The following is a 54,401-nucleotide window of genomic DNA, read 5'->3' as shown; positions in this document are numbered from 1 at the left end:
TGGGGCAGTGGGCGGTGATCTCGCGCCCGTCGTCCAGCACGAGGTCGGCGAAGAACCGCTTGTAGCGGCTGACGAGGCGGCCATGAACGAGCGGTTGCGGGAGCAGCATGCGGAGCCTAAGTCGGGAGCGTAAGACCGAAGCGACATAAGGGATCGACGCGATGACCACCAGCGAGCGCGTGACGGCCGCCGTCATGATCATCGGCGACGAGATCCTGTCAGGCCGGACCCAGGACGTGAACCTGTCGGCCATCGCCCGGTACCTGGCGACCTACGGCGTGGACCTGTGCGAGGCCCGCGTGGTGTCGGATGTCGAGCAGGACATCGTCGACGCGGTCAACGCGCTGCGGACCCGCTACGACTACGTCATCACCACCGGCGGCATCGGTCCGACCCACGACGACATCACCGCCGACTCGATCGCCAAGGCGTTTGGCGTCACCGCGCCCGAGCATCCCGAGATCATGGCCATGCTGCGCGAGCGCTGGGGCGAGCCCAACGCCGCCCGCCGCCGCATGGCGCACGTGCCCGAAGGCGGCAGCCTGGTGAAGAACCCGGTGCAGGGCCCGCCCGGCTTCCTGAAGGACAATGTCTTCGTGCTGGCGGGCGTGCCGGCGATCATGCGCGGCATGCTCGAGGACGTCGGTCCCCGCCTGCGCACCGGCGCTGTGGTGCTGAACAAGACCGTGCGGGTCACCGGCACGGGCGAGGGCACGATCGCCGCGCCGCTGGAAGCGGTGGCGAAAGCCCATCCGGACATGTCGCTGGGCAGCTATCCGTTCTTCAGCCCGCCGGACGTCTACGGCGCCAACCTGGTGCTGCGCGGGCGCGATGCGGCGGAGCTGGACGCGGCCGTGGCCGAGCTGATCACGGCGCTGACGGAAGCGGGCGCCAACAACATCGAGCTGCTGGCCGACCCCGCGTAATTCAGATCACTCGTCGCCGGCGACCGCACGGGCCAGGTCGACCAGGTGCTTGCGCATGCCGGTCGACTTGATGGCGGTGAAGGCGCGGGCCAGTTCGGGGGCGCCGGGCAGGGACCAGAAGTCGGCCATCTCGTTGGCGAGATCGGCGGCGGTGGTGTCCGTGCCTTCCGGATCGTCCAGGCCTTCGAAGAAGAAGCCGATCGGCGTCTTCAGGAACATCGCCGTCGCCTGCAGCTTGCTGGCGCTGATGCGGTTCGAACCGCCCTCGTACTTCTGCACCTGCTGGAAGGTCAGGCCCAGGGCGTCGGCCAGGGCCTGTTGGGAGTAGCCCAGGTCCTTGCGGCGCATACGGAGGCGGCGGCCGACATGAATGTCGACGGGATCGGGGGTCTTGTCTTCAGCCATGTCAGATACTCGAACGCGACGGGTGGGGAGGCAACTCATCGAGCCGTCGCGCGAGACCGATCGCCTGCGTGACGCGGGCGCGATCGTGGCGGGAGTCGAAGCGTCAAGAAACGTTTATTCCTCGACGGAACGTTTATTCCCGAATGACGAGAAGTATTGCGGCGTCTGCCTCGCAGGTGGACCGCGGGATTCTTAGTCTTGGTAGGGACGGTGGGACTCGAACCCACACGGATTGCTCCAACGGATTTTAAGTCCGGCGCGTCTACCGATTCCGCCACGTCCCCATGTCCTCGACCCCATAAGCCATCGGCTCGCCGGGGTCGAGGAGGGACGGTGGTATCAAGGTTAGCGACCGGCGCGGGCCTGACGGTCCAGGGCGCGGGCCTGTGCGTCGGTGACCTCGGCGTCGCCGTTGCCGCCGATCGTGGCCGAGACGTTGGTCGCCGCCTCGCCGGCCGCCACCGCGCCCGAGCGGCGGGCCGCGCCGTTCTGCAGCCAGTCGATGTAGAGCAGGCGGTCGGCCGAGGTCATGCCGACGTCGAAGTTGCGGCTGCGCCAGCCTTGCTCCATGCCGACGCCTTCGCCTTCGTTGGCGAGGGTCTGATAGTAGTTCTTGGCCGTCTCGATGCGGCCGGTGCGCTGATAGCCGGTGGCCAGGTTGAAGCGGTTGGGAATGGTCGGGGCTTCGGCCACGACGCGCTTCTGCAGGTTGGTGGCGATCCAGTTGTTATTGGCCGCGAACTCGTACTGGGCCTTGTCGGACAAGGTCTGGCCGCTGGACTGGGCCAGGGCGGACGAAGCGGCGCCAATGGCGAGCGTGCCAATTGCGGCCGAAATAAGAATAGCTTTGCTATTGGTCATGGATAAGTCTCCGTAGGGTCGCTGTTTCGGGGAGGATTGGCGATCGACTTGTTGAAGCGGAACTGGAGAGTTAGCGAACTTCTTCTGTGTCGGTTCCTCGACGATCTTACAATTTACACGGCAGAGCTTTGATTGATCGCCTCGGCGCAAGAGGGCTCGACCCTTTCCTGGGCCGTGCTAGCGTCACCGTGCTCAATTTGGATGGGGACGGATCACATGGGTAAGGGGATCGAGGCGGCGGTCGCGGCGGCAGTGCTGCTGGGCGCTGGCGCGGCCAGCGCCGCGCAGGTGGAGGCGGTCAGCGCCGCCCGCCTGCTGGACGTGGCGACCGGCAAATATGTCGACAATCCGCTGGTGATCGTCACCGATGGCCGCATCACCAGCATCGGCAAGAAGGGTGACCCGATTCCGGCCGGGGCCAAGGTCACGGACCTGCCGGGCGCGACCCTGCTGCCGGGCCTGATCGACATGCACACGCACATCGACGGCCTGGCCGAGATCGGCGGCTATAATAGCCTGGAATACAGTGACCGCTTCTGGAGCGTGGTCCAGGTGGCAAACGCCAAGAAGACCCTGGACGCCGGCTTCACCACCATCCGCAACGTCGGCTCGGCCGACTTCGACGACGTGGGCCTGCGCGAGGCGATCGATGCCGGCTACGTGGTTGGCCCGCGCATCGTCACGGCGACCTATGCGATCGGCGCGACCGGCGGCCACTGCGACTCGACCTTCTTCCCGCCGTCGATGGACGAGAAGAGTCCCTACAACATCGACAGCCCGGAAGAGGCCCGCAAGGTCGTCCGGACGCTGAAGAAGTACGGCGCCCAGGTGATCAAGATCTGCGCGACGGGCGGCGTCTTCTCGCGCGGCGACGAGCCGGGCCAGCAGCAGCTGACGCAGGAAGAGATGCACGCCGTGGCCGACGAGGCCCACATGGCCGGCCTGAAGGTCGCCGCCCACGCCCACGGGGCCAGCGGCATCCGCGAGGCCATCAAGGCCGGCATCGACACCATCGAGCACGTCAGCCTGGTCGACGACGAGGGCATCAAGCTGGCGATCCAGCACGGGACCTACTTCTCGATGGACATCTACAACACCGACTACACCCAGGCCGAGGGCAAGAAGAACGGCGTGCTGGAAGACAACCTGCGCAAGGACCGCGATATCGGCGAAATCCAGCGCCAGAACTTCAAGAAGGCGCTGAAGGCCGGGGTGAAGATGATCTACGGCACCGACGCCGGGGTCTATCCGCACGGCGACAACGCCAGGCAGTTCGCGGTCATGGTCCGCTACGGCGCGACCCCGCTGCAGGCGATCCAGGCCGCGACCGTCACCGCCGCCGAGGCCCTGGGCCAGACCAAGGACGTCGGCCAGGTCGCCGTCGGGCGCTTCGGCGACATCATCGCGGTGTCGGGCGATCCGCTGGCCGATGTGACGACGCTGGAAAAGCCGGTGTTCGTGATGAAGGGCGGCGCGGTGGTGAAGCAGCCCTGATACCCGCCGGCCTCGACTAACGGACGGGGAGCGCCTAGATGCAGCGCTCCCCATTCACAGGACCTTCGACGTGATCGCCTTCGAGGCTGTTTCCAAGACCTATTCGACAGGCGGCCATGCCGCGCTGAGCGAGGTCTCGCTGTCGGTGAAGGCCGGCGAGGTGTTCGGCGTGATCGGCGCTTCGGGCGCGGGCAAGTCGACCCTGATCCGGCTGATCAACGGCCTGGAGACGCCGACCGGTGGCCGCGTGGTGGTCGACGGCGACGACGTGGCGGCCCTGGGCGTCGACGGCCTGCGGGCCCTGCGCCGCCGCGTCGGGATGATCTTCCAGCACTTCAACCTGCTGTCGGGCAAGACCGTCGCCCAGAACGTCGCCTTCCCCCTGAAGCTGGCCGGGCGTCCGGCCGCCGAGGTCAAGGCGCGCACGGCCGAGCTGCTGGACCGCGTCGGTCTCTCGGACCATGCCAACAAGTTTCCGGCCCAGCTGTCGGGCGGCCAGAAGCAGCGGGTCGGCATCGCCCGGGCGTTGGCCACGGGTCCCAAGATCCTGCTGTGCGACGAGGCCACCAGCGCGCTGGATCCCGAGACGACAGAGCAGATCCTGGACCTGGTCTCGGGCCTGAACCGCGAACTTGGTTTGACCATCGTGCTGATCACCCACGAGATGGACGTGGTCCGCCGCGTCTGCGACCGCGTCGCCGTGCTGGAAGCCGGCCGGGTCGTGGAGGAGGGCGCCGTCGAGGACGTCTTTCTGCATCCGACCAGCGACACGGCCCGCCGCTTCGTGCGCGAGGCCGATGGCGAGGTCTCGGCCTCCGGCGTCGACGGTCGCCTAGTGCGCCTGACCTTCCGGGGCGAGGCGACCTACAAGCCGGTGCTGGGCGAGGTCGCCCGCACCACCGGAGTCGACTATTCGATCCTGGGCGGGCGCATCCATCGTCTGCGCGAGACGCCCTACGGCCAGCTGACCCTGGCCCTGACCGGCGGCGACGTGACGGCCGCGATCGCCAAGTTCAAGGAAGCCGGCGTCCGGGTCGAGGATCTGAGCGGGGAGACCGCCTGATGGAAAACATCGACTGGTCGGAAATCGGCCAAGCCACGCTCGACACCCTGGCCATGCTGGGCGGCTCGATGGTGCTGACCATCGCCCTGGGCCTGCCGCTGGGCGTGATCCTGTTCCTGACCGGCAAGGGCCAGATGCTGGAGAACCGCGCCGCCAACGGCCTGCTGTCGCTGCTGGTCAACGTGCTGCGCTCGGTGCCGTTCGTGATCCTGCTGATCGTGATGATCCCGCTGACCGTCGCCCTGGTCGGCACCTCGCTGGGCGTGGCCGGGGCCATCCCGCCGCTGGTCGTGGGCGCCGCGCCGTTCTTCGCGCGCCTTGTCGAGACGGCCCTGCGCGAGGTCGACAAGGGCGTGATCGAGGCCAGCTTCGCCATGGGCGCCAAGCGGCGGCAGGTGGTGCTGGGCGCGTTGCTGCCCGAGGCTCTGCCGGGCCTGGTCGCGGCCGCGACCGTGACCGCTGTGGCCCTGGTGTCCTACACCGCCATGGCCGGCGTGGTCGGCGCGGGCGGGCTGGGGGATCTCGCCATCCGCTTCGGCTACCAGCGCTTCCAGACCGACGTCATGATCGTGACCGTCGTGCTGATGCTGGTGCTGGTGCAGGTTCTGCAAATGATCGGCGACGCGGTGGTGCGCCGCGTCTCGCACAAATAGAGCTAGAGATGACCGACGATATCGATCAAGGCGACCAGCACTGGGACGCCGCCTTCGCCGAGACCCTGATCGGCAAGACCCTGCTGATGAACCTGACGTTCCTGGATGACGATGGCGACGTGGTCGAGCGCCAGCAGTTCTTCGGCGTGGTCATCGACGCCACCGAGGCCGAGGGCATCGTGATGGACCTCTTGGGCGAGCACGACGGCGACACTTACACCCTGCCGCCCCAGACCTCGGCCATCGCGCCGGCCGAGGCGGGTGTGACCACGCTGTCGGGCGACAAGCCCGACTTCGTCGCCAATTGGGCCATCCACGGCGATCCGGACGTGCCGGAAGCCGCCAACGACGAAGACTAGGTTTAGGGACTAGGCCTGGTCGAACGGGAACGGCAGCCGGCCGGCCTTGAACAGGATGTCCGGGTTCTCGTCATAGTCGCCCAGTTCGACGTCGGCGCTGACCGTGAAGGCCACGACGCCTTCGCGTAGCGGGGCCAGGCGCTCGGCCTTGCGGCGCGCCTCTTCGGCCGTCTTGCAGCCGACCTGCTGCTCGGCTTTCAGGCCCTTGCCGCGTCCGGCGATGTAGGACTGCACGATGTGGACGGTTTCTTTGGCCATCCCCATGCAAGCCGCCTGTTCGCGAGGGCGGTCAAGCGATCACTCGACGCCCCCTCAGGAAATCTGATTTCCTCCGAGGCCGCTGAGCGGGCAAAACCCTACCCGTCAGATCGCCTTATGGAGCCGTTCATGGTCGCCCGCCGCGCTATTCTCGTTCTCGGCCTCGCCGCCATGACCCTCGCCGCCTGCGGCCCGAAAGAGCCCAAGGCCAGCGCGCCCAACACCCTGACGGTGGCCGCCACGGCGATCCCGCACGCCGAGGTGCTGGAGTTCATCAAGCCGAAGCTGGCCGCCGAGGGCCTGAACCTCGAGATCAAGGTGTTCAACGACTACGTCCAGCCCAACACGCAGGTGGCCGAGAAGCGCATCGACGTGAACTACTTCCAGACGCTGCCCTATCTGAACGACTTCAACCGCGAGAAGGGCACGAACCTGGTGACGATCACCGGCGTGCACGTCGAGCCGATCGGCGCCTATTCGTCCAAGTGGAAGTCGATCGCCGAGGTGCCGAACGGCGCCACCGTGGCCATTCCCAACGACGCCAGCACCGAGGCCCGCAGCTTGCTCCTGCTGGCCAAGAACGGCGTCATCACCCTGAAGAACCAGACCGATCTGGCCACCCTGAAGGACATCACCAGCAATCCGAAGAACCTGAAGTTCAAGGAGCTGGAAGCGCCGGCCCTGCCGCGCATCCTCAACCAGGTCGACCTGGCGGTGATCAACACGAACTACGCCCTGGACGCCAAGCTGAACCCGTCCAAGGACGCGCTGATCGCCGAGGACAAGACCAGCCCGTACGTGAACTACCTGGTCGGCCGTCCCGACAACAAGGACGACCCGCGCGTCAAGAAGCTGGCCGCCGCCCTGACCTCGCCGGACGTGAAGGCGTTCCTGGAGAAGAAATACAACGGCGCGGTGGTGCCGGCGTTCTGAGGCGCTGGTCCACCGTTCCGCATCGCGGAACGGATCTGACTAGAAACGTCTGAAATTTCACACTACCTATCAGCGACCGCTCTTCACGGATCGCCCATGGCCTCGCCTTCGCTGAACCTCGGCCGCACCCTGGTGCTGGACGTCGCCAATTCCTCGGGCCTCGAGGACTGGTCGCCGGACCTGCAGAAGACCAAGGTCTATGAGCGCATCCTGCTGGACCTGATCCTGGGGGCGCTGCCGGCCGGGGCGCGGTTGGACGAGCAGTCGCTGGCCGCCCACTACGACACCGGTCTCGCCGGCGTGCGCGACGCCCTGGGGCGCCTGGCGCTGGAGGGGCTGGTGATCCGCCGGGCCCGCTCGGGCACCATGGTCGCGCCGCTGGACCTGGTCGAGCTGCGCCAGGGCTATGACGCGCGGGTGCTGATCGAGCCGCACTGCGCCCAACTGGCGGCCCGCAACGCGTCCAAAGCCGAGGCGCAAGCCATGTACGAGGTCTTCGCCGAGGGCGAGGAAGCGGCCCGCACCTGTGACCTGCCGGCCCTGGTGGCCATGGACCTGCGCTTCCACGCCCTGGTGGCGCGGGCCTCGGGCAACCTGGCCCTGGCGCGCATCCTGATCCCTCTGCAGCACAAGGCCGCCCGCTTCTGGGTGTTCTCGTTCAACGGCGCCACCGAGCAGGAGCTGATGGACGAGATCGAGGAGCACCGCCAGGTCGCCCGCGTCATCGCCGGCGGCGACGCCGAGGCGTCCCGCAACGCCATGCTGCGCATCCTGAACGTGCAGCCCGAGGCCCAGACTCGACCGCACGTCGGCGCGGCCTGACTTGACCCTTACGTAAGCTGCGACTTTCTCGCCACAGCGCCTTCGCAATCTTAACTGAAATGTCAGAAGGCATTTTGACGAACGTCATGGCGTCACCAGATATCGGACCGTGACCGCAGGGGACTCCCCGCCCAGCGGACCGAAGGCTTGAAGTCCGATGTCGTCCAGAACCGCTCTACTCTCCGCCACCGCCCTAGCCTTGCTGGCCTCGCCGGCATTGGCCGAGACCCAGATCACTGATCAGGTCGATGCGGTGATCATCGTGGCGCGCGACAAGGCGGGCCTGCTCGAAAAGCAACCCAGCCAGACCGTCTTCGGCATCGCCAAGCCGCTGATCGAGACGCCGCGCTCGGTCAGCCTGGTCAGCGACATCACCCTGGAGCGCTACGGCGTCCTGACCCTGGACGGGGCGACCAAGGTCTCGCCCGGGACCCACACGGCCAGCTTCTACGGCGTGCCTGGCTCGCTCAACATCCGTGGCACCCTGGCCGAGAACTACTTCCGCGGTTTCAAGCGGGTGGAGAACCGCGGCGCCTATTCGACCCCGATCGGCGGGGCCTCGCGCATCGAGATCCTGCGCGGCCCGCCGACCCCGGTCTATGGCGCCGGCAAGGTCGGCGGCCTGGTCAACTTCATCCCCAAGTCCGCCCGCGATGAAGGCCGTTTCCTGGCCGGGCCGGAAGGCGAGATCACCGCCACCTTCGGCAGCTACAACAAGAAGCTGGTCACAGGCCAGTTCGGCGCGCCGGTTTCGCTCGGTCGGGCTGACGGCGGCGTCTATGTCTATGGCGAGGTCGAGGACAGCCACAGCTACTACAAGGGCGTCTACCCGCGTCACCAGACGCTGGAGGTGTCGTCCGACTTCGACCTGGGCGACGGCTGGAGCACGGCCTTCGGCGGCATGGTGTTCCACTCGGACGGCGACGTGCAGACGCCCGGCTGGAACCGCCTGACCCAGGACCTGATCGACAACCGCACCTACATCACCGGCCGTGATGCGACGCTGCGGGACGTGGACGGCAACGGCAAGCTGACCCCGAACGAGATCGGCTTCTATCCGTACGCCAGCGCGCTGTACCTGCCGTACTACGGCTTCCCGACCACCGACGCGGCCCACACCCTGGACGTCGGCGTCGGCACGACCAAGCTGGATCGCCGCACGGTCTATATCAGCGGGGCCGACTTCTCGAAGACCAACACCCAGACGCTCTATTTCGACCTGGCGAAGGACCTGGGCGACGACCGCTCGATCAAGCTGCAGCTGTTTCACGACCGCCAGGACAACAAGCGCTTTGTCTCGTACGGCTACCCCTCGGCGGTCGACGCCAAGGTCAGCGAGATCCGGCTGACCTACGCCTTCCCGACGCAGCTGGGCGCCGTCCACGCCAACACCCTGGTCGGCGGCTCGCACCGCTGGTTCGAGGGCCGTCGGCGCGAGAGCTACAACAGCGGCCTGATCGCCCTGGACCGCCGCGACATCAGCTATGGCGCCACGCCCACCGACACCATCGACAGCCCCTTCGATACCGAGCCGGGCGGCGTCGGCGTGCAGTGGGAGAACGACAACCGCTCGACCTGGAAGCAGACCGGCGTCTTCGTCACCTCCGACATCGACGTTGGCCGGCTGAACCTGGTGCTGGGCGGTCGCTGGGACCACTACAGCGTCGAGAGCCAGGACACCGGGATCCTCAGCTACGTCATCGCCGGCAAACAGCAGGACGACCGCGACAAGGCGACGTACAGCGCCAGCCTGACCTACAAGCTGCCCATCGGCCTGATGCCCTATGTCAGCTACGCCAAAGCCGCCGCTCTGGAGATGAGCCAGGCCGGCGACGTCGCCCCAAACCTGGTGGCCGACGGCTCGTGGCTGTCGAGCTCGGACCTGACCGAGGCCGGCGTGAAGTTCCAGCTGCTGCGCGGGACCCTGATCGGCTCGCTGGCGGCCTACAAGCAGAACCGCACCCAGATCGCCGGCGCTATCTCGCCGCCGACCGTGCAGGGCACGCGCGCTAAGGGCGTCGAACTGGAGGTCCGCTGGCTGGCCTCCGAGCGCCTGTCGTTCACCTTCGCCGGCAACAGCCAGCGCACGACGGTGAAGGGGCCGGACACCTCGTTCCAGTACATCCCAGCCTATGCCGCCGGCGTCAGCGGCGCCCAGGGCTATGGCGGCTCATACGTGGTGTGGGCATTCAACAGCCTGCCGGGACGTAGCGGCGACTACGCCTACACCCTGACGCCCAAGTCGGTGGTCAGCCTGTACGGGACCTACACCAGCAAGGGTTACGACTGGGGCCAGGCGGGCGCGACCGTCGGGGTCAGCCACGTCAGCCGCACGGCGGGCACGGTGCAGAACGCGGTGCGCTATCCGGCCTACAGCCTGGTCAACGCTTCAGCTTTCGTGAACCGTGGCCCGTACACCCTGTCGGTCAACATCGATAACCTGTTCGACAAGTTCTATTTCACCCCCGACGCCGACACCTACGCCAACCTCGGCGCCTTGCCGGGCAAGGGCCGGGAGTGGCGGGCCACCCTGAAGCGGACGTTCTGATCGTGACCCAAGTCGAAGACCGCTTCCGCCCGTGGCTGCTGCTGGCGGGCTTCAGCCTGCTGCTATTCCTGATCACCGCCTCGACCTACGGCTCGCTGGGCGTGGTGCTGCCAGCGATGATCGGCGAGCTGAAGTGGAGTTTCGAGAAGGCGTTCCTGGGCTTCTCCGTGCTGGGTGTCTTCACCGGCGCCTCGTCGTGGCTGCCGGCCATCCTGATCCGCAAGATCGGCGTGCGCGGGACCTTGCTGGCAGGCGCGGCGGTGCTGGCGGGCGGCTTCCTGGGATTGGCCAATTCCGAGAGCCTGCTCAGCTACTATGTCGGCGCGGCCGCCTGCGGCGTGGGCTTCCAGATGGCGGCCCTGATCCCCGGCACCCACGTGCTGTCGTCGCTGTTTCGCAAGCGCGCCCTGCCGTTCGGCATCTATTTCACCTTCGGCTCGCTGGGCGGCGCGGCCGGGCCGTGGATGGCGCTGAGCCTGATGGGCGGCAGCGGCAACGATTGGCGGCTCTACTGGATCGTCCAGGCGGCGCTGGCCGCCGTGGTCGGCCTGATCTGCGCCCTGATGGTCGGCGGCACCAAGTGGCTGGCCCAGGCCGCCCACGAAGTCGACCTGGAAGTCGAGCAGGAGGCCCGTCAGGCCCCGGCCGACGCCCGCGTCTACCGCACCTCGCATGAGTGGACCGTCCAGCAGGCCCTGCGCACGCCGCAGTTCTACATCCTGGTGGCCGCCTATTTCAGCCACCTGCTGGTCGGGGTGACCGTCGCCAGCGTCTCGGTGACCCACCTGACCGAGCTGGGTATCGCCGCGGGCATCGCCGCCGTGGCCGCCGCTGCCCTGGCCGCCAAGATGCTGAGCCTGGAATCGCTGATGCAGACCCTGGCCCGCCTGGCCGGCGGCGCCTTGGGCGACCGCGTCGACCCGCGCTGGCTGCTGATTCTGGCCCAGGGGATGCTGGTCGTCGGCCTGCTGGCCCTGGCCAAGGCGACGAGCCCAGCCCTGATGCTGGTCTACGCCATCGGCACGGGCGTGGGTTTCGGCCTGACCGTGCTGGCCGTCACCGTGCTGCTGCTGAACTACTACGGCCGCCAGTCGAACCTTGAGCTCTTCTCGCTGACCTGCCTGGTCGGCGCGGTCTCGGCGGCGGGGCCGTTCATCGCCGGGGCCATGCGCGACCGCCTGGGCGGGTTCTCGCCGACCTTCCAGCTGTTCGCGGCCGTGACGGCGGTGGTGTTCGTCGCCGTCCTGGCCATGCGGCCTCCGAAGGCGCCCGTCTAGGCAAAGAAAAAGCCGCCCCGGCGAACCGGGGCGGCTGATCCTTCGATCCTAAACCGTAAGGCTTAGAATGCGGCCTTCAGGCCGACGGCCACGCGGCTGTCGTAGATCTTGCCGTAGCCGTGCTCGTCGGTGTCCGAGTAGCGCAGGTCGATGCCCAGCTTTTCGGTGACGGCGTAGGTCACGCCCAGGTTCCAGGTGGCGTAGTCGCCGGCGTGGTTGATTTCCTGGTGGCCCAGAGCGCCGCTCAGGGTCAGCTTGTCCATCAGCGGCACGGCGCCGTTGACTTCGTAGTACACGGCGCTGCCGGTCTTGCCCGGGAATTCCGGCGAGTAGTACACGGCCAGGCCGAAGGTGGCCGGACCGACCGGACGCGAGGCGGCGGCCTTGAACTCGGTGTAGCTGTACGAACCGGGGGTCAGGCCCTTGTCCTTGACGTAGCCGTAGTACAGCACGCCCAGGTCGAACGAGGTGTCGCCCAGGGTCGGACGGACGCCGGCGTAGAAATCGATCTCGGCGGTCGGGTCATCGGCGCCGAAGTCGACGTTCGAGGCCCAGACGCCCGCGTAGCCGATGCCGTAGGTGGCGTCGACGCCGCCCTGGATGGCCGGGTCTTCCTGCGTCTGGCTGACACCGCGGAACACGTAGTCGCTGGTGACACCCAGGTTGTACGAGAGCTTCAGCTCGTCGGCCATCGCGGCGCCCGACAGGGCGACGGTAGCGGCGGCGGCGGCCAGCGCGATCTTCATGGCTTTCATAATTCTATCCCCTTTTCTGTGTCGTCTCTCGGGTTGGTTCCCGAGCCCCGACGGCGCCTGCAAGCGCATTGCGTCCCCGACTGATCTGTTGGGGGCACGCCTTTAGTTGCAATCAGGGGAGTCCGAACGCCAGCAAGAAGGGCAGCTACCGCTTAAAGTTTAGGCGCTGTGTGACGATTTTGCTGCAGAATAGGCGCAGCTAAGTCACAGCTGACGGAAAACCGAATCTGACTTGGCTGTGGCTTTTACCGCATAGAAAGACTTGCGCCGCCGAGGTGCAGGCCTGCGTCGACCAGGAGCGTTTCGCCGGTCACGTGGCGCGAAGCCGGACTGGCCAGGAACACGGCGGCGCCGGCGATGTCTTCCGCAGTCGAGGCCGCCTTCAGCGGCGTTGCCGCGGCCGCGCCGGCCCGCAGGCGCTCCATCGATTCGTCCGGTACGTCCTTGAACCACGGGGTGTCGATGAAGCCCGGGCAGACAGCGTTGACGCGGATGCGGGGGCCCAGCGACCGGGCCAGGGACAGGGTCATGGTGGTCATGGCGCCTTTCGAGGCGGCGTAGGGAATCGACGAGCCGATGCCCTGGACGGCGGCGATCGACGAGGTGTTGACCACGGCGCCGGGCGAGGGCGCGGCTTCCAGCAGGGCGCGGGCGGCGCGAACCATCTGGAAGGCGCCGACCACATTGACCGAATAGAGCTGCAGGAAGTCCTCGGCATTCACCGCGTCGAGGTCGGCGTGGTTGGGCGCGAACTTGGTCATGCCGGCATTGTTGAACAGGGCGTCGATGCGGCCCGTCGGCGCGGCGGCCGCCACGATCTTCCTGCAATCCTCGTCCTTGGCGACGTCGCCCTGGACCAGCACGGCCTTGGAGCCCTCGGCCTCGACCAGGCGGGCGGTTTCGGCGGCTTCGTCAGCGCTGCGGGCGTAGTTGACGACCACCAGGCCGGCTCCGCGCCGGGCCACCTCGACCGCGATCGCGCGGCCCAGACCCGTGGAAGCGCCCGTGATCACCACCGTGAAACCGTCGAAGTCCCGCATGTCTCTCTCCCAAACACTTGTTTGCGACGTTGTAGCGAGCCCCGTGCGGCTTGTCTCGCGGCTGTCGGAGGCCTAAATCGCGGCGATGACCGATCTCAACGTCACCCAGCTGGGCCGCGTCGTCGACGCCCCCGAAAACCCCGAGGCCGCCGTCCTCGAGCGCGTGCCCAATCCGCAGCACGACGTGCTGTACCTGGCCCGCTTCGTCGCGCCGGAGTTCACCTCGCTGTGCCCCGTCACCGGCCAGCCCGACTTCGCCCATCTCGTGATCGACTACGCGCCGGGCGACTGGCTGATCGAGAGCAAGTCGCTGAAGCTCTACCTGACCAGCTTCCGCAACCACGGCTCGTTCCACGAGGACTGCACGGTGAAGATCGCCCGCAAGATCGTGGAGATCGCGCAGCCGCGCTGGCTGCGCATCGGCGGCTACTGGTATCCGCGCGGCGGCATCCCGATCGACGTGTTCTGGCAGACGGGCGCGGCGCCGGAAGGCCTGTGGATCCCCGACCAGGGCGTGCCGGCCTATCGCGGCCGCGGCTGAGCCAAATGATCAAAGGCGCGCCTGAGCCTGGCGCGCCTTTTTAGTTCGGGAGCGTCCTTCCAGGCGGGACCGACACGCTAATGAGGGTTGAACGCCTCGGAGCACCCGGAAGGACGAGGCGTTGATCGCGCCTCCCGACGTTCGTGTCAGGCGATGTGCGACGGGACCGTTTCGCCCGGCGGCGGAGCGACGAAACGCGACCTCCGTGCGTCGGACGAGGGCTGCACGCGGCCTGGCTTGCGTTAGACTGCGCCCATGAAAGATATCGACGTCGGGCTGAAGTCGGACCTTTTCAAGCAGGCGCTGTTGCTGACCCTGGGTGTCTGGGGGCTGGACACGCTGCTGTTCGCCTTGCCGTACCTGGCCGCCGACAAGGCGCCGCTGCCGGGTGTTCTGGCCAGCCACTTCCTGTTCATGGGCCTGGGGGCGCTGCTCTCGATCCTCGTCTATGTCCGGGCCGGGCGCACGCCGCGCGACGACGACCGGCCGGTGCGTTTCGCGGCCCTGGTCCCGGCGGTGCTGGGTCTGGGTGTCGTCATGGCGGCGGCGGACCTGGTGATCGGCGGCCATCTGCGGGCGGTGCTGGACGGCGCCCATCCCGCGCCGCGCGTGGTGGCGGCGCGCGCCGCCAGCCAGCTGATGATCGCGGCCTGGATGTTCGCCCTGCTGGGCGCGCTCTATCTGATGATGATCGCCGTGCGGGTGACCCGCGAGCGCGACCGGCAGCTGGCCGACGCCCGCGCCCAGGCCCTGGCCGCCGAGGCCCAGGCCAGCGCCGCGCGGCTGGCAGCCCTGCGCTACCAGCTCAATCCGCACTTCCTGTTCAACACCCTGAACGCCGTCTCGGCCTGCGTGATCACCGGCCGCAACGACGAGGCCGAGTCGATGCTGGCGCGGCTGGCCGAATTCCTGCGCCTGACCCTGGCGGCCGACCCCGAGGCGATGATCCCGCTGGACGACGAGTTGGCCACCCTGCAGGCCTATCTGGAGATCGAGAGCGTCCGTTTCCGCGACCGGCTGGGCCTGGAGTTCTCGTGCCCGCCCGAGCTGCGCGGCGCGCTGGCGCCCAGCTTCATCCTGCAGCCGCTGATTGAGAACGCCGTCAAGCACGGCGTGGCCCGCACCAGCCGGCCGGTGACCATCAGGCTGGAGGCCTCGCGGGACGGCGACGATCTGGTCATCATCGTCGAGGACGACGGCGAACCCTGCGTGTCCGAGGGGGTTGGCATGGGTGTCGGCCTGAACAATGTCCGCCAACGGCTGCAAGTACTGTTCGGCGAGCGCGGCGTGCTGCAGGCCGCGCCCCGGGAGCGCGGGTTCCTGGTCCTGCTCCGGATGCCGCTGCGCTTCGAGATGGCGCAGGCCCAATCTCCAGGGGCAAGGGCGGCGTGATGACGTTGAAGGTCCTGCTGGTCGACGACGAGCCGGCCGCTTTGGAGCGGCTCTCGGCCTTGTTCGCCCAGATCCCCGAGAGCAAACTGGTGGGCGTGGCCCGCAACGGCCGCGAGGCCGCCCAGGCGATCGCCGACCTGACGCCCGACCTCGTCATGCTGGACATCCAGATGCCGGAGCTGAGCGGCCTGGCCCTGGCGTCCGAGCTGCCGCCCGAGACCCGGCCCGAGATTGTCTTCGTCACCGCCTTCGAGGTCTATGCCGCTGACGCCTTCGCGGTCGAGGCCGCCGACTATCTGCTGAAGCCCGTGCGCTTCGACCGTCTGCGCCAGGCCGTCGAGCGGGCCCGTCGCCGCCGCACCTTGCAGAAAGTGTTCGAGAAGCAGGCCGAGGCCGTCGCGCCGTCTCGCGAGAACGACCTGGACGGCATCTGGGTCGCGACCCGCCAGGGCCACATCCGCGTGGCGGTGACCGAGATCGACTGGATCGAGGCGGCCAAGGACTATGTCCTGCTGCACACGGCCACGCGCAGCCATATCCACCGCATCACCATGAGCGCCCTGGAACAGGGCCTGGACCCGGCCCGGATGATCCGCGTCCACCGCTCGGCCTTCGTCAGCCCCGACCGGGTCGAGGCCGTCAATCGCCTGGGCAAGGGCCTGATCGCCCTGGTCCTGCGCGACGGCGTCGCCGTGCCGGTGGGCCCGACCTATGTGAAGGCGGTACAGGCGCGGCTGGGCCTTGTGGTGGAAGAGGTCTAGCCCTTCGCGAGCCGGCGACGGTTGGCCCGCACCTTCTTGCGCAGATGGGCCAGCGAGCCCGAGGCGATGGCCGGGCCGGAGGCGCCCAGCTGGCCGGTCATAGCCAGCATCGGCAGGGTCAGGCTAGTCGCGACCTTCTCCCCGACCATCAGCTGAGCCTCGGCCTGGGCGGCCGCGCCGCCGGCGGCCAGCTTCATCATCCGCATGCCGATGACGGACGAGGCCTCCAGCCCCAGGGACCAGCTGTCGAAAGCCAGGGTCGTCCAGGGATCTTTGCGCCGCGCCATCTTCACTCTCCTGCTGAGTTCAGAGGAAACGCCCGGCTCTAGGCAGGGCTCCATTCGGTGGTGATCGCCGCCACGTCGGGGCGCACGCGCTCCTGCGGCTGTTCGGTCGAGGTCCCGATATAGAGATAGCCGGCCACCTGCTCGCCCTCGGCCAGGCCCAGGATCGCGGTGGCGCGCGGGTCGTAGCTGTACCAGTCGGTGATCCAGTTGGCGCCCCAGCCCAGGGCGGCGGCGGCCAATAGCATTTGATGGCAGACGGCCGAGGCGCTCTGGCGCTGCTCCCACTCGGGGATCTCACCGGGAATGAAGCGCGAGATCACGGCCACGGCCACCGGCGGGCGGGTCAGCTTGCGCAGGGCGGCGTTGGCCTTGGTCGGGTTGGCCTGGCTGTCGGCCAGCTGGGTGATCCGTTCGGCGAAGGCGTCCTTGGCCGCGCCTTGCAGGATGACGAACCGCCAGGGGGCCAGCTTGCCATGGTCAGGCACGCGGGCGGCCAGACGCAGCAGTTCCGCCAGCTGGTCCGCGTCCGGGCCCGGAGCGGCCAGGGTCATGGCCGAGGCCGACCGCCGCTTGGCCAGGAACGCCACGACTTCGGGCGACGCCTCGATCGGCAGCGTTTCGGCGAATTGCGGGGCGGGGGGAACGGAAGCTGCCAAGACGATCTCTCCGAAGCGTTGTAAGGGCGTCAGGTAGGCCCTGCGGGGCCGAGATGGAACCGGGCGCGACCGATAAAAGCGGCGCGCGGGCGATAAGTTCGAGGTGGGAATGTCGGATAAACCGTCCTGGCTGAAGCCGCACGGAAACCCCTGGGGCGTTTCGTCCAGCAAGGTCGTCTACGACAATCCGTGGATCACCCTGACCGAGTACCAGGCCATCGCGCCCACGGGCCGGCCGGCGCTGTACGGCAAGGTCGGCTTCAAGAACCAGGCGATCGGCGTCGTGCCCCTGCACGCGGACGGCACGGTGACCCTGGTCGGCCAGAACCGCTTCAGCCTCGCCAACTACAGCTGGGAGCTGCCCGAAGGCGGCGCGCCGCACGGCGAGGATCCGCTGGACGGCGCCAAGCGCGAACTGGCCGAGGAGGTGGGCCTGCAGGCCGCCGACTGGCGCCAGATCCTGCGGATGGAGCTCTCCAACTCGGTCACCGACGAGATTTGCCACGGCTTCCTGGCCATGGATCTGTCGCCCGCGCAGGGCGAGCCGGACGAGACCGAAGACTTCGCCGTCGCCCGCGTTCCGTTCCGCGAAGCGCTGGAGGCGGCGACCGCCGGTCACATGCCTGACGCAATCACGGTGGCGCTATTGCTCAGAACGCACCATATGGCGGTCCGAGGGGAGCTTCCGGCCGAACTGGCCGCGCTCATTCTCTGAGTAGGAGCATCTTTATTGAAGATGCTCTATGTATGCGGCTGCAGGGAAGGGAGAGCCCGATGGCCAAGCCTCTGGAAGTTGTGACGTCCGACACCGAGACCCCGGTCTGGGTGGCGCTGCGCAACCAGGCCGAACACGCGGCCAAGGACGAACCCGCGCTGGCGTCGCTGCTGAACGCGGTGATCCTGAGCCACGACAACCTGGCCGACGCCCTGACCTTCCAGCTTGCCCGCAAGCTGGGGGACCAGGAGATGCGGGCGATGACGGCGCGTGAGTTCGCCGCCGACGCCTTCGAGAGCGATCCGTCCCTGGTCGAGGCCGCGGAGGCCGACCTGAAGGCGGTGTTCGAGCGCGACCCGGCCTGCAAGGGCTATGTCCAGCCGTTCCTGTTCTTCAAGGGCTTCCTGGCGCTGCAGACCCATCGCGTGTCGCACTGGCTGTGGAACGAGGGCCGCGAGACCCTGGCTTTCTATCTACAGAGCCGGGCCAGCGAGATCTTCCAGGTCGACATCAATCCGGCCGCCAAGATCGGCAAGGGCGTGTTCATCGACCACGGCACCGGCATCGTCATCGGCGAGACCGCGGTGGTCGGCGACGACGTCTCGATGCTGCACGGCGTGACCCTGGGCGGCACCGGCGCGGATCGCGGCGACCGTCACCCCAAGATCGGCAAGGGCGTCCTGCTAGGCGCCGGCGCCAAGGTGCTGGGCAACATCACCATCGGCGACTACGCCAAGATCGCCTCGGGTTCGGTGGTGCTGCGCCCGGTGCCGGCCCATTGCACGGCCGCTGGCGTGCCCGCGCGCCTGGTCAACTGCCCGACCTGCGAGGAGCCGGCCCGGACCATGGACCATACCCTGGCCGAGACCGTTTATTCCTACGAGATCTAGGTGAACCTACTTCGTAGTCTGAGCGGCGTTCTGCTGGCGGTCGCGCTGACCGCCTGCGCGCCCGCGCCGGTGTCGGCCGCCACCGCTCCGGTCGGCGGCTACACCGTCGTGAAGGCCTATCCGCACGACACCAACGCCTTCACAGAGGGCTTGTTCTACCGCGACGGCTTCATCTTCGAGAGCACGGGCCTGAAAGGTCGGTCGTTCATCCGCAAGTGGAACCTCGAGACCGGCGTCTCCGAACAAGAGCGCATCGTCGACAGCCGCTATTTCGGCGAGGGCATCGTCGACTGGAAGAACCGGCTGTACGAGCTGACCTGGACCGACGAGATCGGCATCATCTACGACATCGACACCTTCGAGCGGATCGGCGAGTTCAGCTATCCGGGCGAGGGCTGGGCCCTGACCCGCGACGACAAGCGCCTGATCATGAGCGACGGCACCTCGTTCATCCGCTTCCTCGACCCCGACACCCTGAAGGAGACCGGCCGCATCGAGGTCACCGATCACGGCGTGCCGGTGCGAAACCTCAACGAGCTGGAATGGGTGAAGGGCGAGCTGCTGGCCAATGTCTGGCAGACCACCCGCATCGCCCGCATCGATCTGAAGACCGGCAACGTCACCGGTTGGATCGAACTGGCGGGCCTGCTGAAGGAAGCCGGGGTCACCGGGACCAAGGACGACGTGCTCAACGGCATCGCCTATGACGCGGCCAAGGACCGGCTGTTCGTGACCGGCAAGCTGTGGCCGAAGCTGTTCGAAATAAAACTTACGACTCCCCGATAGGTGGTGGAACCGCGTTCGGGGGCTGGCGTTTATCTCACGTCCGCCCCTCTACGCCCCCCCGACCTAGTGGGCGGACCTGGGCCCCGGCAGCGATCCGCGCCGGGGCCCAACCCCTATCTGGGGGTCAGCTTTCCTTCGAAGCGCAGGCCTGGACCTTCCCCTTCAGTGAGATTTGTTCGACGTCCGGCGGCGACTTGATCGTCAGGCCGTAGATCACGGCGGTCCAGATCGCCATCAGGGCCAGGACCTGTGGGAAGGTAATGCGGCGGGGATCGGCGGAAGACATGCGCGCGACTATCCTCCGGTTGCGCTTCCCCGGATAACGACTTATCGGTCGGCCTTCTGTGAGGTTTCTTCACATGGCACGCCGTCAACTGCCTTCGCTCAACGCCCTGCGCGCTTTCGAGGCGTTCGGCCGGCATGGGCGCATGACCCTGGCCGCCGACGAGCTGTGCGTGACCCACGGCGCGGTCAGCCGCCAGATCCGCCAGCTGGAAGAACACCTGGGCGTGCCCCTGACCGAAGGGCCGCGCTCAAGACTACGGATGACCGAGGCGGGGCTGAAGCTGGCCCAGGCCCTGTCGCCGGCCTTCGACCAGATCCAGGCCGCCGTGCCGCGTCCGCTCGAGGCAGGGCCCCGGCCGCTGGTCGTCTCGTGCCTGCCGACCTTCGCCATGAAGTGGCTGATCCCGCGCCTGCCCAGCTTCCAGGCCGCGCATCCCGACATCCCGGTGCGGGTGGCCGAGTCCAACGGGCCGTTCGACTTCAGGGACGATGGCATCGATCTCGCCATCCGCATGCGCTCGCCCGACACGGTGGTGACTTACGACTCGGTGGTCACGCCGTTCATGGAGCACTTCCACGGGCCGGTGATGTCGCCGGAGCTGGCGGCGTCGGCGCCCATGACCCTCGAGCGGATCAGCGCCATGCCGCGCCTGCTGACCCGCACCTTCATGGAGAGCTGGTCGGACTGGGCGCGCAATTTCGCGCTCGACCACCTGCCGCCGCCGGTCAGCGAGCAGGAGTTCGACCACTATTTCTACATGATCGAGGCCGCCGCGGCGGGGATGGGCGTGGCCATCGGGCCGTGGGCCTTCGTGCAGCGGGACCTGGCCAGCGGACGGCTGGTCGCGCCGCTGGGCTTCACCCCCGGACGCGCCCTGATCGTGGCCGTGACCCCGCCCGACGGCGCCACCGAAGCGGCCGTCCTGTTCCGCGATTGGCTGCTGGCGGAAGGAGCGTCCACACCTCATCCGCCGGAAGCGCTTGCGCCTATCGCCCCGGACGCTAGTTTCGCCCCGATAACGCGCTCCCGGGCGCTCAGCTAGAACAAGAGGCCCCCCGTGGACGCCACGACCGTCGCCAAGCTCGAAAAGCACCTGAAGCGCACCTTCGGCAACCCGCACATCGCCGTGAAGCCGCGTCCGAAGCAGAAGGACTCGGCCGAGGTCGAAGTCGCCGGTGAGTTCATCGGCGTGGTCTTCCAGGACGAGGACGAAGACGGCTCGTTCATGTTCGAAATGGCCATCCTGGCCGAAGACCTGGACTAAGAGACCTCCCGCGCGCACCTAGGCCATCACCGGCTTGGGCGCCGCGCGGCGGATCATCAGCGAGGCGACGCCGGCCACCAGGCCCGCTGCGCCCGCGATGATGAAGGCCTCGACATACTGCCCTTGGCTGGCGCGAATGACGCCGGCGCCGATGGCCGCCGTGGCCGCGCCAAGCTGGTGGCCCGCCGCGATCCAGCCGAACACGATGGGGCCGTCGCGGTCCCCGAAGGCTTCCGTCGCCAGCCGCACCGTCGGCGGCACGGTGGCGATCCAGTCCAGCCCGTAGAACACCGCGAACGCCGACAGGCTGACCACCGAGAAGTCCGAGAACGGCAGGTAGATCAGCGAGAGCCCGCGCAGCACGTAGTAGACGAAGAGCAGCTTGCGGCTGTCATAGCGGTCGGTCAGCCAGCCCGAGGCGGTGGTGCCGAACAGGTCGAACAGGCCCATCAGCGCCAGCAGGCCGGCGGCCTTGACCTCGGGCATGCCCCGGTCACCGCAGAAGGCGATCATGTGCACGCCGACCAGGCCGTTAGTGGTCAGGCCGCAGATGAAGAAGCCCAGGAACAGCAGCCAGAACGTCCGGGTCTTGGCCGCGCGGCCCAGGGCGCCGAAAGCATAGGTCAGGGCGCTGCCGGCGTTGATCGGGGCGGGGGCGACGTAGTCGTCCGGCGCGCCATAGGGCTTGAGGCCGACGTCCGAGGGCCGCTCGGGGATCAGCAGCCACATCAGCGGCGCCAGCAGCAGGCAGACGATCGAGACGGTGACGACCACCGGCTTCCAGCCGCCGTGGTCGGCGATCAGGGCCATGCCGGGGAGGAAGATCAGCGAGCCGGTGGCCGTCGAAGCCGTCAGCAGGCCCAGCATCAGGCCGCGCCGGGCGACGAACCAGCGGTTCACCACCGTCGCGCCCAACACCATGGCCACCGCGCCGCTGCCGAAGCCCGCCATCACGCCCCAGGTCGCCACGTACTGCCAGGAGGCGGTCATGAAGGCCGAGAGGCCCGTCGAGATCGACATCAGGACCAGCGCCAGGGTCACGGTCTTGCGCAGGCCGAACGAGTTCATCAGCGCGGCGGCGAAGGGGCCGGTCAGGCCATACAGGAAGATGCCGATGGCGGCGGCCAGCGAGATCGAGGCGCGGTCCCAGCCGAACGCCTTCTCCAGCGGCAGCATCAGCACGCCTGGCGCGGCGCGCAGGGCGGCGGCGGCCAGCAGGGCGAAGAAGATCGCGCCGGCGACCACGAAGGCGTAGTTCTGCCCGAACGGACGCCGGGTCTGACGGGTGCTGGCGGTCGTCATGCGGCCTCTCTATGTAACCGATCGGTACGGGCTTGTTGAGCTCTATACGTACCGGTAAGTAACATCGTCAAGAGCCATGTCAGACAGAACCCCAGAAGAACGACTGAACGGGCCGTACGCGGCCACGCCGCGGGCGGCCGAACGCATCTTCGACACGGCGCGCGAGCTGTTCTATCGCGAGGGCATCCGCGCCGTCGGGGTCGACGAGATCGTCACCAAGGCGGGCGTGACCAAGCCCAGCCTGTATCGCAGCTACAAGTCCAAGGACGAGTTGGTCGCCGCCGTGCTGCGCGAGGTCGAGGTCGGCTTCTGGGACCGCTTCGAGGCGGCCGAGGCGCTGTATCCGAGCGACCCCAAGGCCCAGATGATCGCCTATTTCCAGGTGCTGGCCGACCGGTCGGGCGGCGACGACTATAGGGGCTGCAACCTCTCCAACGCCGTGGTCGAATATCCCGACCGCCAGCACGCCGGCCGCCAGGTCTCCCAGGTCCACAAGCAGCAGCTGCGCGAGCGGCTCCAGGCCAAGGCGGCCGAGATGGGCGCGTCCGATCCCAAGGTCATGGGCGACGCCATGATGCTGCTGATCGAAGGCGTCTTCACGTCCAGCCAGATGTTCGACGGCGACGACAAGCCGGCCAAGGCGGTGGTGGGCGCGGTGAAGGCCTTGATCGCGGCCTACTGCTAGACCCGCATGCCGCAGCTTCGCGCGGCGTCGAAGACGGGGCCGACGACGTCGGTGATCCAGGGGCTGCTGCTTTCGATCGTAGCCCCCCGGCCGCCCACCATCAGCTCGAGCTTGTAGGTCCAGATGGCGGCGTGCGGCTGGGGCGGGATCAGGGTGCTCGGCTCGCCGACCGTCCAGAAATCGACCGGCGCGACCAGCGTCTTGCGTTCCATGGCCAGTATCGCCTTGGCCATCGCCGGGCACTGGCGGGAATCGATCCGCGCGATCTTGCCTTCCGCGCGCAGCATCTCGGCGGCCGAAGGATGCCGGGCGAACAGGCGCGCCCGATCGGCCATCCACCAGTTGGTATTGGGCGAGAGGCCCTCGGCCTTCAGGTGAACGGCCAGCCGGGCCGGTTCGAAGGTCTTGCGCATCCAGCGGCTCGGCGCGTCGTCGGCGAAGCCGACGTGGATCGGCACGGTCGCCGAGCGAAGGACATAGTGGCAGGTCGCGCGGTCGAAGCCGTAGGGCAGCGTCGGCCGGCAATAGGTCCGCAGATCGCCGCTGATGAATTGGCCCAGGTCGCCGAAGCCCTTGAAGACCATCAGCGGCGCGGCGATGGCGGTCTCGTCGGGAATGGTGTCGGGCTTGGCGATCATCGCCTCTGTCACCTCGCCCTTCTGCCGCTCGATCCAATGGCGCCATAGCTGGTAGACGGTGCGCAGGTCATAGCCGTCGTACAACTGGTCCAGCTCCGGCGGGGTCGGAATGGGCGGTTCCGGCGGGGCGGCGCGGGCGCTGGTCCCGACGCACAGGACCAGGGCGATCAGCAGGGCGGCGGCTTTCACGGCGTCTCCTCGAAGCTGCCCGCGACCCTAGTCGGCGCGGCGTCGCACAACAACATTTCCGGTTGAGTAGAGCAGGCTTGGCCGTGGTCGCCCAAACGTGAAAGATCAGGCCCATGAGCGCCCACATCCTCGACCGCCCCGTCTTCGCCACCCTGAACGGCCGTCAGAGCCATCTGGCCGTACGCCGCGATGGGGCGGTGCGGATGAATCCGGACTACGGCCTGTTCGCCGCCACGGTCGATCGCAGCCCCGAGAACCTGGCCGCCCTGGGCGCGTTGGTGCGCGAGATGGGAACCGTGGGCCTGGTCGAACTCGACACCCCGCCGGCGCCGCCCGGGACGCAGATCGTGTCCAACACCCTGTGCCTGCAGATGGTGGCCGAGACCGTCGCGCCGGCTTGGGACGTCGCGTTCGACATGCTGCCGCTGGACGACGCCGACGCGGCCGAGATGCTGGCGCTGGCCACCCTGACCAAGCCAGGACCGTTCTTCACCCGCACCCACCAACTGGGCCGCTTCATCGGCGTGCGCGTGGACGGCCAGCTTGTCGCCATGGCGGGCGAACGCATGCGTCCCGACGGCTTCACCGAAGCCAGCGGCGTCTGCGTCCACCCCGACCATCGCGGCAAGGGCTATGCCGCCCGCCTGCTGCGCGAGGTCACGGCGCGGATCCTGGCGACTGGCGAGAACGCCTTCCTGCACAGCTACGCCGACAACACCACGGCGATCGGGCTGTACGAGTCGCTGGGCTATCGGGGGCGGGCAGAGGTGCGGTTCACGATCCTGAAGCCGGCGGATCAGTAGGCCAGCCGGCCCTTCATCTCATCGAACGGGACCATGACGGCGTCGCGATAGGCGGGGCGTCTCTGAAGACGTGCGTACCAGGCCTCGACGTTCGGCGTCTTCGGGCGGTCGATCTCAAGCTCGTAGTAGCGATAGAGGTGCGTGCCCGTCGGGATATCGGCCAGGCTCGGCGCTTCGCCGCCCAGGAACGGCCGGTCGGCCAGGATCTTGTCCAGTAGGCTGAAGTGACGGGCGCAGGCGGTCAGGGCGGCCTCGATGGCAGCCGTATCGTGTTCGGCGGCGGGTGTCCGATACCAGCCCCAGAAGACACCAGTCAGAAAGTCGCGTTGCAGGGCGGTCTGAGCCCAGTCCATCCAGCCGTCGGCCTCGGCGCGCGCGGCGGGGGTCTCGGGCCACCACGCCGGGCCGCCGTAGTGGGCGGCCAGGTAGCGGAGGATGGCGTGGGATTCCCAGACGACCACGCCGTCGCCATCGATGACCGGCACCCGTCCGTGCGGGTTCATGGTCAGGAAGTCAGGGTCGTTCAGTCCGCCGAAGTCGCCGCCGGCGGGGATGGGCTCGTGGGGAAGATCAAGCTCCCCCACGAGCCACAGCACCTTCTGGACATTGAAGGAGGAGCGGCGGCCCCAGACCTTCAACATCCGTCTTACCCTAGGCTTCCAGCGCCTTGGCGCCGGCCTTGCGGGCCCAGCGGTACAGACCGATGACCACGAAGGCCGCAGCGATCAGCGACAGGATCATGCCGACATGCTCGGGCGGGGCGAAGGGCAGGGCCAGTGGCTCGCCCTTGTTGGTCGTGACGATCAGCAGGGCCAGGGCCACGTTGAACAGGCTCTCGCCGACGATGAAGCCCGAGGCGATCAGCACGCCCAGGCGCTTGGCCGGCTCGGCCGCGCGGTCCTTGGCGACGATCTTCTCGAACAGCCAGCCGGCGACGGCGCCGACCACGACCGGGGCCGTGACGGAGCTCGGCAGGTAGATGGCCAGGCCCACGCCCAGGGGCGGCAGGCTGTAGCGGTCCTTGCTGGTCTTGCGCAGGATGGTGTCGACGGCCACCAGGGCCAGGCCAATCAGGGCCCCGACGCCCAGCAGCGTCCAGTTCAAGTCACCGCCCAGAACGCCCTTGGCCAGGGTCGAGATCAGGGTGGCCTGTGGCGCGGCCAGGGGCTCGTCCGAGATGGCCTGCAGGTTGGGCGCGCCGGCGAAGCCGTTCGAGCGGTTCAGCAGTTCCAGCACGAACGGGATGACCACGGCGCCCGAGATGACGCCGATGATCAGGCCGACCTGCTGCTTCCACGGGGTGGCGTCGACCAGCTGGCCGGTCTTGAGGTCCTGCAGGTTGTCGTTGGCGACCACGGCCACGGCTAGCACGCAGGTGGTGGCGTACAGGGCGTAGGCGATCAGAGCCTTGGTGACGTCGGGGCCGACCACGCCGCGGCCGACCATGCCGACCATCAGCGAGGCGCCCAGCACGGTCAGGATGGCGATGCCCGAGACCGGGCTGTTGGACGAGCCGATCAGGCCGGCCATGTAGCCGCAGACGGCGGCGGCCAGCAGGCCGGCGACGATCAGGTAGCCGATGCCGATGGCGACCAGCGGCACGGTCAGGCTGGCGATCGGGCCGCCGACCAGGAAGTGGGCCAGGAACCAGCCGGCCGGAGCCATCAGGATCAGCGAGACGAGGCCGACGATGCCGATCGGGATGTCCTGCTCGACGCGGGGGATGTCGCCATCGCCGCTCTTGCGGGCCTTGGCGGCGGCCAGGGCCGACTTCAGGCCGGCGGTGATCGGGCCGACCAGCTTGCCCAGGGTCCAGATGGCGGCGGCGCCGATGACGCCCGCGCCCAGGAAGCGCACCTGGGTCTTCCAGACGGTCAGGGCGTGGGTGGCGGCGTCCGCGCCCGGCATCGGGGTGGCGACGGTGAGGATCGGCACCAGGATCGCCCAGGCGATGAACAGGCCGGCGAACATGGCGACGCCGACGGTGATGCCCATCAGATGGCCCGCGCCCATCAGGGCCAGCGAGCTGGAGGCGCCCAGGCCCGACGCGCCCGCGCCGGCCTTGAACTTGAAGTAGCCCGCGACCTCGGCGGCGAACAGCTTGGCGGCGGCCAGGGCGCCGAACAGGGCCGAAGCGATCGCGCCCATGCTGACGGCGGCCAGGCCCGCCTTGCCCTCGGCCTGGCCTTCACGCGAGCCGGTGCCGACCTTCAGCACTTCGGCGGCGGCGACGCCTTCGGGATAGGGGAGGTTCGAGTTGGTCACCAGGGCCCGGCGCAGGGGGATGGTGTACATGACGCCCAGGATGCCGCCGACGGCGCAGGCGCCGAAGGTGGGCAGGAACGGCACGTTCGACCACCAGCCGATCATCAGCAGGCCCGGCAGGACGAAGATCACCGACGACAGCGTGCCAGCGGCGGACGCGATCGTCTGGACGATGTTGTTTTCCTGGATGGTCGAGGTCTTGAACGCCCGCAGCAGGGCCATCGAGATGACGGCGGCGGGGATCGAGGTGGCGAAGGTCAGGCCGACCTTGAGGCCCAGATAGACCTGGGCGGCGGTGAAGACGAGGGTAATCAGGACGCCGAGGAGGACCCCCCTGAGGGTCAATTCCGTGCGCGGCGCGGTTAGGTCGGCCATGAACATGTCCAAAAAAGTATTAAGGCGGCCGGACCTTGCACGTCCGACCGCCCCAAACTCAAGTGCTCAGTTCAAACCGCTGTTACAAATTTACAGGACGCCGAGCATCTCGGCGACCAGCGGGTGGCGGACGATGTCGCGGTCGGCCAGGCGGACCACGGCGATGTTGGCGACTTCCTCGAACCGCTGGGCCACGTCGGCCAGGCCCGAGATGCCGGGCAGCAGGTCCGACTGGTTCGGATCGCCGGTGACGACCATGGTCGAGTGCCAGCCCAGGCGCGTCAGCAGCATCTTCAGCTGCATGTAGGTGCAGTTCTGGGCCTCGTCGATGACCACGAAGGCGTTGTTCAGGGTGCGGCCGCGCATAAAGCCGACCGGGGCGATCTCGATGGCGCCTTCCGACATCAGGGCCCGCATGCGCTTGACCGACAGGCGGTCGGTCAGGGCGTCGTAGAGTGGGCGCAGATAAGGGGCCAGCTTGTCTTCCATGTCGCCCGGCAGGTAACCGATCGACTCGCCGGCCTCGACGGCGGGGCGCGACAGGACGATGCGGCTGACCTTGCCGGCTTCCAGCGCTTCGACGGCCTTGGAGATGGCGATGTAGGTCTTGCCGGTGCCGGCCGGACCCAGCGCCATGACCAGGTTCTTCTCGTCGATGGCTTCCATCAACTGAGCCTGGCCTGGCGATTTTGGTTTTATGGTTTTTAGGTAGCTCTGATCGCGCTCTGGATTATTGGGCGCGCCGTCGTGCCCGAGAGGATTCCACGCATTCCCACGCTCGCGAACATCGATCGGCAGGCGACGCACCTTGGCGTCATCACCATATTGGCCGGTCTCATACGCGCCTTCGCGCGCCATCCGCTTCAGGGCTCGCTTGGTCATCAAAGCCTCCATGAGGGCAATAAAAAAGGACGAGGCCAAAAGGCGTCGTCCTTGTCGGTGAGCTGGAAGATGGAGACGAAGTCGCGTGCGCGGCGAGGCGGCCCGGAGGGGCTTCCGATAGGCGGTGCTGTACGCCGGAACGCCAAGAGCGACACCTTCTTCGTCAGCGGGTGGGTCGATGGCGGTGGTCGCCCCCGACCCGTTACGAGAGAAGAATCATCCCGCTGGAGGAATGTTCCCTCTCGAATCGCACGACTACAATGGGGCATCGTGGTTTCTGAGGGGTTAACCGAGAAATCGCGCCCAAGAAAACGAGGCATACGGATGACTGTCTATTCCCTGGGCGCCCTTGTGCCCACGCTTCCGGCACAGGACGAATACTGGATCGCGCCGACGGCCAGCGTGATGGGCAATGTGATTCTCAAGAAGAGCGCCAGTATTTGGTGGGGCAGCGTCGTGCGCGGGGACAACGATCCGATCACCATCGGTGAGAACAGCAATGTCCAGGACGGCTCGGTTCTCCACACTGATCTTGGCGTGCCTCTGACCATCGGCGCCAACGTGACCATCGGTCACATGGTGATGCTGCATGGCTGCACGATCGGCGACGGCTCGCTGATCGGCATCGGGTCGATCGTGCTGAACGGGGCCAAGATCGGGAAGAACTGCCTGATCGGCGCCGGGGCCCTGATCACCGAGGGCAAGGAGATCCCGGACAACTCGATGGTCATGGGCGCGCCGGGCAAGGTGGTGCGCGAGGTCAGCGAGCACCACACCATGATCCTGCAGGGCTCGGCCCTGCACTATGTCGAGAACTGGAAGCGCTATGTCCGCGACCTGAAGGTGGTCGCCTAAGCGCGACAGCCAAAAGTGGCCGCTGGTTTTGGCGCCCGTCGCGCGCCCAGAAAAATGTCAGAAGCTTGGGAGCGCCACCCGCTGCTTGGGGGATGAGGGCGGCGCTCCCGCTCCTCGCGCGGGCACTGCGCGAGAAGAGCCCGCCGCGAGGAGGCGTCATTCGCGGCGAGACGGCGCGGCGCACCGCATCCGTTCGTCCATAGGTAGTATTGGCATTGTATCGAGTTGAGCGGAAGCTAGAACGCGCGTTTTCCGACTGAAGAACATTGGTCGCCGGGGAAGCTTGCGCGGCGCGAAAAGCCGGACCAATCTCTGGCTTAACAATGATAACCTTCGAGGGAGGGCGTCGGGGCCATGGCCAGCGAACGCTTTGATTACGTCGTCATCGGCGCCGGTTCGGCCGGCTGCGTGCTGGCCGCGAGGCTGACGGAAGATCCCAACATCAAGGTCCTGCTGCTGGAGGCCGGCGGCAAGAACAGCTCGATCCTGGTCAAGATGCCCGCCGGCGTGGGCCAGCTGATCAAGGACAAGGGCGAGCAGAACTGGGGCTTCTGGACCGAGGCCGAGCCGCACCTGAACGACCGCAAGCTGTGGTGGCCACGCGGCAAGGGCCTGGGCGGATCCTCGGCCATCAACGGCATGATCTATATCCGCGGCCATGCGCGCGACTACGACCAGTGGCGGCAGATGGGCCTGACCGGCTGGTCGTATGCGGAGGTGCTGCCGTACTTCAAGCGCTCGGAACACCACCACGCCGGCGGCGACGCCTATCACGGCGGGGCAGGTCCGCTGCGGGTGTCGAAGGGCGAGAGCGACAGTCCCTTCTACGGCGCCCTGGTCGAGGCCGGCCGCCAGGCAGGCTACAAGACCACCAAGGACTTCAACGGCTTCCAGCAGGAGGGCTTCGGGCCCTACGACCTGACCATCCATGACGGCAAGCGCTGGAGCGCGGCCATGGCCTATCTGACGCAGGCCCTGTCGCGCCCGAATCTGACCGTCGTGACCGAGGCGCGCACGACCCGGATCATCGTCGAGAAGGGCCGGGCGGTCGGCGTCGACTACGTGGTCGGCAAGGCCGCCGAAAAACAGACCGCCTATGCCGACGCCGAGGTGCTGCTGAGCGCCGGCGCGGTGCAGTCGCCGCATATCCTGCAGCTGTCGGGCATCGGCGCGCCGGAGGATCTGAAGGCCCATGGCATCGCCGTGGTCCACGAGTCCAAGGGCGTCGGCGCCAACCTGCAGGACCACCTGGACGTCTGCGTCTCGTGGACCGCCAAGAACCTCAAGACCGCCTATTCGGCCAACAAGGGCCTGAACAAGCTGGGCGTGGGCCTGAACTACATGGTCTTCGGCAAGGGCCTGGGCCGGCAGCAGTTCCTGGAGAGCGGGGCGTTTCTGAAGTCGCGGCCCGATCTGGACCGGCCCGACCTGCAGATCCACGGCGTGCTGGCGATCATGCAGGACCACGGCAAGACGGTGGTCGAGAAGGATGGCTTCACCCTGCACGTCTGCCAGCTGCGGCCCGAGAGCCGGGGCAAGGTCGGCCTGCGCTCGGCCGATCCGTTCGCCGATCCGACCATCCTGGCCAACTATCTGGCCACGGACGAGGACCGCCGCGCCATCCGCGAGGGCGTGCGCATCGCCCGCGAGACGGTGGCCCAGGCCGCCTTCGATCCGTATCGCGACGCCGAGTACGCGCCGGGCGCGGATGTCCGCACCGACGCCGACCTGGACGCCTGGATCCGCGCCAAGGCCGAGACGATCTACCACCCGGTCGGCACCTGCCGCATGGGCGTGGCCGGTGATCCGCTGGCGGTGGTCGACGACCAGCTGAAGGTCCAGGGCCTGCAGGGCCTGCGGGTCATCGACGCTTCGGTCATGCCCAACCTGATCGGCGGCAACACCAACGCCCCGACCCTGATGATCGCGGAGAAGGCGGCGGACCTGTTGCTGGGCAAGGCCCCGCTGGGCGCGCTAGACGTACCCGTGTTTGAGGACGGCCGCGCCGTGGCCGCCGAGTAGAGGAAGCTCGCATGCGTCACCGTCCGCTCGGCCGTTCGGGCCTTTCCACCGCGCCGCTGGTGTTCGGCGGCAACGTGTTCGGCTGGACGGCGGACGAGGCGACCTCGCACCGCCTGCTGGACGCCTTCGTCGACGGCGGCTTCAACGCCGTCGACACGGCCGACGTCTATTCGGCCTGGGTTCCGGGCCACGAGGGCGGCGAATCCGAGGGCGTGATCGGGCGCTGGCTCAAGGCTGGCGGCAAGCGCGACAAGGTGCTGATCCTGACCAAGGTCGCGATGTGGCCCAAGCAGCCGGGCCTGTCGGCCGCCAATATCGAGGCGGCGGTCGAGGGCTCGCTCAAGCGCCTGCAGACCGACTACATCGACCTCTACCAGTCGCACCAGGACGACGCCGACACCCCGATCGACGAGACGCTGGAGGCCTTCGGCCGCCTGGTGAAGGCCGGCAAGGTGCGAGCGGTGGGCGCCTCGAACTTCTCGCCCGAGCGGCTGAAGGCCAGCCTGGAAGCGTCCAAGGCCAAGGGCCTGACGCGCTACGAGACTATCCAGCCGAAGTTCAACCTGGTCGACCGCGATCAGGTCGAGGGCGCGCTGGCGGACCTGACGCAGGCCGAGGGGATGGGGATCATCCCGTTCTATGGCTTGGCCGCCGGGTTCCTGAGCGGCAAGTACCGCACCGAAGCCGACTTCGAGGGCAAGGCGCGGGCGCGGACGATCCTGCGCGACTACTGGAACAACAAGGGGCGGGCGGTGCTGGCGGCCCTGGATGAGGCGGCGGCGGAAGTCGGCGCCTCACAGGCCCAGGTCGCCCTGGCCTGGATCATGGCTCACCCGGCCATCACCGCGCCGCTGGCCAGCGCGACCTCGGTCGAGCAGCTGGACGAACTGATGGGCGCGGCCCGGCTGGAATTGCCGGGTGACGTCTGGAAACGGCTGGACGAAGCCGGTCGTTAAGCGATCGCTCGCCCGTCCAAGGTCGCCAGGCGCAGGCGCGGCATGTCCGCATTGCCGTCGCCCAGCGGCTTGATCTCGCGGATGCCCAGCTCATAGGCGGGGCGACCCATCAAGCGGGCCATCATGGCGATCGGGGTGTAGAGGCCCAGGAAGCGATCAGTCTCACCGCTCGCGCCCTGCAGCGGGGCGAACAGCACCTCCATGCCCACCGAGGGCACGCCGTGGGCGCGGATGTCGGCGGTGACCACCAGCGGCGTGCGGCGTTTGCGCGCGACGTCCAGAGCGCTCTTCAGCTCCAGGCGATGCGCCAAAGCCCAGAGGGACAAGGCGTCCTGGCCACGCAGGTCGCGGGCGTGCAGGTCGGAAACGAAGCCGCCGGCCAGGCGGAACGGCAGCTTGCCGCCGTCACGGCCCAGGATGAACACCTGCGGCAGCAGCTCCAGGAAATCCCCCGGATTGACGTCCGTGCGGCGGGGCAGGGCGGCGTCGCCCTTCTTGTCTCGCCAATAGTCTATCAACCGTTCCGTGCTTGGATGGAACATCGTCGTCCCCTGGCGGGTCACTCACGGCTGTTTTTCGGCCGCACGAGGCTTGCTGGGAGAACCGGGCCAAGGCCCTGACCGTCCCATTCTGGCGCAATCCAGCGGGACGGCGGGTCTCGGCCCGTTTCTTGCTTAACCATAAGCGGAACGACCCGATGCGAAGGGAACCGCCGATGAAGGCGCCGAAACTGAACACGCGGAACTGGGTGATCGCCCTGGGCGCGCTCCTGGGCGGGCTGCTGATCGGCGGTGCGGCCTGGGCGCAGTGCAACAGCGGCTGCACGCCGACTCCACCGGCGTGCTGCAAGCCCCCTCCGGCCCCGCCGAAACCGCCCGCGCCGCCGACCGGCTGCTGCGGCGGTGGTCACAACGTCAACATTCCCGGCGTCAACGTGAACATCGGCGCGACCGTGATCGTGAACGCCAATGCGTCGGCGACCGCTAACGCCGGAGCCAGCTCGGGCGCGTCCTCGGGCGCCGGTTCGCTGGCCGGCTCGACCTCGGGCACCGTCAACTACTACGGCGGTGGCGGTCACGGCGGCTACTATTCCGGCCCGATGGCCAGCGGCTACATCCAAGGCCTGAACGTCGAGGGCGGCGAAGCTCGCCGTCGCCAGGCCTATGAAGCCACCCGCACCCGCACGCGCCGCGTGATCATCCGCGCCGTCTGCCTGGACGACCGCGACGTGCCCCACCCGGCCTCGCAGGTCACGCCCGACCGCGACATCGACGACCTGTATGACGGCGAGCTCTATCGCTGCATCGCCGGCTCGCGCATGCAGTACGTGATCGCCGACTATTCGGGCCAGATCGACATCTCGACCGGCGGCGCAGGCCAGACCTACATCTGCCAGAAGAACGAGTCGCTCTACCACGTCCCTGGCGCCGGTCAGGGCCAGGGCACGCTGACCTGCCGCCCGCAACGTCCGGCCCGCGATTGCAACGAGCGCTCGCTGCTGCGCCGCTTCGGCGCCGGCGTGAAGATCCTGACGATCATCACCACCGAGAAGTACACCGCCTACCGCGAGGAGACGGTGCAGGAACGCCAGAGCCTGACCACCAGCTTCAGCCTGGACGGCGGCGTCGGCGGGGTCGTCTACTAGGACGCCAAGCCAAGGCCAAAACTGAAAAGGCCCTCCCGATCGGGAGGGCCTTTTTGCTGTGTCCTACTTCGCCGCGGCCGGGGCCGCCGCTTCCGGCTTCACCAGCAGCAGCCACGACTTGTCGTCGCCCAGATAGGTCTTGGCGGCGCGCTGCACGTCGGCCGGGGTGACGCGGGTCAGGCCGGCGACCACCGAGCGGGTGGCGTCCAGCAGGCGCGGGTCGTCCTGGGCGCCCGACAGCGTGCCCAGCCAGTACTCGTTGGTCACGCGGGCCTTTTCGATCGAGTCGATACGCGGCTTCTTGGCCCGCTCCAGCTCGTCGTCGGTGATCGGCTTGTCGCGCAGGTCGGCGGCGATCTTGCGGATCGAGGCGACCACGCCGTCCAGCTTCTCGGGCGGCACTTCCATGCTGACGCCCAGATAGCCCCAGTTCTTGAAGGTGACACTGGACGTCGACGAGGCGTTGGGCGAGTAGGTCGCGCCCTGCTTCTCGCGCAGTTCGTCGATCAGGCGCAGCTGCACCACCTGGCCCAGGATCGAGACATCGCGCGAGCGCTGCAGGTTCGAGAACAGGTCGTCCGTGCGCCAGACCATGAACAGGGCCGCCTGGTCGGCGCGGCCCTTGTGGGTGCGCAGCACCGGCGCGGTCGCCGGGGCCGGGAACGGCGCCTTCTCGGCGCCGGCCAGGGCGGGGTCGCCCGGACGGGCGGGCAGGGCGCCGAAGGTGTCGGCCACGGCGGTGATCGCCTTCTCGACCGTGGTGTCGCCGACAATGACGATCTCCAGGTCGCCCTTGGTCAGCGGATTGTCGACGATGGTGCGCAGTTCGGCCAGCGACGCGCCGGCGATCTGTTCGCGCGATGGGAAGGTCCAGCGCTGGTCGCCGTCGTGCATCAGCCCGCCCAGGTCGCGGCTGATGACGCCGCCGGTCGTGCTCTGCAGCTGGTCGTGCGCCGTGCCGTAGGCGGTCTTGACGCGGCTGAAGGCCTCCGGACGCCAGCCGGGCTCGGTGGCGAAGGCGGCCAGCACCTGCAGCTCGGTCGACAGGTCCTCGGGACGCGTGCGGCCGCTCAGCACGAAGGCGTCGTCCTCGACGCCCAGATTGGCGTTCCAGATCTTGCCGGTCAGCACGCGCTCCATGTCGGAGGCGTTGATCTGCTTGAGGCCGCCCTCGATGAAGGCGCTACCCGACCACAGCGGGCTCTGCTTGTCGGACGGCATGTCCAGCAGGCCGTGGCCGGCGCGGACCTTCACCAGCACCTGGTCGTCGCGGAACTTGGTCGGCTTGACCGTCAGCTTCACCCCGTTCTCGAAGCGGATGAAGACGGCGTCCAGGTCGCTGACGTCCTTCTGCTCGGCGACCTTGCCGGTCGGGCCGAAGCTGGAATACGGCCAGACCGTCACGCCCGGCGCGGCTGGCGGGGTCACCGGCTGGCTCTTGACCTCGTCATAGGCCTTGAGGATCGCCGGTTCGCCGCCCTCGATAGTCGCCGGGGCGGCGATGACGATCAGCGGACCCGAGCCGGCGAAGGACGACTTCAGCACGGCGCTGACACGTTCGGCGGTCAGGCCTTTCACCAACTGGTCGAAGAAGGCCAGGTTCTGGCTGGGCGAGGTGATCACCTCGCCGTCGCCCAGGGTGCCGACCAGCTGGTTGGCCAGGCCGGGCGTGCGCTGGGTGGCCTCGCCGGCGGCGGCGGCGACCAGGGCCGCGCGCATGCTGGCGATCTCGCGGTCCAGCTCGTCCTGGCGCACGCCGTACTGCACGGCGCGGCGCTGCTCGGCGTCCAGCGAGGCCATGGCCTCGCGCCAGCGGGTCGGCTGGGCGGTGGCGCCGAAGGTCGTCACTCGGACCGCGCCGTACTGGTCGCCCTTGAAGGCGCCGCCGGCGATGAAGGGCGGCTCGGCCGAGCGGCCGATGGCCTGCAGGCGGCGGTTCAGCACCGCGAAGGCCAGGTTCTCCAGCGTGTCGCGCTCGTCGACGGCCTTGGTCTCCAGCAGGCCGTCGGGCTTGCGGGTCCAAGTCATCTGCACCGACCACGGCGCGCCCGCCTCGACCAGCAGCTTGGCGGTCGGGCCGCGCTTGGCCACGGGGCCAAGGTCGGGGTTCTTGCCGTTGGCGCCCTTGCCGGCCCAGTCGCCGAACTTGGCCTTGATCTTGGCTTCCATGGCGTCGACGTCGAAGTCGCCGACGGCCACCAGGGTCGCGCGCTCGGGGCGGTAATACGCCTCGTAGAAGTCGCGGATGCGCTGGGCGGGCGCGGACTTGAGGATCTCGGTCTTGCCGATCGGGATGCGCTTGGGCGGCAGCTGGCCTTCCATCTGCGCCGACAGGGTGGCGATGGCGACGCGGTAGCCGGGAGTGTCGCGGGTGCGCTGCTCGGACATCACCACGCCGCGCTCGCGGTCGACGGCGTCGGGGGCGATGGTCAGCTCGCCGGCCGCTTCGCGCAGCAACATCAGCGAGGTGTCGACCGTGGCGTCGTCCGACTTGGGCAGGTCCAGCTGGTAGGTGGTCTCGTCGAAGCTGGTCGAGGCGTTGGTGTCGGCCCCGAACGCCAGGCCGTGGCGCTCCAGGATCTTGACCATCTCGCCCTCGGGCACGTTCTTGGAGCCGTTGAAGGCCATGTGCTCCAGGAAGTGGGCCAGGCCCTGCTGGTCGTCGGCTTCCATCAGCGAGCCGGCGTCGAACCACAGGCGCAGGGACGCCTGGCCGGGCGGGGTGGCGTTCTTGCGGATGGCGTAGCGCATGCCGTTGGGCAGCGTGCCGAAGCGCCAGGACGGATCGACCGCGACGTCCGAGATCTCCTGGGCCCATTGCCCCGGCTTCAGGTCGGCGACCTTCGGGCCGGCCAGCGGCGGCGCCTCCGGGATCGCCGGGCCGGACGCTTCCTTCTTCAGCAGAGGCAGATCGGGCAGGTGAGGCTTGGGAAGGTGCGAGCAGGCGGCGACCGAAAGGCCGGCGGCGGCGACGAGCGCCAAGCGCGAAGCGCTGATCATCGAGAATCCAGGGCAGGAGTAGACAAGGCGCGCACCTTGGCTGTCCCACATGGCGCACGCAAGGCGCGAGAGCGGCGGGTTTGCGCCTTATTCCCTCGACGCGAGAGGTGTCTAGGCGGCCGCCACGTCGCCCGTTTGCCGGCGTAGGCGCCAGAAGCGGATCGTGCGCAGCGCCGACTCGCGCGGCAGGGCGGAATAGAGCTCGCCATAGCTCTTGGCCTTGAGCATGACGTCGTCGGTCGGCTCGAGGATCAGCAGGGCGAAGGTCAGGAACAGCGAGCGGTCGAAATCGGCCGCCTTGCAGATCACCGACAGGGCGTCCATTTCGCGCCGGTCCAGGATGCGGCGGGCGGTGTGGAAATCGACATCGGCCATGTCGGCCAGGGCCACCAGGAACAGGGTGGTCTTCTTGCCGCGCAGCATGTTGGCCAGCATCTGCGGCGAGACCTGGGCCTTGGCGCGGATGGTGCGGAACTCGGCCTCAGCCTCGGCATGGTCGGCCGGCAGCGCGCCGTCCTCGACCGCGACCTTCTTGCGGCCGGCCGACAGGGCCGCCTCGAGCACGGCGGGATCGACGCCGGCGTTCTTTTCCATGATCCGGTCGCGCAGGCGCGCCTCGACCACGAAGTACATCTCGTTCAGCAGGTCGACCGGCAGGCTGTGACGGTCGACGACGGCGTCGTGCAGGGCCGGGTTGGCGGCGGCGCGGTCGACGACGGTCTCGTGCGCCTCACGCGACAGCACCGCGCCTTCGTTGCGCAGCAGGACGCCCAAGGTGTCGTCGTCGCCGCGCGCCACGATGGCGTCGGACACGGTGCTGGACACGCTGGGGCGCTGCGAGATCGCGCGCAGGTGATCCTGGCCCTTGGTGCGGGCTACGTGAACCAGGTCCTCGTCGGTCAGGGCGGTGGAGCTGCGCAGGATCGGCTCGGCCACGGTGATCGAGCCCGAAGCCAGGGTGCGCGTGACGCCGCGCGGCGCGGCCGGGGCCTCGCCCAGGCGTTCGGCCAGTTCGACCTGGACGGCCTCTTCCATCTCGCCGGCCAACTGGCCCAGCACCTGGTCGAACAGGGCCATCTCGACGGCGTTGGCGCCGTCGGCGGCGAACAGCATGTCGGTGACGCCGCGCAGCAGCTCCCGGCGCTTGGCGCTGGAGGGCTCGTTGGCCAGGGCGATCAGGTCGTTGAGGCGCGACTGCATCTACTGGTCGCTGTCCTTCTTGGATTTGCTCGGCCAATCGCGGTCATCGTCGTCGCGCGGCTTGTCCTCGTCGTCCGGCGCGGAGGCCGGTGGGGCGATCAGGACCATGCGCGGCGGACCGGCGTCGGGAATGGCGTCAGGAGTCATGCCGAACTGGCGACCGACGGAATAGGTGCGCGCGCCGATCTGGCCGCCGGGCAGGCTGGCCTGCCGCGGGGGCTGATAGGCGTGAGCTTGGGCCACAGGCGCGGTCGGAGCTTGCGGGGCGTCGTAAATGCTCTGCGGCAGAGGGGCTTGAGGCGCGTAGGCCGGAGCCTGCGGCTGGAAGGCGGTGCGGGCCTGCGGCGTTTGCGGCGGCTGAGGCGCCTGCGGGGCCGACTGCGCCCACCAGGGCTGAGTCCGGGCGGCGGTCTGAGCGGCCTGCGGTGCGATCTCGCGCTTGCCGCTCCAGCCCAGGCTGCGACCGGTATAGGTCTGGCCGGTATAGCCGGGCGCGCGGCCGTTCATGGGCTTGGAAGCGCGTTCCGGCGCGGGGCCGTACCGGCTCTCGCGCGAGCCTTCGGCGTGCGCGGCGGTAGCGGCGCAGGCAAGGACGGCGATGAGAACGGCGGCGCGCATGAGCGGGTCCGGGCGGAAGGTTACAGCTTCCGTCGTAGGGCGCGCCGCTTAATCTTGCGCTAACGACCGCGCCAAACGGCGAGGAGTCGACTTTCCAGCAACTCCATCAGCGCATGCAGCACCACGCCCAGCACCGCCAGGGTCACCAGGGCCGCGAACACCTTGGCCGTCTGTAAGCGGTTGTAAGCTTCCAGGATTCTCCAGGCCAGGCCCTGGGCCCCGCCCGAGCCGGCCACGAACTCGGCCACGACGGCGCCGATGACGGCCAGGCCGGCTGCGACCTTATGTCCTTCCAGCAGGGCGGGAACGGCCGAGGGCAGGCGCAGGCGGATCAGGCGCTGCCACGGGCTGGCGCCATAGAGATCGAACAGGCGAGCCAGGTCCGGATCCACCGCCTTCAGTCCGGTCAGAGCGCCCGAGAAGATCGGGAAGAAGGCCACCACGGCGGCCAGGCCGATCACCGCCCGCTCCGGATGGTCGATGCCCGCCCAGATGGTGACCAGCGGCGCGATGGCGACCAGCGGGGTCACTTGCAGCGTCACGGCGATCGGCCGCACGGCGTCTTCCAGCAGGCCGTTCAGGCTGACGGCCAGGGCCAGCGCGCAGGCGATCGGGCTGGCGATGAGCAGGGCCAGCAGGGCCGTCGACAACGTCGCCCAGGCCGAGCCCAGCAGCAGCGGCCAGCTGCCCAGGAACGCAGTCCAGATGCCGCTGGGCGCGGGCAGCAGATAGGCCGGCACCGCCAGGACGCGGCAGGCGACTTCCCAGCCGCCGAGCAGGGCGGTGATCAGGATCAGCGGAGCCAGGATACGCTTCACGCGGCGCGCTCCGTCGCCTGGGCAAGCAGGGTCGACACCGCCTCGGCAGCGGCGCGGAAGCCTTCTGTGGTGCGGAGGCCCGGCGGGCGGACGACCGGGCCGTCGACGGTGACCTCGCCGGCGATAAGGCCTGGGCCGGGCGACATGACCACGACGCGGCGGGCCATGTAGACGGCCTCCTCGACATTGTGGGTCACGAAGACGACGGCCGGCGCCAGCTCGGCGGCGAGCGCCAGCACGTCGTCGGCCAGGGCGCGGCGGGTGATCTCGTCCAGCGCCGCGAAGGGCTCGTCCAGCAGCAGCAGGCGCGGGCGGGTGACCAGGGCGCGGGCCAGCGACGCGCGCATGGCCATGCCGCCCGACAGCTGGGCGGGGCGAGCGTTCAGCGCGGCGGCGAGGCCGACCTTGCGCAGGGCCTCTTCGGCGGCGGCTTGGGCTTCCCGTTTGGACGTCCCAGCCAGCTCCAACGGCAAGGCGACATTGTCCCGCGCCGACAGCCATGGAGCTAGGGTGTGCGACTGGAAGACGACCGAGGTCTCGCCCTTGCCGGCGGCGCGGGTCACGGTCCCGCGGGTGGGCTGCTCGAGGCCCGCCAACAGCCGCAGCGCCGTGGACTTGCCGCAGCCCGACGGCCCGACCAGGGCGACGATCTCGCCGGAGGTCAGCGACAGGTCGACCGGCCCCAGGGCGCGGCCCCGGGCGTAGTCGACCTCGACGCTGGAGAGGCTAGCTATGGAGCTCATTCGCCCTTGGGGAGGAACTGCAGCGTGTAGGCGGTCTTGAAGTCCAGGTCCTTCGGATAGACGCCCTGTTCCGAAGCGACCTTGAAGAACTCGGCCCAGCGGGCGTCGGTCATCTGGCCGATCTCGGCGTCCTTCCCGACGATGCCGTAGGACCGCATCTTCTCGCGCGCCTGGTCGAGGACGTCCTGGGTCATCTCCGGATTGTCCTTGAGGATCGCCGCGTCGCCCGGCTTGGCGTCGCCGTACAGGTACGACTTCCAGCCCGCCGCTGTGGCCTCGACGAAGGCCTGCACGGCCGCCGGGTTCTTGGCGATCAGGCTGTCGGGGACCAGGGCCATCGAGCCGTAGGCGGGATAGCCGCTGTCCGCCAGCAGGAAGACCGCCGGCTTGATCTTGCCTTCCTTCTCGATGAGGTACGGCTCGCTGGTGGCGTAGCCCTGCTGGATCACCCGCTTGTCGGCCAGGAACGGCGCGGACGAGTAGTTGTACTTGCGCACCTGGTCGTCGCTGAACTGGTACTTGGCCTTCAGCCAGATCCAGAAGGCGGTGATCGAGGCGTCCGACAGCAGGATCGGCCGGCCCTTCATGTCGGCGATGCTGTTGATGCCCTGGTCCGGGTGGGCGATCAGGACCTGCGGGTCCTTCTGCATGAAGGCGGCCACGGCCTTCACCGGGGTCTTCTGCTGGGCCAGGTTCATGACGATGAAGTTGTTCGAGCCGACCCCGACATCGACCGCGCCGGTGGCCAGCAGCTGGGGCACGTTCACCGCCGGGCCGCCTTGGATCAGGGTCACGTCCAGGCCGCGCTTCTTGTACTCGCCGGTCGCCAGCGCCTGGTAATAGCCGCCCAGCTCCGCCTCGCCCCGCCAGTCGGTGGCCAGCTTCAGCTTGGTCTCGCCGGCGGGCGCGGCGGCTTCCTTCTTGGCGGGTGAACAGGCGGCGAGCAGGGCCATCAGGCCCAAGGCTGCGAAAGCGCGACGCTGCATCGGAAAGGTCTCCCCCGTTTCGGGGAGGAAGTTAAGCAGGACCGCGCCGCGCCGCTAGTGCGCTTGCGTGTCCAAACCCTTGCTGTGGTTCAGCCAGCGTTCGACCTTGGCGTACAGCACCTCGCGCTGGATCGGCTTGGCGATGTGGTCGACCATGCCGGCGGCGTAGCAGCGCTCGACCTGGCGGGGCAGGGCGTCGGCGCTCATGGCGATGATCGGGGCCTTGCCGCGCTGGCCGGGCAAGGCCTTGATCGCGCGGGTCGCCTGCAGCCCGTCCATCTGCGGCATGTGGATATCCATCAGGATGACGTCGTAGTCGCCCATCATGGCCTTCTCGACGGCCTGCTTGCCGTTCTCGGCGACGTCGACCTGGCAGCCGACCAGGGTCAACAGAGCCTCGCCGATCTCCAGATTGATCGGGTGGTCGTCGACGATCAGGATCCTGGCAGCGCCGGGCGTGGTGACCTTGGGCCGCTCGGGGACGGCGACTTCCTCGGCGGTCGGGGCCGACAGCTCGATCCAGAAGCACGAGCCGCGGCCCGGCACGCTGTCGACGCCGATCTTGCCGCCCATCACGTCGATCAGCGCCCGGCAGATGGCCAGGCCAAGCCCCGCCCCGCCATGCAGCCGGCTCATCGAGCTGTCGGCCTGCGAGAAACGCTGGAACAGCAGGGCCTGCTTGTCGAGATCGATGCCGACGCCGGTGTCGAGAATCTCGAAGCGCAGGCGGTCCTCGAGATCGCCGGGCTCGACGATCAGCCGCGCGTCGATGCGGCCTTCGTCGGTGAACTTCACGGCGTTGTTCAGCAGGTTGATCAGCACCTGGCGCAGGCGATCGGCGTCCAGGTCGTGCAGGGCGTCGACCCGGTCGATGATCTCCAGATCCAGCGTCAGGCCCTTGGCGCGGGCCTCGGGGGCCATGATCGCCACGGTGTCGCGCAACAAGGTCGCGGCCGAGGTCGGCTGGGGCAGCAGCTCGATCAGGCCGGCCTCGACGCGTGAGAAGTCGAGGATGTCGTTGACCACGGTGAGCAGGGCCGCGCCGGCGCTGTCGATCAGATTGACCTGGCGGCGCACGTCCGGCGGCAGGTCTTCCCGCGTCGCCAGCAGCTGGGCGAAGCCGAGCACGCTGTTCAGGGGCGTGCGGATCTCGTGGCTCATGGTGGCCAGGAACTCGGTCTTGGCCTCGGTGGCGGCCAGCGCCCGAGCGCGGGCGGCGCGGGTCAGCAGCTCGCGGCGGAGGAGGAGGCGCTTGAGGCGGTCCTGCTGGGCCAAAGCGAGGCCGGCGGCCAGGCTGGTGTAGAACAGCACCGCGATGAACACCTGGATGGTCCGCGCCTGGGCGACGGGGCCGAGGATGGCGTTGAAGCGCGGCGAGGCGCCCGACAGGGCGATGGGCAGGGTGATCACCGCCACGACCACGCTGGCCATGGCCGCGCCGCGCGCGCCCAGGCGATAGGCGGCGGCGAGGGCGATCGGGAAGATCAGGAACGGCGGCGCGCCCGAGGCCGGGTGGGCGCACAGCAGGGTGACGGCCGCGACGGCGAACATCAGCAAGAGCTGCTCGCGCCAGCTGCGCTGGAACGTGCGGCGGTGCTCGGCGTCGATCAGCACCAGGGTGGCGGGCAAGGCCACGCCCAGGCCCAGGCCGCAGCGCAGGAACCAGTCTGTCAGCCCGCGCAGGAAGGGCTCGCCATAGCCCAGGTGCAGGACGCCGGCGACGACCAGGGCGGCGACGGCGGCGACCGGGGTGGTGACGGCGGGCAGCAGGACCAGCGAGCGCAGGCTGCGGATGCGCGGCGCCCCGCGCCAGAAGCGCTGGCAGATGGCCCAGATCGCCACGGCCTCGCCGGTGTCGATCGCCACGTAGAGCAGGGCTCGCAGCAGGGTGTCGCCGACCAGCAGGCCGATGATCAGGTGGAAGACGACGAAGACCACGCTCAGCGACAGGCCGCGCGAGCCGGTCAGGGTGATCAGGCCGGCGGCCAGCAGAGCGTTGGCGGGCCAGAAGGCCGCGACGCCCAGGGCGGTGCGGGTCAGGTATTCGCTGAAGGCCAGGCTGACGACGACGGCGACCGACAGGGCCAGCAACAGGGCGCCCTGGCGTCTACGTTCCTGCGCGGCCAGCCTGTGCGGCATACCGGTTTCGTCCCCCAATGCAGCCTACGTCTTCACGCAGGCGTCCGACGTGGGACGGCCGAACGGTTCGGGAACCACGCCAAACGCGCGCCGCCCCGCCGCCTCGCGGGTACGACGCCACCATCAATACGCCTGAGCGTGACGGAGTTGCCCGGTTATCGCCTCGTGTGTCGTTTGGCCGCAGGATGTCTCCGACCCGCGCCGACCTCTAAGCGATTGTATTTCCCCAGGCTTGCATTCTCGGACTGACGTTCAGGCGCGCTGACAATGCATGGCGGGCCGCACAATTCAAGAGGGCCGCCCTCCCGGCATGGGTGAGCGTCGAGGATCAGCCGTTGGCCAGAGCTTCCTTCTTCTCTTCGAGCTCCAGCCATTCCAGCTCGGCCTGCTCCAGGTCGGCGCGGGCCTTGTCCAGGGCCTTCATGGTCCTGTCGAAGGCGGCCGGGTCGCGGCTATAGAGGTTCGGATCGGCCAGGGTCTTTTCGAACGCCGCGATGATCGCCGGGCTCTTGGCGATCAGGGCCTCGCACTCTTCCAGGCGGCGCTGGTCCTTGAAGGTCAGCTTGCCGGCCTTCTTGGGCGCGGCCGCGACGGGGGGCGGAGCCGGCGCCGCGCCCTTGGTGGCGCGGGCCACGGGCGTGAACGACGCGCCGACGCTGGCGCCGCGCGCGCCCTTGAAGAAGTCGGGGCTCTGATCGATCAGGTCGCTCCAGCCGCCGGGCGTCTCCAGCACCTTGCCGTGACCGTTCATGGCGATGGTCGAGGTGGCCAGGCGGTCGATGAAGTCACGATCGTGGCTGACCAGGATCAGGGTGCCGTCGAAGTCGGCCAGCAGGTCCTCCAAGAGGTCCAGCGTGTCCATGTCGAGATCGTTGGTCGGCTCATCGAGCACCATCAGGTTGGTGGGATTGGCCAGGGCCCGGGCCAGCAGCAGGCGGTTGCGCTCACCGCCCGACAGGCTGGTCACCGGCTGGCGCAACTGGGCCTCGGTGAACAGGAAGTCCTTGGCGTAGCCGGCCACGTGCTTGGGCTGACCACGCACCAGGATGGAGTCGCCGCCGCCGGGGGTCAGGAAGTCCCACAGGGTGATCTTGTCCGACAGCGCCATGCGGCCCTGGTCGATGTAGGAGACCTCCAGGTTGGTGCCCAGCTGCACCGTGCCAGCGTCCAGCTCCAGCTCGCCCAGTAGCAGGCGCACCAGCGTGGTCTTGCCGGCCCCGTTGGGGCCGACCAGCGCGACGCGGTCGCCGCGCAGGATGCGGGTCGAGAAGTCCTCGACGATCACGCGATCGCCGAACTTCTTGGTCAGGTGCTTGGCCTCGACCACCTTCTTGCCCGAGGTCGCGGCGCTCTCGATGGCCATGTACATCGAGCCGCGCTTGTCGCCCTGCAGGTCCTTCTTCTGGGCGCGCAGGTCCATCAGGGCGCGGCGGCGGCCTTCGTTGCGGGCCCGGCGGCCCTGGACGCCGCGCGCCAGCCAGGCGTTCTCGCGTTCCAGCACCTTGTTGAGGCGGCGCTCCTCGTCGGCCTCGGCGGCCAGGACTTGTTCGCTCCAGATCTCGAACTCGCCGAACCCCTTGTCCAGGCGGCGCACCTTGCGGTGCTCCAGCCAGAAGGTGCGCTGGGTGACGCGGTTCAGGAAGGCGCGATCGTGGCTGACGATCAGGGCGGCGCACTTCGAATTGGCCAGCTCTTCTTCCAGGGTCTGGATCGCGAAGATGTCCAAGTGGTTGGTCGGCTCGTCCAGCAGCAGCACGTCGGGCTGCTCGGCGAAGGCGCGCGACAGGGCGGCGCGGCGCTTCTCGCCGCCCGACAGGCCTTGCGTGCTCTTCTCCGGATCCAGGCCGAAGTCGGCTAGCGCGGCTTGCGCCTCATAGTCCTCGGCGCCGCCGGCGGTGCAGTAGTCCAGCAGGGTGTCGCCGGTGATCTCCGGCTCCTGGCTGACGAAGATGATCTTGGCGCCCGGCTGCACGGCGCGCTCGCCGCTGTCGGCCTCGATGCCCTGGTTGGCCAGGATCTTCAGCAGGGTGGACTTGCCCGCGCCGTTACGACCGACCAGGCAGGCGCGCACGCGCGGCTCCAAGGCCAGGTCGACGCCGTCGAACAGCGGCTTGGCGCCGTCGGCGAGACGGACGTCCTTGAGGGCGAGAACGGGCGCGCGAGTGGGAGAGGCCATGGGTCTTCGAACTTGAGTCTTGAAATTGGGAGCGGCGGAATGTCGCGCAGGTGAGGGCCCTATAGCAGGCAATGCGCCGAGGAAACGCCAAAATCACGGCCCAGTTTACGGTTGATACAGGTCAAGGAACGGCGATCGGCGGGCGTGACAAATTAGCCTGTTAACGGCCCGCCAAGCCTGACCTTGCTACGAACCTGGCCTTACGGAGCACAAGTACTCGCCTTGACGTCGAACCCGCAGAAGATTGCTGCTTCTGATCTCCCTGGCCTTCTGGGCCTGGGCTTCGATCAGCTGCGTCGGCCGATCTGGGTGTTCGACGACGTCAAGAAGCGGAAGGTCTACGCCAATCGCGCGGCGCTGGACCTGTGGGGCGCGGCCTCGCTGGATGCGCTGCTGGCCCGTGATTTCTCCGACCAGTCGCCGGCCGTGCGCACGCGCATGGAGGACATCGCCGTCCGCATCGAGGGCGGGGCCTCCGTCGAGGAGCGCTGGACCTTCTATCCGAACGGCGTCCCGGTGGCGGCCAACACGACCATCTCGCGCATCGCCCTGCCGGGCGGCGGCCACGCCATGCTGTTCGAAGGCGCCTTGGTCGAGGCCGAGGCCGAGCAGCAACGAGCCATCGAGGCCTTGCGGCACACCAGCGCCCTGGTGTCGCTGTACGACGCCGACGGCTTCCGCATCTTCGGCAATCCCGCGTCCCTGGCCAGCTATCCCGGTGCGGGCGTCCGCTTCGCCGAGATCTTCGCCAATGGCGACGCCGGCGGCGCGTTGTGGAGTTCGGCCCTGGCCGGCGAGGCGGTCGAGGGCGCTTATCGCGTCATCACCGCCCAGGGCGAGCGCTGGCATGGCCTGGCCGCGCGTCGTACGCCCGATCCGGTGACCGGCGAGCTGTGCGTGCTGGTCAACGAGACCGACATCACCGAAGAGGTCGAGGCCCAGTCCGCCCTGGCCGACGCTCGCGAGCTGGCCGAGACGGCCATGGCCGCGCGTCAGGACTTCCTGGCCAACATGTCCCACGAGCTGCGCACGCCGCTGACCAGCATCCTGGGCTTCACCGACCTTCTGGCCGCCTCGCCGCTGAATGGCGAGCAGCAGCGGCGCCTGGGCCGGATCCACGACGCCGGCACGGTGCTGCTGGACACGCTGAACGACGTCCTGGACTTCGCCAAGCTGGAGGCCGGCGGCGTCGATCTGGAGGCGCGGCCGTTCGACCTGCGGGCCTTGCTGAACAAGGTCGCCGGCATGTTCGAGGCCCAGACCCTGGCCAAGGGCCTGGATCTGGCCCTGCGCGTCGATCCGGCCTGTCCCGAATGGGTGGAGGGCGACAGCGATCGCCTGCGCCAGGTGCTGGTCAATTTCCTGGGCAACGCCGTGAAGTTCACGGGCTCGGGGTCGGTGACCCTGAGCGCCAAGCACCGGGTGGGAGCTGCGCCCGGCTTCGCGCGTCTTGAGCTGGCGGTTTCCGACACCGGTGTCGGCGTGCCGGCGGCCATGCTGGAGACGGTCTTCGATCGCTTCGCCCAGGCCGGACCCGAGGTGGCGCGCAAGTTCGGCGGCACCGGTCTGGGCCTGGCGATCAGCAAGGAGATCGTCCAGCTGATGGGCGGCGAGATCGGCGTCGACAGCATCGCCGGCCAGGGCGCGCGCTTCTGGTGCGTGCTGGACCTGCCGGTCGCCGTCGCGCCCGAGCGTCACGATGCCGAGGCGGCGCCAGGGACGGCGCGGCCGCTGAACCTGCTGGTCGCCGACGACAACGAGGCCAATCGCGAGCTGATCGGGACCCTGGTTCGCGCCATGGGCCACGAGGTCGACGTGGTGGCTGATGGCTTGGCGGCGGTCGAGGCGGCGGCCTCGGGCGGCTACGACCTGATCCTGATGGACGTGCAGATGCCGCGCATGGACGGCCTGGCCGCGACGCGCGCCATCCGCCTGCTGGCGGGGGAGGCGGCCGCGACGCCGATCATCGCCCTGACCGCCAATGTCCTGCCCGACCAGGTCGCCTTCTACCGGGCCAGCGGCATGGACGACCATGTCGGCAAGCCGATCAACCCGCGCGAGCTTTTGCTGAAAATCACCCTCTGGAGCGAGGGGCGCGCGGATGGGCAGACGGCGCCCGCGGGGCGTTCGCTGGACGGCGTCCAGGCCTAGCCAATTGTTATGAAATGTTGCGGAAACCCATGCTGGGCTTGGGTTTCGCGTCTGAGGGGCATGTTGTCGCAGGCCGGTCATTTCGGCCGTCTAGCTCTCGACACATCACGGCGTTCAATCAATACATCGCGCACGATATAAAACGTTTGCACGAATCCGGAGCCTCGATCCCATGTCGCGTTACCGCACCGCTCTGATCATCGCGGCGACCGCCGCCCTGACCGCCGCCGGCGCGCGGGCCGCCCCGTTCCCGCAAGGCCTGACCCAACTGGCCTCGACGGCCGCCAAGGGCGCCCCGTGCGCTTCGGGCAACGCCGCCATGGGCGCCGCCGTCGGCGCGGGCGCCGCGGCGCTGGCCAAGAAGACCGGCGTCAAGAATGCCGAGGTCGTCGGTGTCGTGATCGGCGCCCTGCTGACCGACAAGATCGCCTGCCTGCTGAACCCGGGCGAGCAGACCGCCGCCGCCACCGCCACCCAAAGCGCCGTGACCCAAGGCGTCGGTTCGAACGTCAAGTGGACCTCGACCAGCCGTCCGGACGTCAGCGGCACGTCGGCCGTGCTCAGCGAGAACAAGCGCGCCGACGGCGGCCTGTGCCGCGCTGTTCGTGACGTGGTGATCGTCGGCGGCGAAGAGACGACCGTGACCAAGACCCTGTGCCGCGCCGTCGGCGCCCAGGGCTTCACCCTGGCTCAAGCGGGCTGAGCATGACGCGCGCCGCCCTCCTGGCCGCCTGCGCTGTCCTGCTGTTCGGTGCGGGTGCCGCCCAGGCCGTTTCGCTGGACGCCGAGAACCCGACCTGCCCGAGCATCCAGAAGGTGTTCGGTCCGCTGTCGGGTCCGGTGCAGGTACAGTCGGCCAAGGTGAACGGTCACCGCGTCATGAAATTCAGCGGCGCCATCGTCCCCGGCGCCGCCGCCCAGCTGGAGCGCGCCCTGGAGGGTAGTGAGCCGGTCGACGAGATCTGGATCGGTTCCAGCGGCGGCGATGCGGCCGAGGGCCTGAAGATCGGCAAGATGATCCGTTCAATGGGCGTGCCGACCCGCGTGCCGGCCGGTTGGGGCTGCGCCAGCGCCTGCAACTTCGCCTTCATGGGCGGGGCGATCCGGGTGGTCGACCGTGACGCGGCCTTCGCCGTGCACATGTTCACGATCACCGGCAGCATCGACTACCAGGCCTATGTCGACGTGACACGCAAAGGCACGGACGCGGCCCCGACCCTGAACAACATCGCCCGCCGCGAGCAGGCCTCGGCCCTGCTGGCGTCCGAGGAGAACGACTTCATTATCCGCATGGGCGTCTCGCGCCGCCTGCTGACCGAGGTGATGTACCAGCAGAAGGCTGACGCCTTCCAAGGCGCCGACAAGTCGACCCTGCGCTGCCTGACGGGCGACGAGCTGCAACGCTACAACGTCGTCAACGCGGACTGAAGTCACGCCGCAGGCCTCGCTCGTCCTTCGGACGCTTGGCGCGTTCGGCGCTCAGAAAAGCAGCACCTTGAGGAACGGCGCACACAGGTGAATGGCTCAGGTTGGCGAACCGCCAGTCCTCGGGATTCATCGCGCTATCCCGCGCCAGCCATCCAAGCGGATCGCGGCGCTGTTCCTGAGAGAGATCCCATGCCTGCCATTCGTCATGTCCTGGCTGCGGCGGTCCTGACCCTTGCCGGCGCGAACACGGCCCTGGCGCAGTCCGCGCCGCCTTCGCCGCCGTCGGCCGAGGCGCCCAGCCAGGCCCTGAGCATCGACACGCCGCTGGAAACCCTGGTCGCCACGCCGCCCGCCAAGGCGGCGCTGGACGCCGACATTCCGGGTCTGACCGGCCATCCGATGTTCGACAAGTTCAAGACCCAGAGCCTTCGCGCCCTTGCGCCGAAGTTCGGCGGCGCCATCACCGACAAGGATCTGGCCAAGGTGCAGGCCGACCTGGCCGCGCTGCCTCAGGCGTCGGTGTCGCGCTAGGGGAGGGGGCGCGCCTAGTTCGGCGCGCTGACGTTGAAGCTGGCGTTGTTGCCGATGGCGGTCGAGACGCCCGTCACCTGGCGACCGCTGGCATTGATCGTGGTGCTGGACTTGGCGCCGATGTCGGCGCTGTTGGTCTGGTTGTTGGTCACGGTCATGCGGCCGCTGCACTTGGAGCAGACATAGCCCGTCACCGCATTGCCCATGGCCGTGGCGGTGGTCACCGCGTCATAGCCGTCATTGCCTTCGAAGCTGGCCGTCGCCTCCACGCCGCCGCCGTTGTTGGTCTGCAGGTTGTCGAGCACCAGCTCGGTCCCGATGTTGTTGACCTGCGAGGAGTTGCCGGCGGCGTAGGCCTGGGTCTGGGCCGCGCCGAACTGGTACGAGGTGCCCTCGGCCTGGCCGCGCACGTACGAGGTGTTCCACTGGTTGGACGTCACGTCCATCAGCGGGCCTTCGTTGGTGGCCGACAGGTTGTTGCCGGTCGCCGTGGCGGTCGTCGCCGTCAGGTAGCTGTTGCCATAGGCGGTGAACTTGCTGGCCTGGGTCACCTCGGCCGTGTTGGCCTGGTCGGTGATGGCGCGCGCCGCCGACTGATTGCCGCCCTGGATATTGATGTTGTTGCCGGCGGTGGTCGCGGTGACCGCGCTGGTGCCCGAGACGTACTGGACGATCGCGCCGCCGTCGGCCAGCACATTGGCCGTGGTCGACTGGCTGATGCGCAGGCCGGCCGCGCTGTTGTCCAGGTTGACGCCCTGGCTATTGCCCATGGCCAGGGTCGAGACCGTCAGGTCGGCGGCCTCGGCATTGGCCGCCTCGACCTGGCCGCGCGCGGTGACTTCGGCCGAGTTGGTCTGGACCGCGAAGGCCGAGATCGTGCCGTTGGAGGCCGAGAGCGAGCCGGAGTTGCCGACCGCGGTCGAGCGCACGGCGCTGGTCGCGCCGGCATTGGCGCCGACGTCGACGATCGTGTGGCCGTAAACGGTCCCCTGGTTGTCCTGGTACGAGGTCACGGCGGCGTCGGCATTGGTCACGCCGACCGAGACGCCGTTGGCCTGGGCCGTGGTGCTGGCCGTCACGCCGTCCGACACCGTCTGGACGTTGAGGGTCTGCTCCGAGAAGATCTCGCCGAGGTTCAGCTGGTTGTTGAGAACCGGGCTGGGCGAGGTCGTCTGGGCGTACGCCGGACTAGTAGCGACCCCGCTTAGCATCGCGCACATCGGGATCGCGGCGAGCGTTCCAGCGAGACGGGTCATCGCGGGTTTGCGCATTGTTCGTTCCCAGATTGTCGTAGGCCGGCACGAAGGCGCCCGTCTGGCCGACCGTGGCGTCGCCGAACGGGTCGTAGCGGAGGCAGGTTTGCGGGCCGGGCATGCCGTAGAGGTTGGCGCTCATCTCGACGACGGCGCGTTCGATCAGGGCGCGCACCGCCAGCTGCATGGGCTCCAGCGCCCCGCGGCCGCCCGAGATGTCGACAAGGGTGCCGCCCAGGAGGTCGAAGATGCCGGCGCTGACTTCGCGGCCGACGACCTGCTTCTGGTAGGAGATGACGTCCACCACCTCGAGCGTGCGGGTGTTGACCATCCGCAGGTCGATGGCGACGTTCATGATGAAGACGCGGCGCTTGAAGTTGCCCTTCAGGCCGTCGGTCGCCTTGTCGCCGACATAGGCGTCCACGCCTGCCGAGCGGATATTGTAGTTCAGCTCGGTGATGCCGCCGACCACATAGAAGTCAGAGCCCGGCACCTGGCCGGCCAGGATCTTGCGGTAGTCCGCCGGCGCGTCGGGCGCGCTGTTGGGGCGATCCGAGATCAGCTTGTTGTTGGCGTACTTGAGCTCGAACTCCGACACCGAGGTGTCGAAGCGCTCGACCATGGGCATGCCGGCCTTGGCGAAGGCCGAGAAGGCCATCAGCGAGGCGCCTTGGGTGATCTTGCGGCCCGAGCCGTCGGACTCTTCCTTGCCGGTGTAGTCGGCGATCCGGCCGATCGCGACGCGCGGCGCGGCCACGTGGTTGGCGCGGGCATATTGGTTCAGGCAGACCAGGGCGGCCGAATAGTCGGTCGGATTGGCCGTGACCGGCGCGGTGCCGATCGGCTGGGCGTAGTTGCCGGCCGTCGAGGCCACGGGCACGCTGCCGCAACCGGCCAGGGCCGTCGCGCCCATCAGGGCAAGGGCTAGCGCCGTGCGCTTCAAGTTCATTGCGCGGTTCCCGCCTTCACGACATTCGAGCCCGCGGTGACGTTGCCGTTGTTCACCTGGCTGGAATTGACGATGACCGTGTTGTTGTTGCCCTGGGTGATGACCGTCAGGTTGTTGCCGATCGCGGTCGAGCCGGCATAGCCGCCGAGGCCGCCCACGCCCGAATAGGCGTCCAGCGAGCCGTTGCTGCGGCTCGAGGAATAGACGCTCTGGTCCGAGCCGGTCAGCATGACGCCGTCGACGATCACCCGGTTGCCGTTGGCGTCGCGGGTCGAATACTCGACCATGCGGTTTTCCTGACCCGAGCTGCGGCCATAGCCGGCGTTCATCGAGGCCGAGTTCGTCGTCATCGATTGGGCGGCGGCGACGCCGCACGCGCCCAGCAGTGCAGCGACGGCGACCGTCGCGACGCTGATCTTCTTTTTCCGATGCCAGGCCATACGCGGCTCCGCGAACTGTCGACACCGAAGGGCAAGCAACCCTCGTGCCAAAAAGGTACAGCCTGAGGGATACCAAGCAGGTCGAGAAAAAATGGTTAAGCGCCGGCTCACGATCGCCGCCTGGTTCGAATCGTCGCGGAAGCCCCTAGATAGAGAGCCATGACCGACCAGCGTCCCGAGCCGATGTTCAACGCGCCCTGGCCCGCGCTGCTGGCCGCGGCGGCGATTATCGTTCCGCATATCCTGCTGCTGAAGGCCGACGACGCGACGATCGAGTCCCTGGCCTTGATCCCCCACGACTTCTGGGAAGGCCGCTGGACGGGCGTCGTGACATCGCTCTTCGTGCACACGGGGTGGGTTCACGCGATCCTGAACGCCGCCTTCGCCCTGGCCTTCGGCGCCCCCGTGGCGCGCCTGCTGGGACTAAATGGCCGGGGAGGGGGCATCTTCTGCCTGTTCTACCTGGCCAGCGGGGCGCTCGCGGGTCTGGGCTACGCGATAATCAATCCGGACAGCCTGGGCGGGGCGGTCGGCGCCTCGGGCGCGGTCTCGGCGCTGATGGGCGCGGCCGCGCGGATCATGGACTATCGCGGAGAGGTCGGGCCCATCCTGGGGCCGCGCGTGATCTCGCTGGGCCTCGGCTGGCTGGTGGTGAACCTGGTCATGGCGGTCACGGGCAGCCTGCTTGCCATGGGCGCGACGGGCGTCGCCTGGGAGGCGCATCTGGTCGGCTTCGTCGTCGGCGTTCTGCTGATCGGTCCGTTCGCCCGCTGGGCCGGTCCGCCAGCTCAACCGGAAGCGTGAGCGGTTGTTCTTATAGTTTAAGAGGTTGAAGCGGCTGATCCCCCATTGATCCTGCGGCTTCTTTGCGAGACCCTCGTTCTTCAAAGAACAAGGGAGAAGCGCAGTGCTGGTTTCTCAGATCCTCAAGGACAAGGGTGATCTCGTGTTCACGGCCTCCCCGCAGGAGACCGTCGGCGCCGCGGCGGCGTTACTTCATACAAGACGGGTCGGGGCCATGGTGGTGGTCGACGACAAGGAGGCCGTGGTCGGGATTCTCTCCGAGCGCGACATCGTGCGGGTGATCGCCAAGGAGGGGGCTTCGGCCCTGTCCAAGCCGATCGCCGGCTGCATGAGCTCCAACGTCGTGTTCGCTCAGCCCGACGAGTCGATCGATACGCTGCTCGAGCGCATGACCGACCGCCGCATCCGCCACCTGCCGGTGGTGAAGGGCGAGCGCCTGGCCGGGATCGTCTCGATCGGCGATCTGGTGAAGTACAAGATCAGCGAAGCCCAGGCTGAGGCCGATGGGCTCAAGGCCTATATCTCGGCTGGGTGATCACACTCTCTATGGGGCGCTCCTTATATAGAGAGCGCTCTATATAGAGAGAGGGAAGGGGATCACCCTTCGATCAGCTCGGCGCCGACGCCCTTGGCGGCGTCGGCCACGCTGTAGCCTTCCAGCACCGCGGCCGTCGCGTCGCGTGCGCGCAGCAACGCCTCGCGCAGGGCGCAGGTCGCCAGGTCCCGGCAATCCTCGCAACGGCGGAAGGCCGTGCGGCTGACGCAGGGCGTCAGGGCCAGCGGGCCGTCGACCAGACGGATGATCTCCGCGAAATTGATCTCGGCGGCGGGACGGCCCAGCACATAGCCGCCGAACTTGCCGCGTCGGCTGACCACCAGGCCCTCACGCGACAGGGACAGAAGAATGGCTTCCAGGAACTTGCGCGGAGCATCGGCGCGTTCGGCCAGTTCGCCGGCCGTCACCTGCCCGTCTTCGCGGGCCAGCTCGATCATCGCGCGCAGGGCGTAACGCGCCTTCTGGGACAACATGGACGCCAGCTACCTTATATAAGCGCCGCGCACTGGCGACGCTTTCAGAGTGCTCAGCCTTCTGAGGGAGGCGGGGCCGCGATGCAAGTCCCGCGTCACAGCGTTCATGCACAGGGGAATAGGCCGTCTGGGGATGGAATCGCGATTCCCCGCTTGCCGGGTGGGAAATCGACCTCTAGAAGCCGCCCCTCGCTTCGGGGCCACGGCCCACCGGACGAAAGCAAGACCTTCGGGCTTGCGTTTCTGAAAGTGGATCGCTAAGTTCCGCAGCCTCAATCGAATCTCTTCTGACTTACGGCGCTCCCAAGCGGCGCGCCTCGGTCACCTTTTGCGCTCTGAAGTGGCTCTGGCCTCCAAGAAAACAAAAGTGAAAAGGTTGGTTGACCTGGGAGTTCTGCTTCGTTAGAAGCCGCCCTCCAAGAAATACTGAAGAGGTTCGCAAGGGCTTCCAAGTATTTCGATCCAGGAAAGCTTCGAAGTTTCTTCGAAAAATAGCTTGACTGGTTTCGGTGGTTTCTTTAGAAGCTGCCGGCTCTGCCGAAGACCT

At 68.2% G+C, this 54,401-nt stretch carries 57 protein-coding genes and 1 tRNA gene (1 of these 58 running past the window's edge); 29 read left to right on the top strand and 29 right to left on the bottom strand.

The features are described 5' to 3' along the window. Positions 1-109: the beginning of a DNA/RNA nuclease SfsA gene (gene sfsA / locus AC1RR5_RS13465; RefSeq protein WP_492922157.1), read on the bottom strand. The gene continues 611 nt to the left of window position 1, outside the view; 109 of the gene's 720 nt are visible here — the first part of the coding sequence; it begins with the start codon at positions 107-109; its stop codon lies off the left edge, out of view. A 52-nt stretch (positions 110-161) separates the two neighbouring features. On the opposite strand from sfsA, the gene AC1RR5_RS13460 reads away from it, so the two are divergent. Continuing rightward, positions 162-926 (top strand): competence/damage-inducible protein A, encoded by a 765-nt coding sequence (locus AC1RR5_RS13460; RefSeq protein ID WP_492922156.1) that lies wholly within the window; start codon positions 162-164, stop codon positions 924-926. Positions 927-932: 6 nt separating this feature from the next. On the opposite strand, the gene AC1RR5_RS13455 is transcribed toward AC1RR5_RS13460, so the two are convergent. The 3 genes from AC1RR5_RS13455 to AC1RR5_RS13445 form a co-directional block, all read right to left on the bottom strand. Beyond that, positions 933-1,331 carry a helix-turn-helix domain-containing protein gene (locus AC1RR5_RS13455; protein WP_492922155.1) on the bottom strand — a complete coding sequence of 133 codons (399 nt, stop codon included), beginning with the start codon at positions 1,329-1,331 and terminating at the stop codon, positions 933-935. Between the two features lie 199 nt (positions 1,332-1,530). Beyond that, positions 1,531-1,615 (bottom strand) — tRNA-Leu (locus AC1RR5_RS13450). A gap of 61 nt (positions 1,616-1,676) precedes the next feature. After that, entirely contained in the window at positions 1,677-2,192 is a 516-nt protein-coding gene (locus tag AC1RR5_RS13445) for a hypothetical protein (RefSeq protein ID WP_492922154.1), read from the bottom strand. Positions 2,193-2,393: 201 nt separating this feature from the next. Here AC1RR5_RS13445 and AC1RR5_RS13440 point away from each other — a divergent pair, with 201 nt between their 5' ends. The 4 genes from AC1RR5_RS13440 to AC1RR5_RS13425 all read left to right on the top strand — a co-directional run bounded on the left by AC1RR5_RS13440 (position 2,394) and on the right by AC1RR5_RS13425 (position 5,761). Continuing rightward, positions 2,394-3,686 (top strand): Xaa-Pro dipeptidase, encoded by a 1,293-nt coding sequence (locus tag AC1RR5_RS13440; RefSeq protein ID WP_492922153.1) that lies wholly within the window; start codon positions 2,394-2,396, stop codon positions 3,684-3,686. 70 nt (positions 3,687-3,756) lie between these two features. Further along, on the top strand, positions 3,757-4,749 hold the full coding sequence (locus AC1RR5_RS13435) for a methionine ABC transporter ATP-binding protein (RefSeq protein WP_492922152.1): 993 nt from the start codon (positions 3,757-3,759) through the stop codon (positions 4,747-4,749). Then, entirely contained in the window at positions 4,749-5,402 is a 654-nt protein-coding gene (locus AC1RR5_RS13430) for a methionine ABC transporter permease (RefSeq protein WP_492922151.1), read from the top strand. Before AC1RR5_RS13435 ends, AC1RR5_RS13430 begins: the two co-directional genes overlap by 1 nt. A gap of 8 nt (positions 5,403-5,410) precedes the next feature. After that, positions 5,411-5,761, top strand: coding sequence for a hypothetical protein (locus tag AC1RR5_RS13425; RefSeq protein ID WP_492922150.1), 351 nt, complete (start codon positions 5,411-5,413; stop codon positions 5,759-5,761). A 9-nt stretch (positions 5,762-5,770) separates the two neighbouring features. On the opposite strand, the gene AC1RR5_RS13420 is transcribed toward AC1RR5_RS13425, so the two are convergent. Further along, positions 5,771-6,019 (bottom strand): hypothetical protein, encoded by a 249-nt coding sequence (locus tag AC1RR5_RS13420; RefSeq protein ID WP_492080488.1) that lies wholly within the window; start codon positions 6,017-6,019, stop codon positions 5,771-5,773. Between the two features lie 117 nt (positions 6,020-6,136). On the opposite strand from AC1RR5_RS13420, the gene AC1RR5_RS13415 reads away from it, so the two are divergent. The 4 genes from AC1RR5_RS13415 to AC1RR5_RS13400 all read left to right on the top strand — a co-directional run bounded on the left by AC1RR5_RS13415 (position 6,137) and on the right by AC1RR5_RS13400 (position 11,599). After that, on the top strand, positions 6,137-6,952 hold the full coding sequence (locus AC1RR5_RS13415; RefSeq protein WP_492922149.1) for a MetQ/NlpA family ABC transporter substrate-binding protein: 816 nt from the start codon (positions 6,137-6,139) through the stop codon (positions 6,950-6,952). 96 nt (positions 6,953-7,048) lie between these two features. Continuing rightward, complete coding sequence (locus AC1RR5_RS13410) at positions 7,049-7,774, top strand: GntR family transcriptional regulator (RefSeq protein ID WP_492922148.1); 726 nt, start codon at positions 7,049-7,051, stop codon at positions 7,772-7,774. A gap of 157 nt (positions 7,775-7,931) precedes the next feature. Beyond that, positions 7,932-10,322 carry a TonB-dependent siderophore receptor gene (locus AC1RR5_RS13405; protein WP_492922147.1) on the top strand — a complete coding sequence of 797 codons (2,391 nt, stop codon included), beginning with the start codon at positions 7,932-7,934 and terminating at the stop codon, positions 10,320-10,322. Between the two features lie 2 nt (positions 10,323-10,324). Beyond that, complete coding sequence (locus AC1RR5_RS13400) at positions 10,325-11,599, top strand: MFS transporter (protein WP_492922146.1); 1,275 nt, start codon at positions 10,325-10,327, stop codon at positions 11,597-11,599. A gap of 62 nt (positions 11,600-11,661) precedes the next feature. Here AC1RR5_RS13400 and AC1RR5_RS13395 read toward each other — a convergent pair whose 3' ends face one another. Beyond that, positions 11,662-12,354, bottom strand: a complete 693-nt coding sequence (locus tag AC1RR5_RS13395; RefSeq protein ID WP_492922145.1) for a TorF family putative porin — start codon at positions 12,352-12,354, stop codon at positions 11,662-11,664. 245 nt (positions 12,355-12,599) lie between these two features. Continuing rightward, positions 12,600-13,394, bottom strand: a complete 795-nt coding sequence (locus AC1RR5_RS13390) for an SDR family NAD(P)-dependent oxidoreductase (RefSeq protein ID WP_492922144.1) — start codon at positions 13,392-13,394, stop codon at positions 12,600-12,602. Between the two features lie 85 nt (positions 13,395-13,479). Here AC1RR5_RS13390 and queF point away from each other — a divergent pair, with 85 nt between their 5' ends. From queF to AC1RR5_RS13375, 3 genes are all read left to right on the top strand, one after another. Continuing rightward, positions 13,480-13,935, top strand: coding sequence for a preQ(1) synthase (queF, locus tag AC1RR5_RS13385; RefSeq protein ID WP_492922143.1), 456 nt, complete (start codon positions 13,480-13,482; stop codon positions 13,933-13,935). Between the two features lie 255 nt (positions 13,936-14,190). Continuing rightward, entirely contained in the window at positions 14,191-15,327 is a 1,137-nt protein-coding gene (locus AC1RR5_RS13380; protein WP_492922142.1) for a sensor histidine kinase, read from the top strand. Then, positions 15,327-16,088 carry a LytR/AlgR family response regulator transcription factor gene (locus AC1RR5_RS13375; protein WP_492922141.1) on the top strand — a complete coding sequence of 254 codons (762 nt, stop codon included), beginning with the start codon at positions 15,327-15,329 and terminating at the stop codon, positions 16,086-16,088. Before AC1RR5_RS13380 ends, AC1RR5_RS13375 begins: the two co-directional genes overlap by 1 nt. Here AC1RR5_RS13375 and AC1RR5_RS13370 read toward each other — a convergent pair. Together AC1RR5_RS13370 and AC1RR5_RS13365 are read right to left on the bottom strand one after the other, a co-directional pair. Continuing rightward, the gene (locus AC1RR5_RS13370; RefSeq protein ID WP_492922140.1) at positions 16,085-16,375 is read right to left on the bottom strand and encodes a hypothetical protein; all 291 of its coding nucleotides are present in this window, start codon (positions 16,373-16,375) and stop codon (positions 16,085-16,087) included. The two genes, AC1RR5_RS13375 and AC1RR5_RS13370, sit on opposite strands and share 4 nt — an antisense overlap. A 38-nt stretch (positions 16,376-16,413) precedes the next feature. Further along, positions 16,414-17,031: a nitroreductase family protein gene (locus AC1RR5_RS13365; protein ID WP_492922139.1), complete on the bottom strand. Its 618-nt coding sequence runs from the start codon at positions 17,029-17,031 to the stop codon at positions 16,414-16,416. A 109-nt stretch (positions 17,032-17,140) separates the two neighbouring features. On the opposite strand from AC1RR5_RS13365, the gene AC1RR5_RS13360 reads away from it, so the two are divergent. The 3 genes from AC1RR5_RS13360 to AC1RR5_RS13350 are packed head-to-tail and all read left to right on the top strand — an operon-like array spanning position 17,141 to position 19,422. Then, complete coding sequence (locus tag AC1RR5_RS13360; protein WP_492922138.1) at positions 17,141-17,746, top strand: NUDIX domain-containing protein; 606 nt, start codon at positions 17,141-17,143, stop codon at positions 17,744-17,746. 59 nt (positions 17,747-17,805) lie between these two features. Continuing rightward, complete coding sequence (gene cysE / locus AC1RR5_RS13355; RefSeq protein ID WP_492922137.1) at positions 17,806-18,636, top strand: serine O-acetyltransferase; 831 nt, start codon at positions 17,806-17,808, stop codon at positions 18,634-18,636. Beyond that, the gene (locus AC1RR5_RS13350; RefSeq protein WP_492922136.1) at positions 18,637-19,422 is read left to right on the top strand and encodes a glutaminyl-peptide cyclotransferase; all 786 of its coding nucleotides are present in this window, start codon (positions 18,637-18,639) and stop codon (positions 19,420-19,422) included. 124 nt (positions 19,423-19,546) lie between these two features. Here AC1RR5_RS13350 and AC1RR5_RS13345 read toward each other — a convergent pair whose 3' ends face one another. Further along, entirely contained in the window at positions 19,547-19,708 is a 162-nt protein-coding gene (locus AC1RR5_RS13345) for a hypothetical protein (protein WP_492922135.1), read from the bottom strand. Between the two features lie 73 nt (positions 19,709-19,781). On the opposite strand from AC1RR5_RS13345, the gene AC1RR5_RS13340 reads away from it, so the two are divergent. Continuing rightward, a complete protein-coding gene (locus AC1RR5_RS13340; protein ID WP_492922134.1) occupies positions 19,782-20,750 on the top strand; it encodes a LysR substrate-binding domain-containing protein in 969 nt (322 codons plus the stop codon). A 15-nt stretch (positions 20,751-20,765) separates the two neighbouring features. Next, on the top strand, positions 20,766-20,972 hold the full coding sequence (locus AC1RR5_RS13335; RefSeq protein WP_047409605.1) for a DUF3126 family protein: 207 nt from the start codon (positions 20,766-20,768) through the stop codon (positions 20,970-20,972). Positions 20,973-20,990: 18 nt separating this feature from the next. Here the strand turns inward: AC1RR5_RS13335 and AC1RR5_RS13330 are convergent, their stop codons facing one another. Further along, positions 20,991-22,274, bottom strand: a complete 1,284-nt coding sequence (locus tag AC1RR5_RS13330; RefSeq protein WP_492922133.1) for an MFS transporter — start codon at positions 22,272-22,274, stop codon at positions 20,991-20,993. Positions 22,275-22,350: 76 nt separating this feature from the next. Here AC1RR5_RS13330 and AC1RR5_RS13325 point away from each other — a divergent pair, with 76 nt between their 5' ends. Then, on the top strand, positions 22,351-22,959 hold the full coding sequence (locus AC1RR5_RS13325; RefSeq protein WP_492922132.1) for a TetR/AcrR family transcriptional regulator: 609 nt from the start codon (positions 22,351-22,353) through the stop codon (positions 22,957-22,959). Here the strand turns inward: AC1RR5_RS13325 and AC1RR5_RS13320 are convergent. After that, on the bottom strand, positions 22,956-23,786 hold the full coding sequence (locus AC1RR5_RS13320) for a hypothetical protein (RefSeq protein ID WP_492922131.1): 831 nt from the start codon (positions 23,784-23,786) through the stop codon (positions 22,956-22,958). The two genes, AC1RR5_RS13325 and AC1RR5_RS13320, sit on opposite strands and share 4 nt — an antisense overlap. A gap of 113 nt (positions 23,787-23,899) precedes the next feature. Between AC1RR5_RS13320 and AC1RR5_RS13315 the strand changes: the two genes are divergently transcribed. Then, positions 23,900-24,589, top strand: coding sequence for a GNAT family N-acetyltransferase (locus AC1RR5_RS13315; RefSeq protein ID WP_492922130.1), 690 nt, complete (start codon positions 23,900-23,902; stop codon positions 24,587-24,589). Here the strand turns inward: AC1RR5_RS13315 and AC1RR5_RS13310 are convergent. The 3 genes from AC1RR5_RS13310 to AC1RR5_RS13300 all read right to left on the bottom strand — a co-directional run bounded on the left by AC1RR5_RS13310 (position 24,583) and on the right by AC1RR5_RS13300 (position 28,123). Further along, positions 24,583-25,230 carry a glutathione S-transferase family protein gene (locus tag AC1RR5_RS13310; protein WP_492922129.1) on the bottom strand — a complete coding sequence of 216 codons (648 nt, stop codon included), beginning with the start codon at positions 25,228-25,230 and terminating at the stop codon, positions 24,583-24,585. The genes AC1RR5_RS13315 and AC1RR5_RS13310 overlap by 7 nt on opposite strands. A 10-nt stretch (positions 25,231-25,240) precedes the next feature. Then, a complete protein-coding gene (locus AC1RR5_RS13305; RefSeq protein ID WP_492922128.1) occupies positions 25,241-27,235 on the bottom strand; it encodes an OPT family oligopeptide transporter in 1,995 nt (664 codons plus the stop codon). An 84-nt stretch (positions 27,236-27,319) separates the two neighbouring features. Then, positions 27,320-28,123 (bottom strand): PhoH family protein, encoded by an 804-nt coding sequence (locus tag AC1RR5_RS13300; RefSeq protein WP_492922127.1) that lies wholly within the window; start codon positions 28,121-28,123, stop codon positions 27,320-27,322. 312 nt (positions 28,124-28,435) lie between these two features. On the opposite strand from AC1RR5_RS13300, the gene AC1RR5_RS13295 reads away from it, so the two are divergent. The 3 genes from AC1RR5_RS13295 (at position 28,436) to AC1RR5_RS13285 (ending at position 31,944) form a co-directional block, all read left to right on the top strand. After that, the gene (locus tag AC1RR5_RS13295) at positions 28,436-28,966 is read left to right on the top strand and encodes a gamma carbonic anhydrase family protein (RefSeq protein ID WP_492922126.1); all 531 of its coding nucleotides are present in this window, start codon (positions 28,436-28,438) and stop codon (positions 28,964-28,966) included. A gap of 354 nt (positions 28,967-29,320) precedes the next feature. Next, positions 29,321-30,988 (top strand): choline dehydrogenase, encoded by a 1,668-nt coding sequence (locus AC1RR5_RS13290; RefSeq protein ID WP_492922125.1) that lies wholly within the window; start codon positions 29,321-29,323, stop codon positions 30,986-30,988. Between the two features lie 11 nt (positions 30,989-30,999). Further along, on the top strand, positions 31,000-31,944 hold the full coding sequence (locus AC1RR5_RS13285) for an aldo/keto reductase (protein ID WP_492922124.1): 945 nt from the start codon (positions 31,000-31,002) through the stop codon (positions 31,942-31,944). Here AC1RR5_RS13285 and AC1RR5_RS13280 read toward each other — a convergent pair. After that, a complete protein-coding gene (locus AC1RR5_RS13280; protein ID WP_492080512.1) occupies positions 31,941-32,486 on the bottom strand; it encodes a PAS domain-containing protein in 546 nt (181 codons plus the stop codon). The genes AC1RR5_RS13285 and AC1RR5_RS13280 overlap by 4 nt on opposite strands. Before the next feature lie 173 nt (positions 32,487-32,659). Between AC1RR5_RS13280 and AC1RR5_RS13275 the strand changes: the two genes are divergently transcribed. Further along, the gene (locus tag AC1RR5_RS13275; protein ID WP_492922123.1) at positions 32,660-33,589 is read left to right on the top strand and encodes a hypothetical protein; all 930 of its coding nucleotides are present in this window, start codon (positions 32,660-32,662) and stop codon (positions 33,587-33,589) included. 63 nt (positions 33,590-33,652) lie between these two features. Here the strand turns inward: AC1RR5_RS13275 and AC1RR5_RS13270 are convergent, their stop codons facing one another. The 8 genes from AC1RR5_RS13270 to AC1RR5_RS13235 all read right to left on the bottom strand — a co-directional run bounded on the left by AC1RR5_RS13270 (position 33,653) and on the right by AC1RR5_RS13235 (position 45,269). Next, the gene (locus AC1RR5_RS13270) at positions 33,653-36,589 is read right to left on the bottom strand and encodes a M16 family metallopeptidase (protein WP_492922122.1); all 2,937 of its coding nucleotides are present in this window, start codon (positions 36,587-36,589) and stop codon (positions 33,653-33,655) included. 111 nt (positions 36,590-36,700) lie between these two features. Continuing rightward, positions 36,701-37,789 (bottom strand): DUF2336 domain-containing protein, encoded by a 1,089-nt coding sequence (locus tag AC1RR5_RS13265; protein WP_492922121.1) that lies wholly within the window; start codon positions 37,787-37,789, stop codon positions 36,701-36,703. Continuing rightward, positions 37,790-38,407 carry a hypothetical protein gene (locus AC1RR5_RS13260; RefSeq protein WP_492922120.1) on the bottom strand — a complete coding sequence of 206 codons (618 nt, stop codon included), beginning with the start codon at positions 38,405-38,407 and terminating at the stop codon, positions 37,790-37,792. Between the two features lie 59 nt (positions 38,408-38,466). Further along, the gene (locus AC1RR5_RS13255) at positions 38,467-39,225 is read right to left on the bottom strand and encodes an ABC transporter permease (RefSeq protein WP_492922119.1); all 759 of its coding nucleotides are present in this window, start codon (positions 39,223-39,225) and stop codon (positions 38,467-38,469) included. Continuing rightward, positions 39,222-39,968 carry an ABC transporter ATP-binding protein gene (locus tag AC1RR5_RS13250; RefSeq protein WP_492922118.1) on the bottom strand — a complete coding sequence of 249 codons (747 nt, stop codon included), beginning with the start codon at positions 39,966-39,968 and terminating at the stop codon, positions 39,222-39,224. The genes AC1RR5_RS13255 and AC1RR5_RS13250 overlap by 4 nt, the downstream gene beginning before the upstream one ends. Further along, complete coding sequence (locus AC1RR5_RS13245; protein WP_492922117.1) at positions 39,965-40,954, bottom strand: ABC transporter substrate-binding protein; 990 nt, start codon at positions 40,952-40,954, stop codon at positions 39,965-39,967. Before AC1RR5_RS13245 ends, AC1RR5_RS13250 begins: the two co-directional genes overlap by 4 nt. Positions 40,955-41,008: 54 nt before the next feature. Then, the gene (locus AC1RR5_RS13240; protein WP_492922116.1) at positions 41,009-43,093 is read right to left on the bottom strand and encodes a hybrid sensor histidine kinase/response regulator; all 2,085 of its coding nucleotides are present in this window, start codon (positions 43,091-43,093) and stop codon (positions 41,009-41,011) included. 328 nt (positions 43,094-43,421) lie between these two features. Beyond that, positions 43,422-45,269 (bottom strand): ABC-F family ATP-binding cassette domain-containing protein, encoded by a 1,848-nt coding sequence (locus tag AC1RR5_RS13235; protein ID WP_492922115.1) that lies wholly within the window; start codon positions 45,267-45,269, stop codon positions 43,422-43,424. 222 nt (positions 45,270-45,491) lie between these two features. Here AC1RR5_RS13235 and AC1RR5_RS13230 point away from each other — a divergent pair, with 222 nt between their 5' ends. The 4 genes from AC1RR5_RS13230 (at position 45,492) to AC1RR5_RS13215 (ending at position 49,379) form a co-directional block, all read left to right on the top strand. Further along, on the top strand, positions 45,492-47,420 hold the full coding sequence (locus AC1RR5_RS13230; protein ID WP_492922114.1) for an ATP-binding protein: 1,929 nt from the start codon (positions 45,492-45,494) through the stop codon (positions 47,418-47,420). A gap of 172 nt (positions 47,421-47,592) precedes the next feature. Beyond that, the gene (locus tag AC1RR5_RS13225; protein ID WP_492922113.1) at positions 47,593-48,123 is read left to right on the top strand and encodes a hypothetical protein; all 531 of its coding nucleotides are present in this window, start codon (positions 47,593-47,595) and stop codon (positions 48,121-48,123) included. 2 nt (positions 48,124-48,125) lie between these two features. Continuing rightward, the gene (locus AC1RR5_RS13220) at positions 48,126-48,848 is read left to right on the top strand and encodes a COG3904 family protein (RefSeq protein ID WP_492922112.1); all 723 of its coding nucleotides are present in this window, start codon (positions 48,126-48,128) and stop codon (positions 48,846-48,848) included. A gap of 189 nt (positions 48,849-49,037) precedes the next feature. Further along, on the top strand, positions 49,038-49,379 hold the full coding sequence (locus tag AC1RR5_RS13215; RefSeq protein WP_492922111.1) for a hypothetical protein: 342 nt from the start codon (positions 49,038-49,040) through the stop codon (positions 49,377-49,379). Positions 49,380-49,393: 14 nt separating this feature from the next. On the opposite strand, the gene hfaD is transcribed toward AC1RR5_RS13215, so the two are convergent. From hfaD to hfaA, 3 genes are read right to left on the bottom strand one after another with little or no spacing between them, the layout of a single operon-like run. Next, on the bottom strand, positions 49,394-50,650 hold the full coding sequence (gene hfaD, locus AC1RR5_RS13210) for a holdfast anchor protein HfaD (protein WP_492922110.1): 1,257 nt from the start codon (positions 50,648-50,650) through the stop codon (positions 49,394-49,396). Next, positions 50,568-51,581: a holdfast anchoring protein HfaB gene (hfaB, locus tag AC1RR5_RS13205; protein ID WP_492922109.1), complete on the bottom strand. Its 1,014-nt coding sequence runs from the start codon at positions 51,579-51,581 to the stop codon at positions 50,568-50,570. Before hfaB ends, hfaD begins: the two co-directional genes overlap by 83 nt. Beyond that, a complete protein-coding gene (hfaA, locus tag AC1RR5_RS13200; RefSeq protein ID WP_492922108.1) occupies positions 51,578-52,021 on the bottom strand; it encodes a holdfast anchoring protein HfaA in 444 nt (147 codons plus the stop codon). The genes hfaB and hfaA overlap by 4 nt, the downstream gene beginning before the upstream one ends. 159 nt (positions 52,022-52,180) lie before the next feature. On the opposite strand from hfaA, the gene AC1RR5_RS13195 reads away from it, so the two are divergent. Together AC1RR5_RS13195 and AC1RR5_RS13190 are read left to right on the top strand one after the other, a co-directional pair. Then, positions 52,181-52,825, top strand: a complete 645-nt coding sequence (locus AC1RR5_RS13195) for a rhomboid family intramembrane serine protease (protein ID WP_492922107.1) — start codon at positions 52,181-52,183, stop codon at positions 52,823-52,825. 103 nt (positions 52,826-52,928) lie between these two features. Further along, positions 52,929-53,360 (top strand): CBS domain-containing protein, encoded by a 432-nt coding sequence (locus tag AC1RR5_RS13190; RefSeq protein WP_492922106.1) that lies wholly within the window; start codon positions 52,929-52,931, stop codon positions 53,358-53,360. 62 nt (positions 53,361-53,422) lie between these two features. Here AC1RR5_RS13190 and AC1RR5_RS13185 read toward each other — a convergent pair whose 3' ends face one another. Next, on the bottom strand, positions 53,423-53,854 hold the full coding sequence (locus AC1RR5_RS13185; protein ID WP_454714661.1) for an RrF2 family transcriptional regulator: 432 nt from the start codon (positions 53,852-53,854) through the stop codon (positions 53,423-53,425). Between the two features lie 292 nt (positions 53,855-54,146). Beyond that, positions 54,147-54,401, bottom strand: a 255-nt coding sequence (locus AC1RR5_RS13180) for a hypothetical protein (RefSeq protein ID WP_492922105.1), incomplete at its 5' end; no start/stop codon positions are given.

This window comes from Caulobacter sp. GW821-FHT11E11 (genome assembly GCF_058808315.1).
The sequence above is the reverse complement of the archived record's forward strand: the minus strand, read 5'-3'. Positions and strand labels throughout refer to the sequence as shown.

Bases quoted from the DNA above. Each gene is read 5' to 3' on its own strand.
- AC1RR5_RS13265 (WP_492922121.1), bottom strand. From the start codon at position 37,789: ATGCAGTCGCGCCTCAACGACCTGATCGCCCTGGCCAACGAGCCCTCC.
- hfaB (WP_492922109.1), bottom strand. From the start codon at position 51,581: ATGAACTTGAAGCGCACGGCGCTAGCCCTTGCCCTGATGGGCGCGACG.
- AC1RR5_RS13360 (WP_492922138.1), top strand. From the start codon at position 17,141: ATGTCGGATAAACCGTCCTGGCTGAAGCCGCACGGAAACCCCTGGGGC.
- AC1RR5_RS13330 (WP_492922133.1), bottom strand. From the start codon at position 22,274: ATGACGACCGCCAGCACCCGTCAGACCCGGCGTCCGTTCGGGCAGAAC.
- AC1RR5_RS13215 (WP_492922111.1), top strand. From the start codon at position 49,038: ATGCCTGCCATTCGTCATGTCCTGGCTGCGGCGGTCCTGACCCTTGCC.
- AC1RR5_RS13430 (WP_492922151.1), top strand. From the start codon at position 4,749: ATGGAAAACATCGACTGGTCGGAAATCGGCCAAGCCACGCTCGACACC.
- AC1RR5_RS13425 (WP_492922150.1), top strand. From the start codon at position 5,411: ATGACCGACGATATCGATCAAGGCGACCAGCACTGGGACGCCGCCTTC.
- AC1RR5_RS13405 (WP_492922147.1), top strand. From the start codon at position 7,932: ATGTCGTCCAGAACCGCTCTACTCTCCGCCACCGCCCTAGCCTTGCTG.
- hfaA (WP_492922108.1), bottom strand. From the start codon at position 52,021: ATGGCCTGGCATCGGAAAAAGAAGATCAGCGTCGCGACGGTCGCCGTC.
- AC1RR5_RS13410 (WP_492922148.1), top strand. From the start codon at position 7,049: ATGGCCTCGCCTTCGCTGAACCTCGGCCGCACCCTGGTGCTGGACGTC.
- AC1RR5_RS13250 (WP_492922118.1), bottom strand. From the start codon at position 39,968: ATGAGCTCCATAGCTAGCCTCTCCAGCGTCGAGGTCGACTACGCCCGG.
- AC1RR5_RS13420 (WP_492080488.1), bottom strand. From the start codon at position 6,019: ATGGCCAAAGAAACCGTCCACATCGTGCAGTCCTACATCGCCGGACGC.
- AC1RR5_RS13300 (WP_492922127.1), bottom strand. From the start codon at position 28,123: ATGGAGGCTTTGATGACCAAGCGAGCCCTGAAGCGGATGGCGCGCGAA.
- AC1RR5_RS13235 (WP_492922115.1), bottom strand. From the start codon at position 45,269: ATGGCCTCTCCCACTCGCGCGCCCGTTCTCGCCCTCAAGGACGTCCGT.
- AC1RR5_RS13445 (WP_492922154.1), bottom strand. From the start codon at position 2,192: ATGACCAATAGCAAAGCTATTCTTATTTCGGCCGCAATTGGCACGCTC.
- AC1RR5_RS13340 (WP_492922134.1), top strand. From the start codon at position 19,782: ATGGCACGCCGTCAACTGCCTTCGCTCAACGCCCTGCGCGCTTTCGAG.
- AC1RR5_RS13285 (WP_492922124.1), top strand. From the start codon at position 31,000: ATGCGTCACCGTCCGCTCGGCCGTTCGGGCCTTTCCACCGCGCCGCTG.
- AC1RR5_RS13455 (WP_492922155.1), bottom strand. From the start codon at position 1,331: ATGGCTGAAGACAAGACCCCCGATCCCGTCGACATTCATGTCGGCCGC.
- AC1RR5_RS13260 (WP_492922120.1), bottom strand. From the start codon at position 38,407: ATGCGCGCCGCCGTTCTCATCGCCGTCCTTGCCTGCGCCGCTACCGCC.
- AC1RR5_RS13375 (WP_492922141.1), top strand. From the start codon at position 15,327: ATGACGTTGAAGGTCCTGCTGGTCGACGACGAGCCGGCCGCTTTGGAG.
- AC1RR5_RS13440 (WP_492922153.1), top strand. From the start codon at position 2,394: ATGGGGACGGATCACATGGGTAAGGGGATCGAGGCGGCGGTCGCGGCG.
- AC1RR5_RS13460 (WP_492922156.1), top strand. From the start codon at position 162: ATGACCACCAGCGAGCGCGTGACGGCCGCCGTCATGATCATCGGCGAC.
- AC1RR5_RS13305 (WP_492922128.1), bottom strand. From the start codon at position 27,235: ATGTTCATGGCCGACCTAACCGCGCCGCGCACGGAATTGACCCTCAGG.
- AC1RR5_RS13380 (WP_492922142.1), top strand. From the start codon at position 14,191: ATGAAAGATATCGACGTCGGGCTGAAGTCGGACCTTTTCAAGCAGGCG.
- AC1RR5_RS13280 (WP_492080512.1), bottom strand. From the start codon at position 32,486: ATGTTCCATCCAAGCACGGAACGGTTGATAGACTATTGGCGAGACAAG.
- AC1RR5_RS13390 (WP_492922144.1), bottom strand. From the start codon at position 13,394: ATGCGGGACTTCGACGGTTTCACGGTGGTGATCACGGGCGCTTCCACG.
- hfaD (WP_492922110.1), bottom strand. From the start codon at position 50,650: ATGCGCAAACCCGCGATGACCCGTCTCGCTGGAACGCTCGCCGCGATC.
- AC1RR5_RS13310 (WP_492922129.1), bottom strand. From the start codon at position 25,230: ATGTTGAAGGTCTGGGGCCGCCGCTCCTCCTTCAATGTCCAGAAGGTG.
- AC1RR5_RS13315 (WP_492922130.1), top strand. From the start codon at position 23,900: ATGAGCGCCCACATCCTCGACCGCCCCGTCTTCGCCACCCTGAACGGC.
- cysE (WP_492922137.1), top strand. From the start codon at position 17,806: ATGGCCAAGCCTCTGGAAGTTGTGACGTCCGACACCGAGACCCCGGTC.
- AC1RR5_RS13220 (WP_492922112.1), top strand. From the start codon at position 48,126: ATGACGCGCGCCGCCCTCCTGGCCGCCTGCGCTGTCCTGCTGTTCGGT.
- AC1RR5_RS13395 (WP_492922145.1), bottom strand. From the start codon at position 12,354: ATGAAAGCCATGAAGATCGCGCTGGCCGCCGCCGCCGCTACCGTCGCC.
- AC1RR5_RS13290 (WP_492922125.1), top strand. From the start codon at position 29,321: ATGGCCAGCGAACGCTTTGATTACGTCGTCATCGGCGCCGGTTCGGCC.
- AC1RR5_RS13370 (WP_492922140.1), bottom strand. From the start codon at position 16,375: ATGGCGCGGCGCAAAGATCCCTGGACGACCCTGGCTTTCGACAGCTGG.
- AC1RR5_RS13270 (WP_492922122.1), bottom strand. From the start codon at position 36,589: ATGATCAGCGCTTCGCGCTTGGCGCTCGTCGCCGCCGCCGGCCTTTCG.
- AC1RR5_RS13245 (WP_492922117.1), bottom strand. From the start codon at position 40,954: ATGCAGCGTCGCGCTTTCGCAGCCTTGGGCCTGATGGCCCTGCTCGCC.
- AC1RR5_RS13415 (WP_492922149.1), top strand. From the start codon at position 6,137: ATGGAGCCGTTCATGGTCGCCCGCCGCGCTATTCTCGTTCTCGGCCTC.
- queF (WP_492922143.1), top strand. From the start codon at position 13,480: ATGACCGATCTCAACGTCACCCAGCTGGGCCGCGTCGTCGACGCCCCC.
- AC1RR5_RS13345 (WP_492922135.1), bottom strand. From the start codon at position 19,708: ATGTCTTCCGCCGATCCCCGCCGCATTACCTTCCCACAGGTCCTGGCC.
- AC1RR5_RS13325 (WP_492922132.1), top strand. From the start codon at position 22,351: ATGTCAGACAGAACCCCAGAAGAACGACTGAACGGGCCGTACGCGGCC.
- AC1RR5_RS13225 (WP_492922113.1), top strand. From the start codon at position 47,593: ATGTCGCGTTACCGCACCGCTCTGATCATCGCGGCGACCGCCGCCCTG.
- AC1RR5_RS13185 (WP_454714661.1), bottom strand. From the start codon at position 53,854: ATGTTGTCCCAGAAGGCGCGTTACGCCCTGCGCGCGATGATCGAGCTG.
- AC1RR5_RS13195 (WP_492922107.1), top strand. From the start codon at position 52,181: ATGACCGACCAGCGTCCCGAGCCGATGTTCAACGCGCCCTGGCCCGCG.
- AC1RR5_RS13295 (WP_492922126.1), top strand. From the start codon at position 28,436: ATGACTGTCTATTCCCTGGGCGCCCTTGTGCCCACGCTTCCGGCACAG.
- AC1RR5_RS13275 (WP_492922123.1), top strand. From the start codon at position 32,660: ATGAAGGCGCCGAAACTGAACACGCGGAACTGGGTGATCGCCCTGGGC.
- AC1RR5_RS13240 (WP_492922116.1), bottom strand. From the start codon at position 43,093: ATGCCGCACAGGCTGGCCGCGCAGGAACGTAGACGCCAGGGCGCCCTG.